This window comes from Mesoflavibacter zeaxanthinifaciens subsp. sabulilitoris (genome assembly GCF_014191595.1).
Taxonomy (GTDB): Bacteria; Bacteroidota; Bacteroidia; order Flavobacteriales; family Flavobacteriaceae; genus Mesoflavibacter; species Mesoflavibacter zeaxanthinifaciens.
On the sequence record NZ_JACHWV010000002.1, the window covers coordinates 230,686 to 288,356 of the forward strand.

General features: G+C 32.0%; 63 protein-coding genes (2 of these 63 only partly in view). 22 read left to right on the forward strand and 41 right to left on the reverse strand.

Features of this window, described 5'->3' with window-relative positions:
- A protein-coding gene (locus FHS04_RS03860; protein ID WP_106680551.1) for a recombinase family protein crosses the window boundary here: on the reverse strand, positions 1–445 show its start. It extends 1,109 nt beyond the left edge of the window; 445 of the gene's 1,554 nt are visible here — the first part of the coding sequence; its start codon is at positions 443–445; its stop codon lies off the left edge, out of view.
- Between the two features lie 228 nt (positions 446–673).
- Here FHS04_RS03860 and FHS04_RS03865 point away from each other — a divergent pair, with 228 nt between their 5' ends.
- The gene (locus tag FHS04_RS03865; protein WP_106680549.1) at positions 674–1,063 is read left to right on the forward strand and encodes a helix-turn-helix domain-containing protein; all 390 of its coding nucleotides are present in this window, start codon (positions 674–676) and stop codon (positions 1,061–1,063) included.
- Between the two features lie 44 nt (positions 1,064–1,107).
- Here FHS04_RS03865 and FHS04_RS03870 read toward each other — a convergent pair whose 3' ends face one another.
- Together FHS04_RS03870 and FHS04_RS03875 are read right to left on the reverse strand one after the other, a co-directional pair.
- Positions 1,108–1,308 (reverse strand): hypothetical protein, encoded by a 201-nt coding sequence (locus FHS04_RS03870; RefSeq protein ID WP_106680547.1) that lies wholly within the window; start codon positions 1,306–1,308, stop codon positions 1,108–1,110.
- Between the two features lie 931 nt (positions 1,309–2,239).
- Positions 2,240–4,261 carry an FG-GAP-like repeat-containing protein gene (locus FHS04_RS03875; RefSeq protein ID WP_106680543.1) on the reverse strand — a complete coding sequence of 674 codons (2,022 nt, stop codon included), beginning with the start codon at positions 4,259–4,261 and terminating at the stop codon, positions 2,240–2,242.
- Between the two features lie 443 nt (positions 4,262–4,704).
- On the opposite strand from FHS04_RS03875, the gene FHS04_RS03880 reads away from it, so the two are divergent.
- Positions 4,705–5,451: a class I SAM-dependent methyltransferase gene (locus FHS04_RS03880; protein WP_106680540.1), complete on the forward strand. Its 747-nt coding sequence runs from the start codon at positions 4,705–4,707 to the stop codon at positions 5,449–5,451.
- A 12-nt stretch (positions 5,452–5,463) separates the two neighbouring features.
- A complete protein-coding gene (locus FHS04_RS03885) occupies positions 5,464–5,886 on the forward strand; it encodes a hypothetical protein (protein WP_106680538.1) in 423 nt (140 codons plus the stop codon).
- A gap of 234 nt (positions 5,887–6,120) precedes the next feature.
- Here the strand turns inward: FHS04_RS03885 and FHS04_RS03890 are convergent, their stop codons facing one another.
- The gene (locus tag FHS04_RS03890) at positions 6,121–8,613 is read right to left on the reverse strand and encodes a hypothetical protein (RefSeq protein ID WP_106680536.1); all 2,493 of its coding nucleotides are present in this window, start codon (positions 8,611–8,613) and stop codon (positions 6,121–6,123) included.
- Positions 8,614–8,815: 202 nt separating this feature from the next.
- Between FHS04_RS03890 and FHS04_RS03895 the strand changes: the two genes are divergently transcribed.
- Positions 8,816–9,076: a hypothetical protein gene (locus FHS04_RS03895; RefSeq protein WP_146131321.1), complete on the forward strand. Its 261-nt coding sequence runs from the start codon at positions 8,816–8,818 to the stop codon at positions 9,074–9,076.
- A 184-nt stretch (positions 9,077–9,260) separates the two neighbouring features.
- On the opposite strand, the gene FHS04_RS03900 is transcribed toward FHS04_RS03895, so the two are convergent.
- Positions 9,261–9,509: a helix-turn-helix domain-containing protein gene (locus FHS04_RS03900; protein ID WP_106680532.1), complete on the reverse strand. Its 249-nt coding sequence runs from the start codon at positions 9,507–9,509 to the stop codon at positions 9,261–9,263.
- Positions 9,510–9,900: 391 nt separating this feature from the next.
- On the opposite strand from FHS04_RS03900, the gene FHS04_RS03905 reads away from it, so the two are divergent.
- The 3 genes from FHS04_RS03905 (at position 9,901) to FHS04_RS03915 (ending at position 14,681) form a co-directional block, all read left to right on the forward strand.
- On the forward strand, positions 9,901–10,971 hold the full coding sequence (locus tag FHS04_RS03905) for a toxin-antitoxin system YwqK family antitoxin (RefSeq protein ID WP_183408363.1): 1,071 nt from the start codon (positions 9,901–9,903) through the stop codon (positions 10,969–10,971).
- A 252-nt stretch (positions 10,972–11,223) separates the two neighbouring features.
- Complete coding sequence (locus tag FHS04_RS03910; protein WP_106680528.1) at positions 11,224–12,207, forward strand: AAA family ATPase; 984 nt, start codon at positions 11,224–11,226, stop codon at positions 12,205–12,207.
- Positions 12,208–12,215: 8 nt separating this feature from the next.
- Positions 12,216–14,681, forward strand: a complete 2,466-nt coding sequence (locus FHS04_RS03915; RefSeq protein ID WP_106680527.1) for a S8 family peptidase — start codon at positions 12,216–12,218, stop codon at positions 14,679–14,681.
- 163 nt (positions 14,682–14,844) lie between these two features.
- Here FHS04_RS03915 and FHS04_RS03920 read toward each other — a convergent pair whose 3' ends face one another.
- Positions 14,845–15,675 (reverse strand): hypothetical protein, encoded by an 831-nt coding sequence (locus FHS04_RS03920; protein ID WP_106680525.1) that lies wholly within the window; start codon positions 15,673–15,675, stop codon positions 14,845–14,847.
- 239 nt (positions 15,676–15,914) lie between these two features.
- Here FHS04_RS03920 and FHS04_RS03925 point away from each other — a divergent pair, with 239 nt between their 5' ends.
- The 4 genes from FHS04_RS03925 to FHS04_RS03940 are packed head-to-tail and all read left to right on the forward strand — an operon-like array spanning position 15,915 to position 18,618.
- Positions 15,915–16,562, forward strand: a complete 648-nt coding sequence (locus tag FHS04_RS03925; RefSeq protein WP_106680523.1) for a hypothetical protein — start codon at positions 15,915–15,917, stop codon at positions 16,560–16,562.
- A gap of 9 nt (positions 16,563–16,571) precedes the next feature.
- Complete coding sequence (locus tag FHS04_RS03930; RefSeq protein ID WP_106680520.1) at positions 16,572–17,216, forward strand: hypothetical protein; 645 nt, start codon at positions 16,572–16,574, stop codon at positions 17,214–17,216.
- Positions 17,198–17,974, forward strand: coding sequence for a sensor histidine kinase (locus FHS04_RS03935; RefSeq protein WP_106680517.1), 777 nt, complete (start codon positions 17,198–17,200; stop codon positions 17,972–17,974). Before FHS04_RS03930 ends, FHS04_RS03935 begins: the two co-directional genes overlap by 19 nt.
- Positions 17,974–18,618, forward strand: coding sequence for a response regulator (locus tag FHS04_RS03940; protein WP_106680514.1), 645 nt, complete (start codon positions 17,974–17,976; stop codon positions 18,616–18,618). The genes FHS04_RS03935 and FHS04_RS03940 overlap by 1 nt, the downstream gene beginning before the upstream one ends.
- 30 nt (positions 18,619–18,648) lie before the next feature.
- Here the strand turns inward: FHS04_RS03940 and FHS04_RS03945 are convergent, their stop codons facing one another.
- From FHS04_RS03945 to FHS04_RS04070, 26 genes are all read right to left on the reverse strand, one after another.
- A complete protein-coding gene (locus FHS04_RS03945; protein WP_106680511.1) occupies positions 18,649–19,368 on the reverse strand; it encodes a hypothetical protein in 720 nt (239 codons plus the stop codon).
- A 69-nt stretch (positions 19,369–19,437) separates the two neighbouring features.
- Positions 19,438–19,833 carry a hypothetical protein gene (locus FHS04_RS03950; RefSeq protein WP_106680509.1) on the reverse strand — a complete coding sequence of 132 codons (396 nt, stop codon included), beginning with the start codon at positions 19,831–19,833 and terminating at the stop codon, positions 19,438–19,440.
- A gap of 9 nt (positions 19,834–19,842) precedes the next feature.
- On the reverse strand, positions 19,843–20,082 hold the full coding sequence (locus FHS04_RS03955) for a hypothetical protein (protein ID WP_106680507.1): 240 nt from the start codon (positions 20,080–20,082) through the stop codon (positions 19,843–19,845).
- 435 nt (positions 20,083–20,517) lie between these two features.
- Positions 20,518–21,678: a WG repeat-containing protein gene (locus FHS04_RS03960; protein ID WP_106680504.1), complete on the reverse strand. Its 1,161-nt coding sequence runs from the start codon at positions 21,676–21,678 to the stop codon at positions 20,518–20,520.
- A 72-nt stretch (positions 21,679–21,750) separates the two neighbouring features.
- The gene (locus tag FHS04_RS03965) at positions 21,751–22,569 is read right to left on the reverse strand and encodes a restriction endonuclease (RefSeq protein ID WP_106680502.1); all 819 of its coding nucleotides are present in this window, start codon (positions 22,567–22,569) and stop codon (positions 21,751–21,753) included.
- A gap of 29 nt (positions 22,570–22,598) precedes the next feature.
- Positions 22,599–24,203, reverse strand: coding sequence for a hypothetical protein (locus FHS04_RS03970; RefSeq protein ID WP_146131320.1), 1,605 nt, complete (start codon positions 24,201–24,203; stop codon positions 22,599–22,601).
- 306 nt (positions 24,204–24,509) lie between these two features.
- Positions 24,510–24,983, reverse strand: a complete 474-nt coding sequence (locus FHS04_RS03975) for a hypothetical protein (protein WP_106680497.1) — start codon at positions 24,981–24,983, stop codon at positions 24,510–24,512.
- A 186-nt stretch (positions 24,984–25,169) separates the two neighbouring features.
- The gene (locus FHS04_RS03980; RefSeq protein ID WP_146131319.1) at positions 25,170–25,655 is read right to left on the reverse strand and encodes a hypothetical protein; all 486 of its coding nucleotides are present in this window, start codon (positions 25,653–25,655) and stop codon (positions 25,170–25,172) included.
- Positions 25,652–25,963 (reverse strand): hypothetical protein, encoded by a 312-nt coding sequence (locus FHS04_RS03985; protein ID WP_106680492.1) that lies wholly within the window; start codon positions 25,961–25,963, stop codon positions 25,652–25,654. Before FHS04_RS03985 ends, FHS04_RS03980 begins: the two co-directional genes overlap by 4 nt.
- 322 nt (positions 25,964–26,285) lie before the next feature.
- On the reverse strand, positions 26,286–27,434 hold the full coding sequence (locus FHS04_RS03990) for a Wadjet anti-phage system protein JetD domain-containing protein (protein ID WP_106680489.1): 1,149 nt from the start codon (positions 27,432–27,434) through the stop codon (positions 26,286–26,288).
- A complete protein-coding gene (locus FHS04_RS03995; protein WP_244906298.1) occupies positions 27,434–30,790 on the reverse strand; it encodes an ATP-binding protein in 3,357 nt (1,118 codons plus the stop codon). The genes FHS04_RS03990 and FHS04_RS03995 overlap by 1 nt, the downstream gene beginning before the upstream one ends.
- Positions 30,791–30,827: 37 nt before the next feature.
- Complete coding sequence (locus tag FHS04_RS04000) at positions 30,828–31,406, reverse strand: DUF4194 domain-containing protein (protein ID WP_106680485.1); 579 nt, start codon at positions 31,404–31,406, stop codon at positions 30,828–30,830.
- Positions 31,403–32,863 (reverse strand): DUF3375 domain-containing protein, encoded by a 1,461-nt coding sequence (locus tag FHS04_RS04005; protein ID WP_106680483.1) that lies wholly within the window; start codon positions 32,861–32,863, stop codon positions 31,403–31,405. Before FHS04_RS04005 ends, FHS04_RS04000 begins: the two co-directional genes overlap by 4 nt.
- A gap of 150 nt (positions 32,864–33,013) precedes the next feature.
- Positions 33,014–34,930 (reverse strand): ATP-dependent nuclease, encoded by a 1,917-nt coding sequence (locus tag FHS04_RS04010; protein WP_106680481.1) that lies wholly within the window; start codon positions 34,928–34,930, stop codon positions 33,014–33,016.
- Between the two features lie 198 nt (positions 34,931–35,128).
- A complete protein-coding gene (locus FHS04_RS04015) occupies positions 35,129–35,641 on the reverse strand; it encodes a DUF4240 domain-containing protein (protein ID WP_181256144.1) in 513 nt (170 codons plus the stop codon).
- 22 nt (positions 35,642–35,663) lie between these two features.
- Positions 35,664–36,122 (reverse strand): hypothetical protein, encoded by a 459-nt coding sequence (locus tag FHS04_RS04020; RefSeq protein WP_146131318.1) that lies wholly within the window; start codon positions 36,120–36,122, stop codon positions 35,664–35,666.
- An 18-nt stretch (positions 36,123–36,140) separates the two neighbouring features.
- Positions 36,141–36,449: a hypothetical protein gene (locus tag FHS04_RS04025; protein WP_106680477.1), complete on the reverse strand. Its 309-nt coding sequence runs from the start codon at positions 36,447–36,449 to the stop codon at positions 36,141–36,143.
- Complete coding sequence (locus FHS04_RS04030) at positions 36,446–37,042, reverse strand: relaxase/mobilization nuclease domain-containing protein (protein WP_106680475.1); 597 nt, start codon at positions 37,040–37,042, stop codon at positions 36,446–36,448. Before FHS04_RS04030 ends, FHS04_RS04025 begins: the two co-directional genes overlap by 4 nt.
- Before the next feature lie 2 nt (positions 37,043–37,044).
- Entirely contained in the window at positions 37,045–37,491 is a 447-nt protein-coding gene (locus FHS04_RS04035; RefSeq protein WP_106680473.1) for a hypothetical protein, read from the reverse strand.
- On the reverse strand, positions 37,488–37,880 hold the full coding sequence (locus FHS04_RS04040) for a DUF2958 domain-containing protein (RefSeq protein WP_106680471.1): 393 nt from the start codon (positions 37,878–37,880) through the stop codon (positions 37,488–37,490). The genes FHS04_RS04035 and FHS04_RS04040 overlap by 4 nt, the downstream gene beginning before the upstream one ends.
- Before the next feature lie 11 nt (positions 37,881–37,891).
- The gene (locus tag FHS04_RS04045) at positions 37,892–38,632 is read right to left on the reverse strand and encodes a hypothetical protein (RefSeq protein WP_146131317.1); all 741 of its coding nucleotides are present in this window, start codon (positions 38,630–38,632) and stop codon (positions 37,892–37,894) included.
- A 39-nt stretch (positions 38,633–38,671) separates the two neighbouring features.
- Complete coding sequence (locus FHS04_RS04050; protein ID WP_106680467.1) at positions 38,672–38,875, reverse strand: hypothetical protein; 204 nt, start codon at positions 38,873–38,875, stop codon at positions 38,672–38,674.
- Between the two features lie 11 nt (positions 38,876–38,886).
- A complete protein-coding gene (locus FHS04_RS04055) occupies positions 38,887–40,329 on the reverse strand; it encodes a type IV secretory system conjugative DNA transfer family protein (protein ID WP_106680465.1) in 1,443 nt (480 codons plus the stop codon).
- A 162-nt stretch (positions 40,330–40,491) separates the two neighbouring features.
- Complete coding sequence (locus tag FHS04_RS04060) at positions 40,492–41,388, reverse strand: ThiF family adenylyltransferase (RefSeq protein WP_106680463.1); 897 nt, start codon at positions 41,386–41,388, stop codon at positions 40,492–40,494.
- A gap of 3 nt (positions 41,389–41,391) precedes the next feature.
- Positions 41,392–42,000 (reverse strand): Mov34/MPN/PAD-1 family protein, encoded by a 609-nt coding sequence (locus tag FHS04_RS04065; protein WP_106680461.1) that lies wholly within the window; start codon positions 41,998–42,000, stop codon positions 41,392–41,394.
- Positions 42,001–42,658: 658 nt separating this feature from the next.
- Positions 42,659–43,138 (reverse strand): hypothetical protein, encoded by a 480-nt coding sequence (locus tag FHS04_RS04070; protein WP_146131316.1) that lies wholly within the window; start codon positions 43,136–43,138, stop codon positions 42,659–42,661.
- A gap of 289 nt (positions 43,139–43,427) precedes the next feature.
- On the opposite strand from FHS04_RS04070, the gene FHS04_RS04075 reads away from it, so the two are divergent.
- Positions 43,428–45,557, forward strand: a complete 2,130-nt coding sequence (locus FHS04_RS04075) for a P-loop NTPase family protein (RefSeq protein ID WP_106680455.1) — start codon at positions 43,428–43,430, stop codon at positions 45,555–45,557.
- Between the two features lie 135 nt (positions 45,558–45,692).
- Here FHS04_RS04075 and FHS04_RS14425 read toward each other — a convergent pair whose 3' ends face one another.
- The 9 genes from FHS04_RS14425 to FHS04_RS04120 all read right to left on the reverse strand — a co-directional run bounded on the left by FHS04_RS14425 (position 45,693) and on the right by FHS04_RS04120 (position 51,903).
- Positions 45,693–45,893 carry a T9SS type B sorting domain-containing protein gene (locus FHS04_RS14425; RefSeq protein WP_106680944.1) on the reverse strand — a complete coding sequence of 67 codons (201 nt, stop codon included), beginning with the start codon at positions 45,891–45,893 and terminating at the stop codon, positions 45,693–45,695.
- A gap of 3 nt (positions 45,894–45,896) precedes the next feature.
- The gene (locus FHS04_RS04085) at positions 45,897–46,097 is read right to left on the reverse strand and encodes a hypothetical protein (protein ID WP_146131315.1); all 201 of its coding nucleotides are present in this window, start codon (positions 46,095–46,097) and stop codon (positions 45,897–45,899) included.
- 62 nt (positions 46,098–46,159) lie between these two features.
- Positions 46,160–46,816: a hypothetical protein gene (locus FHS04_RS04090; RefSeq protein ID WP_106680453.1), complete on the reverse strand. Its 657-nt coding sequence runs from the start codon at positions 46,814–46,816 to the stop codon at positions 46,160–46,162.
- A gap of 30 nt (positions 46,817–46,846) precedes the next feature.
- The gene (locus FHS04_RS04095; protein WP_106680451.1) at positions 46,847–48,124 is read right to left on the reverse strand and encodes a hypothetical protein; all 1,278 of its coding nucleotides are present in this window, start codon (positions 48,122–48,124) and stop codon (positions 46,847–46,849) included.
- Between the two features lie 23 nt (positions 48,125–48,147).
- Positions 48,148–48,846, reverse strand: a complete 699-nt coding sequence (locus tag FHS04_RS04100) for a hypothetical protein (RefSeq protein WP_106680449.1) — start codon at positions 48,844–48,846, stop codon at positions 48,148–48,150.
- 34 nt (positions 48,847–48,880) lie between these two features.
- Entirely contained in the window at positions 48,881–49,642 is a 762-nt protein-coding gene (locus FHS04_RS04105) for a hypothetical protein (RefSeq protein ID WP_106680447.1), read from the reverse strand.
- Positions 49,643–49,995: 353 nt separating this feature from the next.
- Positions 49,996–50,508: a hypothetical protein gene (locus tag FHS04_RS04110; RefSeq protein WP_106680445.1), complete on the reverse strand. Its 513-nt coding sequence runs from the start codon at positions 50,506–50,508 to the stop codon at positions 49,996–49,998.
- Positions 50,495–50,785, reverse strand: a complete 291-nt coding sequence (locus tag FHS04_RS04115; RefSeq protein ID WP_106680443.1) for a hypothetical protein — start codon at positions 50,783–50,785, stop codon at positions 50,495–50,497. Before FHS04_RS04115 ends, FHS04_RS04110 begins: the two co-directional genes overlap by 14 nt.
- Positions 50,786–50,997: 212 nt before the next feature.
- A complete protein-coding gene (locus tag FHS04_RS04120; protein ID WP_181256142.1) occupies positions 50,998–51,903 on the reverse strand; it encodes a tyrosine-type recombinase/integrase in 906 nt (301 codons plus the stop codon).
- Positions 51,904–52,322: 419 nt separating this feature from the next.
- Between FHS04_RS04120 and FHS04_RS04125 the strand changes: the two genes are divergently transcribed.
- The 10 genes from FHS04_RS04125 to FHS04_RS04170 form a co-directional block, all read left to right on the forward strand.
- Complete coding sequence (locus FHS04_RS04125; protein WP_106680439.1) at positions 52,323–53,495, forward strand: type IV secretory system conjugative DNA transfer family protein; 1,173 nt, start codon at positions 52,323–52,325, stop codon at positions 53,493–53,495.
- A gap of 18 nt (positions 53,496–53,513) precedes the next feature.
- Positions 53,514–53,981 (forward strand): JAB domain-containing protein, encoded by a 468-nt coding sequence (locus tag FHS04_RS04130; RefSeq protein WP_106680437.1) that lies wholly within the window; start codon positions 53,514–53,516, stop codon positions 53,979–53,981.
- 40 nt (positions 53,982–54,021) lie between these two features.
- The gene (locus tag FHS04_RS04135) at positions 54,022–54,816 is read left to right on the forward strand and encodes a DNA adenine methylase (protein ID WP_106680435.1); all 795 of its coding nucleotides are present in this window, start codon (positions 54,022–54,024) and stop codon (positions 54,814–54,816) included.
- A 46-nt stretch (positions 54,817–54,862) separates the two neighbouring features.
- Positions 54,863–55,078 (forward strand): hypothetical protein, encoded by a 216-nt coding sequence (locus tag FHS04_RS04140; protein WP_106680433.1) that lies wholly within the window; start codon positions 54,863–54,865, stop codon positions 55,076–55,078.
- Positions 55,079–55,116: 38 nt separating this feature from the next.
- A complete protein-coding gene (locus FHS04_RS04145) occupies positions 55,117–55,674 on the forward strand; it encodes a hypothetical protein (protein WP_146131314.1) in 558 nt (185 codons plus the stop codon).
- Positions 55,675–55,704: 30 nt separating this feature from the next.
- Positions 55,705–56,193, forward strand: coding sequence for a hypothetical protein (locus FHS04_RS04150; protein WP_106680429.1), 489 nt, complete (start codon positions 55,705–55,707; stop codon positions 56,191–56,193).
- A 3-nt stretch (positions 56,194–56,196) separates the two neighbouring features.
- Positions 56,197–56,628, forward strand: coding sequence for a hypothetical protein (locus FHS04_RS04155; protein WP_106680427.1), 432 nt, complete (start codon positions 56,197–56,199; stop codon positions 56,626–56,628).
- A gap of 346 nt (positions 56,629–56,974) precedes the next feature.
- The gene (locus tag FHS04_RS04160; protein ID WP_146131313.1) at positions 56,975–57,187 is read left to right on the forward strand and encodes a hypothetical protein; all 213 of its coding nucleotides are present in this window, start codon (positions 56,975–56,977) and stop codon (positions 57,185–57,187) included.
- A 62-nt stretch (positions 57,188–57,249) separates the two neighbouring features.
- A complete protein-coding gene (locus FHS04_RS04165; protein ID WP_181256141.1) occupies positions 57,250–57,420 on the forward strand; it encodes a hypothetical protein in 171 nt (56 codons plus the stop codon).
- A 15-nt stretch (positions 57,421–57,435) separates the two neighbouring features.
- A protein-coding gene (locus FHS04_RS04170) for a hypothetical protein (RefSeq protein ID WP_106680423.1) crosses the window boundary here: on the forward strand, positions 57,436–57,671 show its 5' portion. The gene runs 391 nt beyond the window's last position; only the first 236 of its 627 coding nucleotides appear in the window; the start codon lies at positions 57,436–57,438; its stop codon lies beyond the right edge, outside the window.

Genomic DNA, 57,671 nt, shown 5'->3' on the forward strand with positions numbered 1-57,671 from the left:
TCATAGCACGACGTAAACCTTCTTTGGTACGAATACTATTTTTGTCATTTTCAACTTCAGGAATAACTAAATAGACTGCTAACATGACTTTGGAGTCAGGTTGAGAGAAGTCTAATGGCTGCTCTACAGCATTAACTTCAATTCCCTTTTCTCTAAATTCACGAATAATTCGATAGGCTTCTTCAACATTTCTAGAGAATCTATCCCATCTAGTAATATAGAAATAATCAATATTTTTTCTATTAGCTTCGATGTAAGTTAGAATTTCTTTAAAGACAGGACGGTCAAAGTTTTTAGCGGAGAAATCTTCTTTGAAGTGTTTGAGAATTGAAATATCTTTATGTTGGCAAAACATTTCAAGAACTTGTTTTTGATGAGGTAAACTAAAGCCTTTGTTAGCTTGTTCATCTGTAGAAACGCGAGTGTATATTATTGCGTTGGACATGATTTTGATTGTAAAAAGCGTTCGTATTCAATTATGGCATAAAACAAAAGCTTAGACTTAACCCTATTAAGGTTAATTTTAGAAAAGGAGTAAGTGTCTTGCTTTGTTTTTGACATAATATGCATAATATACGCTAATATATGCTTTAAAACACATTAAAACAAATTTTAAGTGTTTTATTTAGCATATATAATAAATTATACTTAAGTTTGATAAAACTAGAGATCTATGAATTCAGTACAAGAGACGCTTTCCAACAACCTTAAGCAGATAAGAAAGAAAAAGAAGATAAGTCAACAATATATAGCGGAGCGAAGCGACATGTTAGCTTCGACTTACAATAGAATAGAAAATATGAAGGTGACGCCTTCAATTGAAACCATAGAACGGATTGCGAATGCAATAGAGGTTCCTTTCGTAGAATTATTTAAATCAAGACATGTAAAGGACAAGTCATTACTTGATAAGTTAGAAATGATAAATAGTTTGTCTGACTACAATAAAAATGTGGTAGAGATATTACTTAATACCATAATTGAAAAGGATAAATTAGAAAACGCTAAAGAGTTTAAAGTCCAACAAAGGCTCGAAGAGTTAGATAAGCTTAAGAAACGTTAAGCAGCACTACTATGGATTATAGTAGTGCTGACAATAAATAACTATTATAGGAGTCTACGGTTTTGTTGTTCAATGAGTTGATAAAACTTATAATTCATCTTTTTAATAGCATCTGTATAGTTGTCAGATGTAGCAATAACAGCACCATTAAGGATTAATTCAAAAAAACACTTTTGTTTTTGAATAAGGGTCAAATCGCCAAAACAGCGAATAATCAACGGGAATTCAGTAGAATCTGTTTTCATAGTTATATTATTTAAAATTACAAAGGAAAAGCATACTATATGCTAGTATTATTTTAAATAAGGACTATGAACCTTCCAGCAAAGCCAAGCTTTTAAAGGCTTGACAGATATTAAATTTTAGATAAATTGTTGAATAAATTTGAAACAAATATATATATTTGATAAAATTAAACTGTACGTTTTTTGATTCGAACCTTAACGTACGAACAATTTATTTCATTCATGGGCTGGAAGATTTCAGCCCTTTTTTTATGTCTCTATGTTGTTTATTTATAATTCATTTTTCTTTGATTTAAGTCCATAAAAAAAGACCGTTTTCTATTTTGCGCGTAGAAAACGGTCTTCTTAAAAAAGTGAGTTGCCTATCGCCTAAAAAATAAGATTTTACTTGTATTAAATACAATGATTGTGCTCAACGTTTCAAGTTTTAATGGTTGTAATCTTATCGACTTAGTCGATTGACAGATTTTTCTAATATAAAATTAAAAAAAATATTGAAGTGACAAAAGTAAATTGAATAAATGTTATAGACTTTAAATTTAGCGAGTTTTAAATTGATCTAATTCTTAAAAAAAGAAGAACAAGTCATAAATTAATAAAGAATTTACTAATAGACTTAATCTGAGTTTTAAAAGTTTTGAGTAGTATCAATGTTTTTGTACTCTTCATAAAACCCTTGTAAATTCACAATATTTTTGATAAAATTAACTCGTACGTTTTTGGTTCAAAGTTTAACGTGCGAACAATTTATTTGTATTTGGGGCTGGAAGATTTCAGCCCTTTTTTATTTGCGACTAATAAAAAAACAAAGACCTTATATTTTTGAGGTCTTTGTTTCTAAGAATTTACTTTTTATGAAAAAGAGTTTTGTGTGCCTAGGCACCTTATAAGTATACTATATTGAAATTATAAGGAAATAGTCACCAACAAATTAACAGGATGTATTAATTAAAGCACGTGTAATTGGACCAACGTAACCATCTGCAAAAATGCCTAAAGTTATTTGCATACGCTTAATAGCACCATCAGTTATCGGTCCAAGGATTCCGTCTACAACTCCGCTATTGAAACCTAAACGATTCATGTGAGTTTGTAGTATTTTAACTTCACTAACTTGTTCTTTAGTATAAGAGTGATAATAACCATCGCGAGCACCAGCTTTTAAGTTTTGAGTGAGTAAATGAGGTGCATCACATAACTTCCCTTCACCGATTTTTGGTTTAATCTCACTGATAGTTAGAGACTCATCGATAGTGGTATCTTCAGATGTGCCAAAAATCTCTTTTAGAGTTGCTTTGGAAACTTTTATAGAACCACTACTTGATGATTTTTTCTTAACAATGACAGTTCGTGTTATTTGAAGTGCATCATTGCCTGAAATATCTTGAGCATCGTAGTAAATGATATACGAACCTTCTACAGTAGTATCTACATTTCCGGTAATAATTACAGTACAAGAGCTATCATTATCATCACTACAGACAGCGCCATCTTCGGTATAGGTGTCATTTAGATATAAGGTTTGTGTATGATTACCGTTAAGTGTAATCACAGGAGGGACTATATCGGTATTAACCACATGAACTGTTCGGCTTATTTGAGTTGCGATATTACCAACGGAGTCTATTGCATCATATGTTAGAGTATAAGTGCCAATAACTGAAGTATCTATTGTGCCACCAGAAGTCACAGAACAGGTGGGATCTATATTATCAGTACATGAAGCACCTGCATCTGTATACATAGTACCAACTTCAATAGTCTCAGGATCATTTCCACTCAAAGTAATTATTGGGGCTTGTGTATCTTGTAACCATAGCTTATTGTCATCAATACCGTAATCTCCATTAGCTATATAAATATCCAATTCATTATCATTATTAACATCTCCTACTACAAGACTAAAAGAATACCCCGTATCTCCAATAATATTATCTTGAGTAAAATTACCGTTACCATCATTAATCCAGATAATATTTTGACGGTTATAGTACATGGCAATTAGGATATCTAAATCACCATCATTATCAATGTCTACCAATTCTGAATCTTGAGCAGTATCACCATAATCATCTGTTATGGTTTGTGAACTAAAGTTTGCACTACCATCATTTATCCAAAACTTGTTTAGATTCATTGAGCTATAATCGTAATAAGCCGTTAAATATAAATCTATATCGCCATCGTTATCAATATCTCCAGTACTAACACTACCTCCAGGACAACCACCATTAGCATCTAAACATAAGTCATTGGTGATGTCGTTGTTAGTAAACGTTCCATCCCCATTTCCCATCCAAAGCTTGTTTTGTTTATTGTATTGACGTGTAGTTTGGTAGATATCTAGATTGCCATCAGCATCTAAGTCAGTCATAACCACATCGTAATAAACAGCAACACCATCTAAAGGAATAGTAGTTCCTAGTGTGAAGTTGGCATTACCGTCATTAAGCCATAGAGTATTTTGGGTTGAGGCTCCATAAGGAACATTGTAAATGTCAATGTCTCCATCATTATCAATGTCACCTACTGCAACACCACCATAAGCAGATGAACCTTCATCAGGTTCTGTAGAAATATTACCATTAGTAAATGTGCCGTCACCGTTACCAAGCCAAAGCTTGTTTTTCATGTACCATTCCAGTACATAGATATCTAGATTTCCATCAGAATTAAAATCAGCCATAACAACATCTGTAGTATTACCAGTATCATCTCCAGAAATATCAGAATTTGTAAACGTTCCATCTCCATTTCCTAACCAGAGTTTATTTTGTTCAATACGGTTGCCTACATAAATATCTATATTTCCATCATTATTAACATCACCCATAGCTACAGCTCGGGATTTTAAAAGATCGTTTGGAATGTCATTAGATACGAACCCAGCATAGGTCAACTGTGCCAGACTAATAAAAGCTAATAAAATTGTTGTTTTGTAGATTGTTTTCATAAATAATTTAAACCAAAGGTTAATAGTTTAAATCATAACAAAATCCATTTCTTTTTCAAGAAAAAGTCCTTGCCTAGGAAGGACAAGGACTCAAAATTTCAACAAGGGATTCACTTAGAGTTAGTGAATTTAATTATGTCTCATTTACGAGACATTAATAATTAATTAATCCATCGAACTAATATTTTGTGAAAACGCTATTAATCAACTTTAGGGATTAGTTCTAATAAGACGTTTAAATTTATGTAAGTACATATAATTATTTATACTCAATGTAATAAACGGCTCTAGGAGATAATAAATGAGCTATTTTTTTAAATTAACCTAAACCTTTAAGTTATGAATAAGTTTATCCTTTACAAACAGCTGTATATGTATTAGAATTTATAAAAATCTGGATTATCTAATCCAAAATCTACATTGATAAATTAATATATAAAAAAATGAAAGATACTAAAAACACTTCTGCTGAGACTGTATTAACAGCTGAAAACTATTATGATAATTATGGTAGTTTTTATGACCTTAATCTTACTAGAGGAAGAATGAAGAAACTCTCTTTTCCAGATAACCTTCTTGATTTCTTACGAAAACCAAAATCTATAAATTTTCTAGTATTAGGTTCTGCAACTACCAAAAATATTAATGCGGTAACACAAATTGGATTTGATCTTAGAACAAAAGCTAATATACAAAATGACATCGTTAATATTATTGATATTAATGACATTTCTGTTGCTTTGCATGAGGAATATGTGAATTATTTAGATAAAGAAAGTTCTTGGGGTGATTGTAAAACACCAAGAGAAGCATCTCTACCCACTTTTCCATATCCTCAATTTAATGTTGAAAAAATGGATATGTGTCGTTTAAAATATGAAAATAATTCTATAGAAGTTGTAATTTCTGATTACACATTAAACTTCTTAAGTTCATTTGATGATTTAAGGAAGGTATTTCAGGAAACATCACGTGTTTTAACTCCTAAGGGGATTTTTATTTGTGTTTTTAAATTCAGTGAAAATCCAAAAGATAATCCAGAAATAGAAACTAGAGAGGCTAATTTAAAAGTTTATAAATTTCATCTTAAGCAATACCTTTCAATTGCAAGTAAAATTAAAATGGGGTTGGTACCAATAACTCCTATTGAAAAAGGAGGTGATACAATTTGTGTTTTTCAAAAACTCTAAAGTGAATATTTTATGAAAAGTAAATTACTTATTGGAGTAGTGGGTTATTGCCCTCCAACAAAATTTGATATTCACTTGGCAAATAAGATGATAAATGAAGCCTACGATATTATTGAAAAAAAATTCCCAGAAACACCTAAAATGGTTGTTTCAGGTCTTACTAATGTTGGTGTATTAAAAATAGCATATGAACAAGCTATTTTACGTAAATGGAGCACTAAGGGAGTAGCTTGTAGTCTGGCTAACAATTACCCACTGTTTCCAGTTGATGAACAAATCATTATTGGTGATAATTGGGGAGATGAAAGCGAGGAGTTCCTACTTAATCTTGATTGTATGATTCGCATTGGTATGGGTGATCAATCAATAAGAGAGTGTAATATTATCCGAGAAAAAGGTTTACCTACTTTCGAATATAATCTTCCTGCTTTGTAAAAAATTAAATACAAGCCTATCGAAAAGTCTATTTCGATAGGCTTTTTGTTTTAGCTTTCGTAACAATTGTGCCCCATTGTTAATGTTGGTATTTATAGTCTTTTAGTTCACAGTGATATTAAAACAACTGCAATCTATCTAGCTTTAGAGAAAAAATATTTACGGAGTCAGTTTATGAAGTTTAGTATTTAATTTTAAAAAACAGGTAAAAACCTGTTTTCTAAATTAATAGTTTTAACAACTCATATTAATAGCTGCACGGGTAAATGGCCCAACGATACCATCGATGACAAGTGGTGTAATTTGACCTTCTAAGAGGGTATTCAGTCTTGTTTGCAAACGTTCTACCCCTCTATGGGTCAGTGAGCGGAAGTAGTCATCTACTGGACCAGCTGCTTGTGGACCATATTGTTCGATAAGCAATCGATTAATATGTGCTTGAAGAATTGATATTTCACTTACAATTCCTTTATTGTAACTACTATAGTGTCCATTAGTGTCTCCATACTTCATGAAATCGTGGATAATAAGGTGTGCTGGACATTGTTCGCCTCCAAAAGGATTATCTTGGGTTGGAATTACTGTTTCAGTATCATATTCACACAATGATTGTTTGTGGCGGCCAAATGCGTTGTAATTGGTAGCTGACTCATCCTTACAAGTATAGTGAACAGATGAACCTCCACCAGATGATGGGTGTGGATCATCTTCATCCAATGGGTCAGTACCATTTTGAAGTTCTTCATAATCAGTATCACCGTCACCATCGGTATCTTGAGTATCATCATTAACATTATTCTCATCAGTAGCAGGCACTCCTTCATTGGGGAACAGAATTGTTTCTATATAGTCAGGAACTCCTCCTGAATCGGTATCAATAAAATCAGTTTCATTAGTTTCATCAGTCCCATCAACTATTGTTTCTACATAGTCCGGTACTAAATCACCATCGGTATCTTGGTAATCTGTTCCATCATTTTCATCAGTAGCAGGATCACCGTTATTAGGTTGATAAGTTGTTTCTACATAATCAGGAACACCGTCGCCGTCTGTATCGGTAAAACTTAGACTATCACTAGGATCTGTTGCTGGAGAATCATTCTCTTCAACATAGTCAGGTACTAAATCTCCGTCAGTATCAGTGTAATCAATTGGATCATTTTCATTAGTCCCCTCTGCAATTTCAATATCATCTGGAACACCATCATTATCGGTATCTGTGAGACTATCTGATACAAGTATCTGATCAATTTCAACAGCCTCAACTCCTGTAGCTGAAGTTAGGTACCCACGCCAAACAAAGGTTCCAGAAGCGTCAAAGCTAGAAAGGTTACTATTGATTTCAGTTGCTGTTGATGTCTCTGTTCCGTCTGTTGCTATGGTAGCAGTCCAAGCAGAACCATTCCAGTACTGCCATGTGGTTCCGTTATCAGAAGAAATTTGGTAACCTGTGGTTCCATTATTATTTGTTCCAAGAGTTTCTGTAAAGATTTGTAGTGGTTGTGTATATGTAAATCCTGTATTGGACTCTAGATATGGTGAATCAGTATAGTAGGGTTGGGAAATATCAAGTATCTCAAATCCGTCTTCACTAAAAGCATTTACCAAGAGATAGTCTCCTAATGGAAAGATTCCTCTTGCTCCATTTAAAGCAGTAGTCCCGTCATCAGTTATTGAACCCACACCAATTGGATTTAATGGATCAGAGATATCAATTACTTGTATCCCATCATCAACCTGAGAACTCACATAAGCATAATTACCTTGAATTTTAACATATTCAGCCCCATCAAGTTCGAGCACAGCATCATCTGTTAAATTACCTAAACCAACTGGATTTAACGAATCTGAGATGTCGATTACCTGAAAACCATCATCTATAGACGACACTACATAAGCATAATTACCTGATATAGCTACACTTCCGTCAATAGTTACACCATCTAATTCTAGACTAGGATTATCAAACAAAACACCAAGACTAATTGGATTTAAAGGATCCGAGATATCTATTACTTGAAATGCATCATCAATAAGGCTTCCTACATAAGCATAATTTCCTTCTATATTAACTGAGGCAGCGTAACTTAAACCTAAAGATGCAGTATCAGAAATGTAACCTACACCAATCGGGTTTAATGGGTCAGAGATGTCAATGATCTGTAAACTATGTTCAAATGTACCTGTAACGTAGGCATAGTTTCCAGACACATCAAGTCCTGAAGCTCCATTAATGTATAAGCTAGGGTCATCAAATAAAGTGCTTATATGAACTGGGTTTAATGGGTCAGAGATGTCAATAATTGATAATGAATCTGTATTAATTGCGGTAACATAGGCATAGTTTCCTTGAATTTTTAAAGACACGACGTGGTCTACTCCAAAAGGAGTAAGATCAATAAAACTTACCTCAAGAGGATTATTAACATCAGAGATATCAATTACCTGAACTCGGTTAATGTTTCGGGCAGCTACGAATGCATAATTACCAGATACATCAATTCCATATGCACCATCGAGAGAACTTGAATTTATGATAGATGATACATGTTTAGGGTTATAGTCTTTTTTTAAGGCACCTAGGCTATTATTGATTTCAGCTTTTGTGTTATCTGATATTGAGTAATTTGCAGGTGTATCAAAGTTCCAAACTTGAGAAGCTGCAAATACGGGTATTGAAGTTAAAGCAAATACAGCAATTAGAGATGATAGAAATAGTTTTTTCATGTTTTAAAAATTAAAAATTTGATAATACAGATATCATATCAAAGTGTCTAAAGTTTTTCAATATGTTCTTATAATGAATGAATCATGATATACTAGAGGTGTTGACATTTTATTAGTTTTTAAGACTAGTAATAGGTATCGGATGATTTATGTTCAACGCTTAGATCTATTAATCGATGTCTATTTTGATTGTAATTATAGTATGAGTACCGAACAGTTATATTTAAAAGGAAATGAAGAGCATTGGATTTGTATTTGTGGGAATGACACCATGGATTTAGGATTTCAAACTTGTGATAAGAAAGGTAATTTTATAGAACCAACGACTCATTCCCTCTGGCAAGGACATTATGCGTGCCAAAATTGTGGTAGAATAATAGAAGACTCTGACACTAGAAAAATAGTAGAACAGAACCCATTTGCGTTAAGGTATGATGATTATTTAAAAAGTTTAAAAAAATAAAAGAGCAATTAAACTCTTTTTTAAGTTTTGATTATGACTGAGGAAGTATAATATCTTGTGAGGTTTTAACCAGATCACTTTACTCCAAACAGAGACAAGTACTCTAATTAAAAAAACAAGGTGTTGTATTCGTTATCTGAATTCTATTGATAAAAAAGACCATAAATCGTTATGGTCTTTTTTATTATTCAATATCCTCAAAAAACTCTTTTAGTGTCATCTCATGAGCATCCAATATTTTGAGTAGACTGTGAAAAGTAAAGTTAGTCCCCTTCTCCATGCGCCAGTACTGCATTCTTGAAATGCCATACTCTATGGCGAAGTTTTCATAAGAGGTAAAACCTTTTTCAATACGTATTCGTTCTAATTTTTCTGCAATTTTTAGAATACGAGAGTCAAGTATTTTTTTTGGGGTATTTTTTTGTTTTGCCACTGTTTATCATTTTAAGATAAACAAAGTTGGGTTTTTCATAACTCTTAAATTACCTAAAATAAAATACATCATATATAAACATTTTTATTATGTTTGTCTTGTTTAACGTTTAAAAATCAATACTATGCGAAAACTACTAATGCTCATTCTACTCATTCCAATGGTCTCATGTTCACAAAGACAAGTGGACATGGATAAGTTGGCTGAACGAAACGGTGTCATGTACGAGGTCAACCAACAGAAACCCTTTACAGGAAAAGCCATTCTCAAACTACCAAACGGACAAAAGCTCATCGAAGGTAACTATAGTAAAGGTCTAAAACATGGTAGCTGGAAGGAATATCATAAGAACGGCACCTTGTTAATTAACAATGAATTTGTAAACGGAAAGATGTATGGACTTTCAGAGGTTTACTATGAGAATGGCAACATCAAATCAAAGATTCATTATAAGAACGATATGCGTCATGGGAGTTATGAGAAGTTTTTTGAAGATGGAAGCCTTTATGTTAAGACATACTATGACAGTAACAAGAGACATGGTAACTATATCTCGCATCACAAAAACGGGAATCCTAAAGAACGATCAGAATACAGAAACGGTAAAAAGATAGGCTTTTTTGAAAGCTACTGGAAAAATGGTAACAATAGGTTGACTTACACTAAAACTGAAGACGGAAGCTTTACAGGAGACCATATTACCTACAATGAAGATGGTTCTATTCAACGTCATGTATTTCACACATCAACAGATAGTAAAATAAACAAAGGAACATGGAAACGCTACTGGTCATCAGATTGGAAGATTGTTGATACGCCATCGGCTTACCGAAGCAGTGTCAGTTTTGATGACAATGGTAAGCCAAGTACCAATGCGGTTTTTTACTATAAAAATGGCAATAAATTTTCTGAAGGGTATTTTTCCTCAATTGAACCTGATAGTAGAGAAGGTAATTTTAAATGGTACTGGGAAGATGGCAGTATCAAAAAGGAATTGACCTACAAGAACAATATTCTAGATGGCGAAGCTAAAAGCTATTATAAAGAAAAGAATGTTACCAAGACAAGTAGTTTACAACAAAGAATCTTCTATAAAAACGGTAAACTGAATGGTAAAGTTGAACTCTACAATGGTAATGGTATGTTTCCTTCTGAAAATCCAAAGATTGTAGATTATAAGGTCAACCAGATGCCTCGCAGTTGGTGGAAAATTGAGGGTCAATGTGTAAACGGAAAATATGATGGTAATTTTAAAGTATGGTGGCGTTATGCAACCAACAGAAGGCGTGAACCTTTTAATATGCCTATCTACATCTTACATCAATGGGACAATGGTCATCTAACATCTAATGGCTATGATTATAAAGCAGGCATTCATAACTATTATGATAAGAAGGGGCGTAAAACTTCTTTACAAGATAGACATAATATTCTTGATCAAGTTGTTAGAGATGGTAAATGATAAAAATAGATAATTAACACATTTTAATTTAAATCAATTATTACATTAGAATGGTCTAAATAGAATTAATGAGGTTTTTTGATGTGAGTTAACTACTTAAGTTCCTAAGAAAAAACTAGTTAAGTTAAACAGCTTTCTAAAAAATAGACTATGAGTTAAGATGTAATTTTTATCGTTCTTAACGATGTAATAAAAATATATTTGTATATTATTGCAACATATTTTTATAGACTTAATTCTTAACTATTTAAAATGGCAGCAGCTGAAAAAATTATAGCATTACTTAAAAGTTATGGAGATGAAGATGAAAGCAGATTCTACTCTACGGCAATGCAAATTGCAGCTTCAGAAGCTAAAAAAGGCCATGCCAAATTAGCACTGGAACTAAAGGTGTTAATTGATAAAATTAAAATTCAAAGAAGTACTCAATCAGTTTCTAAAACAAGAACTCTTCCTGTTAATGAAGCCCAAAAAGAATTAAAAGATTTACTTGAAATATATCGTCCTCATATCAAAGTTAAGGACATGGTGCTTTCTAGGGATGTTAAAGAATCTCTTAATAGGATACTAATTGAGCAAAAAAAATTTGATCAGTTATTACAACATAATTTAGAGCCTAGAAGAAAATTAATGTTAGTTGGTCCGCCTGGCTGTGGTAAAACCATGACAGCAAAAGCTATTGCAGGAGATTTAGAGGTCCCGTTATTTATAATAAGACTTGATGGGTTAATTTCCAGATATATGGGTGAGTCCATAGCAAAATTAAGGCTAATTTTTGATTCTATGTACCAACACAGAGCAGTTTATCTTTTTGATGAATTTGATTCAATTGGAGCTAACAGGAGTTATGGAAATGAAGTTGGAGAAATAAAGCGTGTGTTAAATAGTTTTTTGATGAATATTGAAAAAGATGAGTCAAATAGTTTATTGATAGCGGCAACAAATTTACCTGAGTCATTGGATAAAGCTTTATTCAGAAGATTCGATGATATTATTCAATATCCATTACCAAAAGAAAATGAAATTTTGGAACTAATCAATATACAATTTAAAGGATATATGTTAACTAATAGTAAAAACCTAAAAGCTGTTGTTAAAGAAGCAGAAGGGTTAAGTTTTGCTGATATATCGAGTGCTTGTAAAGATGCTATCAAAGAAATGATAGTTTTAAATAAAGATAAGGTTTCAATCCCTTCTCTTCTTAAATTTATAAACAAAAGAAAACAACAATTTTAATTAAGATAATGCCTAGAGATTTAGACCACATACTAGTTTCTGGGTATGTTTCTGCTGAAAGTTATACAAGCCCAAATACTGGAAGAGATCGTGTAGTACCAACTGAACGAAATCGTAACATTCACGGTTCTTCTATACAGAACCAATTTGGAGTGGCGGTAAACGAATTCAGACAAGAGATAGACACTGATTACGTATATCTAGAATTTATATCTGAAGTAGATTGCTTAATGGCTTTTGATAGTTTAGATGATGGTAGAGGAGGCGATCATCGTTTTGTGTCTTCAAAAAGAGAACAGGTAATTATAAATGGTCAGGAGCATGAGCGATATAGAGCTTGTGTTTTTTTAAACACAAATGGGATATCTAAATTTTTAAATAAGATAGAGGCTTATTTAGATGAAAATAAAAATACTCCAAATGGCAATCCAAAAAATCAGAAACTAATCAATAATATTGCTTCAATTCAAAGAGCTACCCTAGAAAGTTTTTGGCAGGAAAAAGAAATTCCATTCCCAGATTATAATCAACAAATATGGTGGGAAGTTTGGATTAGAAGAGATGACTTTCAAAATGATTTACATGAGGAAGCTTCTATGATACCTATTTTGTTAGAGCAAGGAATAGAGGTTGGAGAAAGAAGATTAGTGTTTCCTGAACATATAGTCAGAATTATAAGAGCAACAGCAGAAACACTTTCAACTACTCTTTTGTATTCTGATAAGCTTGCAGAGCTAAGAAAACCTAAAGAAGCTGCAAATTTCTTTACAGGTCTAGAACAACAAGATGCAAATAATTGGGTTCAAGATTTAAAAAGTAGAACAGTAAATAATGTTACAGATGATTGTGTTTTGATAACTATCTTAGATACTGGAATAAACAGAGGACATCCTTTAATCGAAGACTTCCTTCCTGATGAAAATATGGATTCTGTTAAACCAGAATGGGGTACGGCAGACACTATACGACAAGGGCATGGAACTCAAATGGCTGGTTTATGTTTGTATGGTGATTTGACAGATATTTTACAAGATAATTCTCAAATTAATATTTATTATAACCTTGAATCGGTAAAACTGATACATCCTAATAATCCTCATGATCCTGAATTATATGGTGCAGTAACTGAAGAGGCTGTAGCTCGAGCAACAACCATGAATCCTCAAAACAAGAGAGTTATGGTTATGGCTGTATCAGCAACGGATGGAAGAGATAAAGGAAAGCCTTCTTCTTGGTCTAGTGCAGTGGATAAAATTTGTTTTGGGGAGAATGGAATTTCAGAGGACAAAACTGTATTCTGTGTATCAGGTGGGAATGTCGAAACCTATAATGTTACTGACTATCCAGTTAAAAACTACGGAGAATCTGTTCACGATCCTGCGCAAGCATTTAATGCTTTGACCATTGGGTCATATACAGAAAAGACATTTATAGACCAGCAACAATTTAATGGTGGACAACCTTTAGCTGAAACAGGTGCCATGTCTCCAAGTAATAGCACATCCATATCTTGGGATAATATGTGGGCGATTAAACCTGAAATTGTTCTAGAAGGCGGAAATCTTGGTAATCAAAATAATGGTATTATTGATCCTGATTCTTTGAGATTATTGTCTACAGGTAAGAACTTTAGATCTGAACCATTATGCAGTTTCGGTGATACTAGTGCAGCTTCTGGATTAGCTTCTCGCTATGCTTCATTATTAAGTAACCAATACCCCACATTATGGGCAGAAACAATAAAAGGGTTACTTGTTCATTCGGCATATTGGACAAATAATATGTTAGGAAATAGGCAAATACATGAATTATCAAGAATTGAAAAGATTAGCTTGTTAAGACAAGTTGGTTACGGTGTTCCAAATTATCTCAAAGCTTTAAAGAGTGCAAATAATTCACTTACATTGATAGCTCAACAATCTTTTATGCCTTTTCAATTAGATGGAAGTGCTATTAAGACAAACGATATGCATCTTTATACGCTTCCATGGCCAGTTGATGCTTTATCTAACTTGTTTGATGGTGAAGTTTCTCTTACAGTAACTTTATCATATTATATAGAGCCAAATCCAGGAAATAAACAATACAGCAAATCTTATTATTATCAATCACACGGATTAAGGTTTAAAATGATTGATTCTAATGAAACAATTGACCGTTTCAAAGAAAGAGTAAATAGAGAAGCGAGATCAGAAGATAATAATGAATCTTATTCAGGCGAGAATTGGATTATAGGAAGCCAAATAAGAGATAAAGGTGCCATTCACAAAGATATATGGACAGGAACAGGAGCAGATCTTTCAACACGAAATAGTATTGCAATATTCCCTGTTAACGGTTGGTGGAAAACCAGAAAGAAACTTATTCGTTATGACAATGCAGTAAGGTATAGTTTAATTATTTCTATCGAATCATCTGATGAAAATGTAGATCTTTACACACCGATTTTAAATATGGTTGATATTCAAGTTTAGTTTTTATTATTAAAATGCTTTCTAAAGTGAGTGTCAATTTTTAATTCTCTGGGAATTTTTCTGTACTAAGATAGTACTACTTTAAAATTAAAATATTTTTAGATATTTAAAAATAACCTCCCAGATTTGAAAGGCTATTTTAAATAAAAATTAATTAAGTTTTCTAAAGTTTTCTTCCATTTATGATATCCTTGATTCTAATTATATTAATATCTGTACAACTATATTCCACATTGTCAATTACAATTGGGGCAACTTGCTGAGGCTCGTTAGGGTCTGGAGTTTCAATCGGCTCTTCATTTAACAGGTTGTTATATATTTCAAATTGATAATCATTTGTTTCTCCCATCACGATCCCAGTGTTCCCATTACCATCATCTGTAGGTGGAGCAGAAGAATTCCAGCTGTGTTCGGAAGTTGACCCAATTAGGTTACCGTCGGCATCATATTCGTTGATTCTTTTGTAATCATATTTGTCAAGAACATATGCTCCTACAGCTACTGCACCCCATATGATTGGCCAAATAGGCTGGGGAGAAACAATAGTGTCAATATCTGGTTCATTCCATTCTCCTTCAGGCCCAATTCCAAATAGCTTTTGACTATAGATAATATCATTGCCATTATGAAATTGCATTTTTTCCGAATTAAAGGTAACACCCCTGTCCAAATACTTCTCCCCTGTAACTTTATTGGATGTATTTACTTTAGTTGTTACTTTTCTGCTACCATAAATCAATAAGTTAGAGTAGTAAACATTAAACCAATATTGGTCGGTCAGAGGTCTTAATTTAAATGAAAAATCAGATTGATTTTCATTGATCTTGGTAACGACCAATTCTCCATTTTCCAAAGTAGCTTTGGCATTTTCTAAATCATACACTTCATAATTGTCTTTAGATATATTGGATGAAGATTCGGTTTGGTCATCACCAGAACAAGAAACAAACAATATGAAACTTAGAATTAATGTAAAATAAAATAAGCTTTTCATAATATAAAATTTTAATTTCGCCTACTCTACAATGCAGTTTTCGGCTTCCCTGCTTTTCTGTTTACAAAGGTTTAATAACATTGCAGTAAAATTGATGATGGTTTAACCTAACTTTTTTGTTGGTAAGACGAAACATAAAAAGGTTATTTAACCCTAGCAGTTTGGTTTCAATAACCTTAATAAGGATGATATTAATAGTATTACTTTGCTTATATTCAACAATAAAAAAACATGTAATTATGAAAGCAAAGTATTTAATAGTATCAATTTTTAGTCTAATTGTTTTATCAATCTTTATTAGCTGTTCTTTTTCAAGAGGGACTGGAAGCGTGTCTAATGACAATACGTTGTGTCTAAATTATGAACGTTCTGACAAGAGCAATTTAGAGATTGGTTTAGTTCATGAAATGACAACACTTTATCAAAACAGCACTAATTTAGACAATACAAAAGCTGTTAGGTTAGATTTAGAAACCCTTAAAACATTCATTTATCATTTAGAAATGGAATCAAAAAAAAATAATATTTCCAGTAAGGATTTAGGGATTAGATTTTATTACGCACGTTATCCAAAACAAGCGACATGGAATAGTGTATACGCTAGAGATTTATCAGGTTTTATAAGGGATTCTAAAACAGAACAATACGCATTAAGACATACTTTAGTGTTGATTCCAACAATAAAGCAGGATTCTATAAATTATGACTTTGATCCTTTAGTACCTCAAAGCTACACAACAGGACTTTCATCGAGCTATTTAACTAGTTCAGATAATTATAATGCTAATCAAACCATCTTTGCATTAACAGTTACAGAACCAACTGTAAGCGCTCAAAATCATGGAGGACTTTACCCTCCTTATTCTAATACAGGAACTGGATTTTAAGTATATTATATGTCAGAGGTATTTAACATTTTAAAAAATGCACTACTAATAAGTCAGCTAATTTCGGTTATAATAGGTTTGTTATATCTGTTTAAAAGAAAGACAAGTTACTGGAAGTGGTTTTCTGTTTATTTAGTCATTATATTTATACAAGAGTATTTTTGGATGCAGGGTACAAGCATTGATAAGCAATACCGTATTGCATATTACGTATTCATCGGTGTGCCATTAGAATATCTCTTTTTTTATTGGCTATATGCATTAAAATCACAAAAAAGTAAGAAGTTATTTATGCTAAGTACCTCTATATATGTAATAACGGTATTAATTTCTGTTATTTATAAGAATGTAGATGAAGTATTCTCTATAAGCGTAAATGTCGGGACTATGATTTTAATTGTCCTAATCATATTGGAGTTTATCAAACAAATAAAAACAGATGATATTTTACAGTTTAAACAGAACAGAATGTTTTATATTAACCTAGGCTTAATATTGTTCTATATAGGTAATTATCCATTCCATATTTTTGGCCCAGAGCTATACGCCAACCATTTAGATATATGGAATGCCTATTACTTTTATTTTCTAACAACTAATATCCTGATGTACATTTTATTTTCAATAGCATTTATATGGGGAAAGAGACGATAATATTATCATTAATCCTATTTAATCTTTTTTTTCTGGCATTCATAGGAGGCATAATTGTTTTTATTCGGGAGTATAGAAAAAAGAAAAAAAAGCACGAAGAAGAACTAGAAAATGTAAGCTTAATGCATAAAAAGGAGTTGTTAGAAACTCAGGTTGAGATACAGACACAAACCATGAGCTATATAGGTAGGGAAATACATGACAATGTAGGGCAAAAGCTTACGCTATCCAGTCTTTATCTACAACAGTTGGTTTTTGAGGAGAAGATCCCAACCAATAGAAAAGATGCTATCTTAAAAGTAAATGAAATAATAGATCAGTCCTTGTCTGACCTGAGACAACTTTCTAAGTCATTAACCGATGATACAATTAGGAGTTCTTCCCTTTCGGAGCTTATAGAAAGTGAATGTAAAAAAACAGAAAGCCTAAAAGCATTTGAAATCACTTTTGATAACAATTTTAATATTGATGTAGATTCATATCAAGTAAAAAGCATATTGTTAAGAGTAATTCAGGAATTTATCCAGAATAGCTTGAAGCACTCTAGCTGTAAAAGAATTAATATTTTAATGTCAAATCAATTAAGAGAATTAACCTTAATATTGAAAGACGATGGAGTAGGGTTTGAAGTTAGCAATCATAACATAAATGGTGTTGGTTTAAAGAGCATAAAAAAGAGAGTTGAAATGCTAAATGGGTTTTACCAAATTAAAAGCACTAAAGAAGGCACAGAATTAACAATTAAAATTAATGTGTAATGAAATACAAGATAGCTATAGTAGATGATCATGTTTTAATAGCCAATGCTCTTAAAAGTATTATTTCAAACTTTCCTCAATTTGAAGTGATTCATATTAGTGAAAACGGATTGGACTTGCAGCAAAAGTTAAATAAAGAATCAGAAATCCCTAATATAGTATTATTAGATGTGAGTATGCCCATAATGGATGGCTTTGAAACAGCACAATGGTTAAAGGAGAATTATCCAGAAGTATTAATTATGGCACTGAGTATGCAAGATGATGATAAAAGCCTTATAAAAATGATAAAAAATGGAGCTAAAGGATATATGCTTAAAAATGCACAACCTACTCAATTGATAGAAGGATTAAATAACCTTATGGAAAGAGGTCAATTTTTCCCCGATTGGGCTTCAAGCAAAATTATTACTTCAATAAGTGGTAATTCTACTTCTATTGAATCTTGTGTAGATTTTAGTGAAAGAGAAAAAGAGTTTTTAAAGTATGTAACTACTGAGATGACTTATAAGGAAATTTCAGAAATAATGTATTGTAGTCCGAGAACCGTTGAAAATTATAGAGATAGTTTATTTGAAAAATTAGAATTGAAATCTAGAGTTGGTTTGGCCGTTTACGCCATCAAAAATGGTTTTTCAGTTTAGATTTAAGATACATAAATGATAGGATGCTGTTTATATTATAGGTTTTATTACAAACCAAAAAGATAGACAACCTAATAGAATAAAAGTGAGTAAACGCCAGCCAATACCTTTTTTAAAATCATAACCTAACTTGTTTTTCTTTATAAGAGTAGGCACTACAAAAGACAAGGTTTGATTTATAAATAATATTACAAGTAGCTTACCAAAAAAGCCTGTTTTTATTAAGTAATCTGCTAGAAATGTTTTGTCGAGGTACAAAGCCTTGTAAAAAAAATGTAGAAGAACAACTATAGCAATGATAATTAAATATGTGTTTTGTATATACTTATAAGAGGTTTGTTTCTTTTCTTCTTTTTTCTTTTTATCTATTTTCTTTTTAATTGACGGTATATAAGTTAAATTTAAATTAACAATATTATCTGCATTTAGAACAAATACATCACCAGGTACTTTAATTCTATTTCTGGATTGAGTGGGCTTATTTGTAGAATCCTTACTTTTCTCTTCAGTAGTAGTTATATCAAGGTTTTTCTTTTTATATCTATGAGTGTCAATTAGGTAAACCTTGTCTAATTTAGAAATGTCATCGCTTTTTAAATCATAATCAACAACATAACCAGTATATAATTCCTTTCTATCATTTTGATCACTAACAGAAACGAGAATGTCAGCATAGGTCATTAAAGTATCTTGATCTTTTCCTTTATTTCTTTTAAAAGCATCTTTGTGAGCATCCTCAAACTTTTTCATATTAAGAACTTCCCCACTAAAAATATAGTACCATTGGTTTTTAAATCTAAAGAGTTTATACTTTTTATCCTATTTTCTAGCTCTTATAAAACGACTACAGGTCCAACCTACAAAAGCTGAAAAACTAAATACACATACTGAATAAATGAAAAAAACTAATATATCATTTTCAATAAAATTTTTAGTAGAATCTTGGGTTCCATTTGTTCCGTCGGATGTTATATCTCTAAAAATTGTAAAAACGTCTAAATAACTAGATTCGAAGCCAAATGATAATTTGTAGAAAGTTACACATATAATTTGCATAACTATACCTGGGATTATACTAAAGAAAATAGAGTGTAATACAGGGTCTTTTGTATTAAATTGTTTTGAAAACTCTCCGAAAAAAAAGAATCTTCTAAATAAGATTCCTGGTATAACAATAGCAATAAAAAAAGCTATGAAGCCTAAAGTAAGATTCATAGCTTAAAGTTATAAAATGGATTCTAATTTTGTCTTTTCCCAATCTCCTGTATCATGATATTGGTCTACAGCTTCTCTTAGTTTATCTGCTGTTTCAGGATCTTTAATAGCCTTTAAACCATCTTCAGAAATAACATGTGTTTCTGTTTCTGAAGATACAGATTTATAAGCACGAACAATAATAGCAACAATGGCTAAAAGTCCTGCTAAAGCCAAAATATTTTCTATTGCACTTTTATTGTTTTCCATTATTTCTATTGATTTGAATTGCGAAATTATCTATTTTAATAACGATAAAAAAGTAATTTAGTATATAATTTCCAAATATCATACCATAAATATTAAAATTAAAACATTCATTCTTCCTTATAGTTTGAGAAGAATACGCTTGTCCTTAACAAAAAAATGTCCCAAGTCGAAAGCCAAATTTCAAATGGCAATCTTTTGGGACATTTTTGTTCGCTATGACGAAAATCGCCATCGGCTTTTTCGACACATCGAGGCTTCAATTATATTGAAGGCAAGATTGCCTCTGAACCGTTCAAATGAACTTATCAAAGGCATTCTTGGCAAAGGGCTTCCCTTTTGCATTACCCTTAAAGAAAGAAGACAGGAACATGTGTATGTCCTGTCTTGTTTTATAAAAAAGGGGTTACAAAATAAATTTAAGTTTAGCGGATACTTTTAAAACTGATTTTTAGTTTCTGTACAAAAGACTAATTCCCCTTTTTCGTTAATATATCCCATTTTCTTTTTATCCTCTTTTTTAAAGACGACTAAAGCTAAATTTGAGTCAAATTCACCAATGCTATTATAAGGTGTTTCTTTAATTTCAAAATTATCTACATTAAATAAACTAATTTTAGAACCATGTTTTAACTTAATCAAGTTACCATTTTCAATAATATCATATTTTGATTCATCATATTTTTTATCAACTCTTAGCTCTTTAAAGTCGAATAAAATTTCCCCTTTTTCATTTATTAGTCTATACCCATAGTTTGTTATATTATTAACTTTTTTATGATTGTAAAGCCTAACAATTGCTTTACCATTGACAAATTTAGAAGCTTCTACAAATTGAGGTTCTAATATAATTTTATTATCATTGTCGATATATCCAAATAGATTATCAATATTTTTTACTATAGCTTTATTTTCATTAAAATCACTAGGTTCATAAGAATACATAAAATCAATTGCAACCTCACCTTTGCTGTTTAAAAACCCCCACTTATTTTTTCCTTCAGTTTCAGAGTACCTAAACGCCTTGATGAATCCATTCTTTAATTTTTTGAATTTTTTATAGTTATAATCCGATTTAAAATCGGAAACTAAACTTTTAATCGCATAGTATTTAGAATATTTATCATCTAAATTTTTAATACCAATCAGTTCATTTGAGATAGGTAATATTGGATCCTGAACTCCGTTTTTTGAAATGACAGAGAAAATTATTTGACCATTTTCATTCATTATTTTAAAGGTAGGTTTAGATAGGTTTTTAAAATCCTTAATGATAAAAAATGAATTAACAGTTTGAATGGAAAAACTTGGATTTAATATAAATTCGCCTGTAAATTTTCTGATAGCATCTTTATGAAACCCAAATTGACGTTGTAAGTATACAGTCTTACCCTGAAAGTCTGTGCCGTTATCTAAAGTTTGTATAACATCTAATTTACCAATTAGATTACCATCAACATCAATAAACCCTTTTAAGTTACCTGTTTGGACTAAGGCATAGCCATTTTTAAAATCATTTAGTTTATCAAAATATAAAGGTTTTTGAGCAAATAGAAAGTTTGATAAAAGTAAAATTGAAATAGTCGTGTAAAGTCTCATTATTTTTAGTTTAAGAAAAATTAACAAATTGTATGCCAAATTTGTCTTTTCAATACTGTGTTTTTTGATAATTTATTTCACCCTTCCCTCTTTATCAAAAAACAAAATTTCACCAGAATGCGCATTTTTTAAAATTGCTTTAGCAGATTGTGTTCCATCAATAATGATTGGGTTTTCTTTACCTTTGAGGACATCATAAACGTACTCAATACTGTTTATTTTAACTCGTCCAATTTGATCATTATGTAAAAACCCTTGGTCAAATTCTTTTATATAGGTTAAATCACTTTCATTTTTCCAGTTTTGAGGTAAGGAATTTTCAATATCATGGAGATTGATAATTTTCACTCCTTTGTCATCATAAATCCATATTTCATCAGCCATTCCTTTAAGTTCAAAAGAGAAATCTTTTGTTAAGTCAATATTATTATCTACCCATTCTGTATCAAGATTAAATTTTCTTTTTTTCACATTGGTTTTTATTATACTTAAATTAAGTTCGATTGTTTTTACCCTTCCCTTCCAGTCATTATCATTAGGTTTTCGTAATTCCATAAGGTTAATACCGTAATATTCGGCAAATTCTTTAGCTCCTTTTTGAAAACCAACTTTAGATACCATTATTCCATTTACAGTTCCGAGATCTACTAATACGGCATAAAAATCTCTAACTTTTGCTATAGAAACATTTGAATTATAATTTTTACACTCTATAGCTACTTTATGAGTTATGCCAGCGACCTTATATTCCCAATACACATCTATTTGGTGAGTAAACGCCTTACCCTTAACAAGAGCATTGTGTTGTACATTAACTGTTACACCCTCTTCATTCAATAAAGTTTCATAAATCTCTTTAGTTAATAGCTCGTATTCTAAGTTTACATTCATGATTTAAATTTGCTTTAACTATATAGTTTTTACTCTTCTTTATTTTTTAAGGCTCTTAAATACTCAAAAATAGGAATGTCAAAACCTATATTTATCATAGCATTATCGTATGAAAGCGATTTATCAATAATTGGAACGGAGTAGGAGATATTTAATTCTAATTTATTAAAGAAAGTAACACCTGCACCAACTCCAACCATAGCAAAATCAAAATTATCTTGAGATTTCAAGTCAACTACATTGTATAAAATACCTGAACCATAAATTGACAAATAAATGTCATCTATTAATGGGTCTTTTGTAGGTTCAAGCCATCTTCTGTACTTTCCTCTATATTTATACCATTGCATTGGTTTTTGTGAGTGTGTATAGTCAAAATCGAATAAGACAAATTTAAGCCCCATTTTTTCGCTTACATAGGCTAAATCTGAAATAGTGCCATTATCTTCATTATTTATGATAGAGGTATTAGAGCTAGCAAAAGATCCATAATTAAGCCCAATAATAAAGAATGGCTTAATTCCTATTAAATTTTTCTTTAGGCTAGTTATTTCTTTTTCATAAAATTCAGATTCGAAGGACAGAATAATAGCTTCTACATCAATTTTAAAGCTTTTAAATACCATTTCTTCATCCCCATCATAGGAAATATATATAACATATTTGTTTATTAACTCGCCAATTCTAGATAAGAAGCTGTTTCCACCAATTTCCTCTTTAAACCCTTGTAAAGAAAATGAAAAGAAATTGAACAGTTGTTGAATATCATCTTTCTTAATTTGACTTAAATCAGAAATGTCAAAGCTGGATTGATTTATAAGGTCAAACATTTCATTATAGATAGTATTAACAGCCTTAGTTGTAGAGCTTAGTTCATTAATAAAATTATCTAATTCTTTATCAATTGTATCTTTTAATTTAATGTCTATATTGTTATAATTATCATTAAGACCGCTTGAAAATCTAGTGTCCAAGTTTTTTTTAAGAAAGAGACCATTAGATTTAAAAATTGCGATATCTTTATTACATAATCGAATAAAAAGTTCATCTATAATGTAGTTAGATACTATGGTTAAGCTATTACTATTATTAAATTCTTGGCGAACTTGATTCTGATGAATTAAATCATTTGTTGAACTATAATAATTTACTTCTCCTATGAAGTCAGCATTACCATACATACTATAGGAAGCAAAATCTTTTTCTTTATAAATTATTGAAGATAGATTGTCTTTGTAAAGAGGGATTAATGCGCTACCACCTGCTTCAGAATTAAGGTAACCATCCTTATAAAAATCCATTATTGATTCTTTAGAATATTCATTAATAAAAAAATTAGCTAATACATAATTAATAGAATAATTACTAATCTCAGACACTAAGTCTTGAGTCATTACGGTTTTATTTTTTTCAGTAGTTAAAATATTAATCAAATTATACATTGTGTTATAAGTCGTATAATTAGTAGTCTTAATATTTTTAACGACAAGATTTTTTAAAACACGTTGTTTAATTTCTATTTGTTTTTGTCGTACCAATTCAGAGACAAGATCAACATCAGGAGTCATCTTTTGAGAAATACAAATAAATGGAAGAAGTAAAGCTGCAAGAAGAAAAAGAGATTTAGTTTTCATAATTGGTTGGTTTAATGTTAGCTTTTTATGTTTTGAATGAGAATTTTAACATAATTATGATGTAATTTAATAAATTTAAAACAAATATTCAATCAAGATGATTTGAACGTAATTTTTAGACATTATGAAATATAAAAACTGATAGTTAATATGCTATCAGTGTTTAATTTGTTTATAGAATGTTAATTATTGTATTGCTGAGATAAAATGTAAGTAATTAATAGTATAATGACTTTTAAATTTTAAAAAAATATCAGCAATCTAACCTTCTGTTGATATGTAAAGTTAGTTTTGGTTATTAAATAATTAAAGACCTAACCATCTTTTCAACCAATTTTTACTTTTATAGGTTTTATTTATAGGGATACGTTCAGAAGTATCAAATTCATCTTCATTTTGAGTGATTTCATGAACAGGTGGATGTTTATAATCTTGTTTTAAATGTAATTGCTTAGTGTTATTGAAATTAGAATATTCAGATTGAGAAGGATATTGATAGTTCATAGGGGGAATGTCTATAGGTAATAACTCCTGTGGATCGTGATAGTTGTTTTCATGATCTTCAATTTCATCGACAGGATAAAGTTTATACCAGTCTCTTTCAACAATCTCTTCATTTCTAAAATCTTGAAGCGGGTCATCATCAATTCTAGTATTAGATAAGGCATCTTTATGATAAGTTTTATTGTTAATTGAATTCGCTTCTTCTAACAGCTTATCAATATCTTCTGGTTTATGTTGTTTTGGTTTTAAATATCTTGAATCAAAGTGACCTTCCATAAAGAAAGCCTATCATATACAGCTTCTAAGTTCAAATGTCATACCTAAACATTTATAAATATTGTGACTGTCAGCTGCGATTTAATATGTGCTAATATTTTATTAAGAACATACGGTTAGCAATAATTTCAAATGGATTCAAAAATATTTAAATGCGTCATGATTACATTTAAATACATTAGTAAATTATAGTACTTTTTTGTCAGTTGCTTTTACTTCAGAACTTGGACTCATTAATTCTAAAAACATTTCTTTTATTTCTAAAAAAGATGTTATAAAAAAATAAAAGGAGGCTATTAATATAAAGACTTTTTCAGGTGTTTCAAATTTCGTAAAGTATGAATCATTAAAAAAATAATCAAGAAATAAGCCTTTAAGTATTGCAATAGCACAAATAAAGGTGGAAGGGTCAGTTATTGATGAAATAAATTCAGCAAGAGTTGATTTAAATTCCTTAGAGTTAGATATGTTTTCTAAATTCAATTCATTGTATCGAATTTTATGCAAAATCGTGATGAAAAATATACTTATTGTAATTATATAGAATAATGTATTTGAATTTAAAATAGTTTTTAAAAAGCCTAACAATTCATCTTTGAATTCTCTTACAAAAAATGAGATAACTAAAAGAATAATGAAGATTGAAAAATACTTTATGTTAATTTTTTTCATAGACGACTTCTATTAAAATAATTAACTTCTTTTTCCTCTTTGCTTTCGGAAGAGTTTCCAATTAGTCCACCAACTAATGCTCCAGTTAAAAATCCAATTGGACCACCAAATAAACCAATTGCACCGCCAATAACACCTCCTGCAACAGTATTAGAGCTTTCTTTTTCTGCAAAAACTTGATTGACATTATAATTAAATCCATTAATTGTAAAATAATATCCACCAATTTTTCTTGCAAGTTCGCTTCTGTTTTGTGCTGAATGACGCAAATAGATTTTTTGTTTTCCTTTTTTTACATATAGTTTCATTCAAGTAAGATGCTTCTCTTGTATTGTTGATGCGATTTTGTGTATAAATCTTTGAGTAAAATATATTATGATTTTTCTCAGTGATCGAAAGATAACAAATTGCGATGAATTCTGACTGTTAATTCAGGAACAATAATATGTAACAGTTATGTCAGTAGTTATTTTATTATAAAATATTTAAATCTTTATCGTTTACATAGTTTTTTTAAGATCTTACTACTTCCTTTTTGACCGAGTATTGAGTCAGATACGCTTTTTGGTAAGTTTTACCTATTGCGATTGGTTCAGTAGTTTGCAATGTGTATTGATGTAAGATGTTGGTTTATTCATTGTCAAAATAGTCATTCACATATTCAAACGGGATTTTTTCTTGTTCGAGTCGCCAGTTGTTCTCTTTCAATATGTCGTATAGTTTTTGCTCATTGCTTGTCAGGTTAAGTTTTACTGAAATATTTGTTGGTGTACCGTTATCGTTTTCAAAATACTTATCAAAGGTTTGCTTGTCCATCAAAACACTTTTAGAATGAGGAAAATATCCCCTGAATTGAGATAAGATTTCAAAGCCTTGAACATCTATATCACCCCAATAGTATAAATCAACTACGTTGAACCATTCTACATTTTTTAAGTTGATAACACTGTATCCACTTCCAAAAATTGCAATTGTATTGTTCATTTTCGGAAGAGTTAGTGTTGTGTAAAGGGTTGTTTTGTTTTCTACAACCAATACTTTTCTTATTGGTAGATTCATTACTTCAAATTGACTAACAGGAATAGCTATATCATCAAATCCTGAGAAAAATTTTTGACTTATCTCTTTGTCAAGTACCTTAAACCGAATTTGTGGTTCGGCATATTTCAAGTTAAATCTTTTCTCAAATGACTTTTCCTCTGTTCTAATGTGTTCTGAAATAAGAATATCAAGTAATTCCCTAATTACAGCTTGATTTCTTTCCAAAAACTTTGTGTGAACCTTTATAGGCAGCTCTCTTATGTACAAATTTGGTTTGGGATTTTGTTTGAAGTATTGACATATTTTCAAAATACTTTCCCAATCGGCTTGATTAGCGATTACCTTCTTTGGATTTTTAATTAACCAATCTTTTAAATCTGGGAATGTTTCAAGGATAAACTTTGTGCTTTTACAGAATAACTCAACTTCATTTTTTCTACCTAAAAACTTCAAAAAGTCATTTTCGGTTTCAAAGAATATTGAGGTAGGTAATGTTTGATATCCTAATGATTTAGTTTTTACATTTTGAAATTCCAATGAGTATCCAAAGCCTGTTTTTTCCTTTGATTGGCTGGTAATTAGCTGTATTTCATTTTCAAATTCAGGGAATGAAGTTTTAGTGTACGACTTATCACCACGAATAACCAATTTTTCAAAGGGCTTGTTCTCAACAAGCGATTGAAGATAAGAAACATATTTTCTTTCGGCTTTTTTCTTTATTTCCTGTGGTGAAATCATTACAATACGTAGTTCGCTTTTTGTTCTTGAAATTGTTCAATAGGCATATCGTATAACCAAGAATGTCTTTCTTCCTTACGTTCTACAAAGTGTACGAATGAAATATCATTTTCCACGATATGTATGTTATCGCTTGGTGTAACCACTAATAATTGCAAATGAAGTTGCTTACATAAGGTTACTAAATATCTTGCTTTGTCTTCATCTTGTGCTTTAAAGGCTTCATCAATAGCAATAAATCGGAATGAATTACTTTGTAACCCTTCTTTGGTCAAACCAAATTGATAAGCAATTGCAGACCCTAGAATTGTATAAGTAAGTTGGGCTTTCTCTCCACCCGAAAGCTGCCCCATAGCCTCATAAGTTTTGAATTTCTGATTGGTTTCTTTGTAAAATTCTTCGGCCTTGTAGTTGAACCACGAACGAACATCCATTACTTTTTTTCTCCAATCTTCTTTATCTAACTTTTCTATGAAGGGGTGAATGTGATTGTTAAAGTGATATTCTCTTCCTTCAATTGTTTTCTCCATTTGATAGACATTAGGAACGGCTTCTTCCAATAGTCTTCTAAATTCTTTTACTTCATCATTGACTTTACTCGGTGCTACAAGTTGGATATAAGTCTTCGGACTGTTTTTAAAATCAATAGCTTTTAGGGAATCGTTCAGATGCCTAATGTTTTCTTTGATGGTATCCGACCAATTTTCAAAGAACATCCTAAAATCACCAACTTTATTGGTGATGGTTTCCTGCAAATAATCATTAAATTTCTTTTCAAATTTTGGAAGATTATCCTTTTCTAATCTTTCCAAAAATTTTTGATACTCGCTGATAAACTCTAAGTGAGTTGATTCGGGCAAAGCATTTACATCCGAACGCCAGTCTTTAAATTTGCTAGTAATAATTTCAGTCGGCTGTTTAAAGGCATTTATTTTTACGCTGACTTCCCGCTCATTTTGTTGCTTTTGTTTATTTAGCTCTGTTATTTCTCTTGAGTTTTCATCCTGTAAATTTTTGCGTCTCGCTTCAAAATCCACATACTCAATATTCAATAAATTGGAATTTTGACTTTCAAACGCTGATGTATCAATATTTCCTAAAGACTCAAAAATGACTTTGTTGTCGGTTATAGTTTTTCTAATATTTTTTTGTTTTTCTTCTGTTTGAAAAATTTCTCTGTCTTTACTTTTAATATCAACTTCCGAAAGTTTTTTCAACTTATCTTGCACATCTTTCAACTGCTCTTGCAGTTTCTTAACTCGGTCATTTGTTTTTTCCAACGCTTCTTTCTGTTCCGCCTTTTCTTGTATGTCACGGGCATATGATTGCCAATCTATATCATCATACTTGTCAAACTTTGAAAACAGATTGTGGCACTCATCTTTGAATGTTCCTAAATTTTTAATTTCAGAGTTTTTACTTGCAATAGCCTTTTTGTTTTCAGTTTGTTGATTTTGAAGATTTCTCAATTCTTTCTTTAAAACCGCAATTTTCTCTTTATTATCCCAACCCAAAACATAGTTTTCTTTTCTCGAAATATATGGTCGGTCGTCTTTTTCGTGTTTTCCTTTTCTGAACTTTATTAAGCCGTTCTGGGTAATTGCCATTTCTGAATGGCGTTCAAATTCTGAAAGATTATCCACACAAGTAAAATTGAATTGAGCTTCCAAATAATTCTCAATCCATTCATCATATATTATTTTGGGTTTTATCTCAATTTTATTGACTAAAGAGTTTTCATTAATGTCCTTATGTCGCATACTTTTAAGATAATCCTGTTGTTCGTATTTGTCGTAACGAATTCTACCTCTCAAATCATTGTTGTTCACATACTGATTTACCTTGGAGTAGTACTTTGGCGGAACAATCAAACGCAAAGCAAAATTGTGAAGTACTTTTTCAATAGAAGATTCCCAAGGCAATTCATCTTCCTTTACTTTAATCAATTCACCAATAAAAGGAATTTCTTCTTTGGTGGCTCCAATACTTGAAATAAGTTCTTCTCTAATATCTGCTACTCGTCCCGCAATGTTATTTTTATTTTTTTGAAGCGTTTGAATGGTTTTTACTAATTCGTTAGTCGATTCAGTTAACTCATCTTCTTTATTTTTTAATCCTCGAAGATTTTCACTTTCATTTTCAATCTTTTGTTGTGTGCTTTGCTTTAACTGTTTTGCATCTTCACGATTTTCAGTAAAGGTTTCTTCACTTGGATTAGTAGGTAATTTAATTTTTTGAGCGATATTGTTGTAATCGTCAAGCTTAGCACTTCTTAAAGTTTTACTTTTTTCTAATCTTGAAATTTCTGTTTTCAATTTTTCAATTTGACTACCAACTTCGTCAGATTTTATTTGAACTGTCAAATCTGTCTCTTGATTTTTGAAATCAGTTTCTTTTTCCCTTAATTTGATTAATTCATCATTCAAGTTTTGCAGTTCTGCTTTACATATATCTAATTCTTTTTCACCCAACTCAATACCTTTATGGGCAAACCAATAAACAGCCATTTCTTTTGATTGCTCTAAGTGTTTCAAGTTTTCTTGAATTTCCCTCAGTTTATTAGCAATTTCATCAATTGGTTTAAGCTGTTTGATTTGCTCTTTGGCTTTTTCAATGTTGGTTTTCGCATCCATTAAAGTCAGAAAACTCTCTTTTAATTCAATAAACGCTTCTTCTGAATTTTTGCCATTCTCTGTGTATTCCTCCAACATATTGGTTCTGACAAACTCATCTAAATCTTCCAAAACTTTTACCCCAACAACTTGGTTGAATAAACTTAAAGCTTTTGTAGAACGCATTCCGAAAAGATGTGACATTCGTTCTGCATAAGCAGTTGGGCCATCCATAAATTCAATTTTCCGTTTGGACGTATTCGCATTGTAGATTTTATCCAATCGCTTTTTCCAATTTCCTTTACCGTCAAACTGACTGAAATCTTTTTCTATTTCAAGTGGAATGTGAGAAATACCGAACTGTCTCCTTAATTCGTTGTTCGAAAACCAACGGACTTGAAATAATGTGATTTTCTTTTCATCCGTATTTTTAAAATAAGCAAGAATTACAGAATAAGTACCTGTGTCACGCAACTTTTGTGTGGAAGTAGAAGTTTTTCCTTCTTCCTGGATATTTCCGTAATGCCCTAAAACATAAGTTTCTTCTGTGCGATCGCCTTTTTTCTCAACACCTGAAGATTGATTATAAAAACGGTCTCTTTTAGCTGGGACTATCAAGGTTAACAAAGCATCTATATATGTGCTTTTTCCAGAAGCGTTTGCACCGGTTAAAAGCGAATTATTCCCTTGGGGATTTATTCTGAAAACTTTTTCATCAAAGGTTCCCCAATTAAAAACTTCCATATATTGAAGTCTGAAACCTGCTTTATCCGAACTTGTACTAAACAGACTCAACATACTCTTGTAATTTTGTTTTAAATTCTTGCAATAAATCAGGTGTTATTTTTTCCTTGATTATGCGATGTATCTGATATTTTGTTTCGTTGTCTTTTTTGCCAACTTCTTTCAAGTAACCTAGTTCAGCTACTCTTTTTATGTAGTTATCCAAATCTTTTTGAAATTTCAACTTATTGTAGCCTTCTGGCAAAAAGAGTTCTAATTCATCTTTTATTTCGGCATCAGTAATAAATTTCTCCGCAGTAAGCTGTGTCGGATTGCTATCAAATTCTTCTAAACTTTGCCTTAAAACAACAAGTACAATCGATGTTTCAAATCCAATTTGTCGCCTTTGAACTAAGCCAAGTGTTTTTCCTTCGTTGTCTTCAAATTGTTTTACAAACGCAAAACCATCGTCTTTTTTTACAATGAGTTCTAATCCAATTTTACTGATGTATTCTTGAATTTCAATTTGATAATTGATTATATCGTCCCAAACGTTTGAAGAACGTTCAACAACTCCCTTCAGCAACTTTACAATTGCTTTACTGTATGGTGTTGTATTTTGCTCTAAAGTGCTCATTTGGTGAAAATAATTTCAGGGATTTGTATTTGTTTGTTCTTTTTAGAATCAAAGATGATACTTTGGGTATTATCAGGGCTGATATAGTGTTTAAAATCTTTTGCAATGCCTATGTATCCAAACAATTCGGGCAGCCCTTTTTCAAGTCCTCCGTAAATTTCAACGATATCTAATAGCGTGGCTTGCGATTTTTCATTTAAAACATCTTTAACCCTTTTTCGCAACAAAGCTTTGTCAATGTTTGATTGTAAAAATAACTTACCTAAACGCTCTGACGAAGAAATATCTTCATCCGCAATTTTTGGTTTACTAGTGTATGTAATTTCTTCACTTTGTTCTGTTGTTAATTTTCGTTCAAACGGAATATTGATTTCAATTCCCGTTTCCAATTCGAACGAAGTTTCAGGTTTCTTTTTTGTTTTGCTTATTGCTACAAGCTGTTTCTTTATTTCTTGGATGATGGTTTTGGTGGCTTCCGATTTTGAACTTTCACTTTCACGAATAATACGGCTTAATTTTTCAGCCATTTTATCGTTGGCTTTATATACCTTTTGACCTGAATTGTGAAGATGTCTTTTCATTCCTTTTAAGAACGGGTCATTTACAGTAATTGATTTTTCTTCTAAAGTTTTATACAATTCCTTAGTTAGAATTTCCCATTGATTTTGTAAGTCGGGGTTTAAAATGAATGACCAAAATGCATAAAAACTTTTTCCTTGCTGACTACTTTTCAGTTCATCCAAAGCATCAAAGGTAAATTCCAAGATATCGCTTTTGGTTAAACTACCATCAGCGTGCTTTTGATAAATCCCCTTTGTGATTTCTTTGAAATTATCTTCAACTTCTTTAAAATCAGATAATAATTCTTTGGCCGATTGATTGAGTTGATTAAAACGAGGAACAATTTCAAACTCTTCGAACACTTTTACATCTTCTCCAATTTGTATTCTCTGGATTTGCTGTTCAATTTCTAACTTCTTTTCTTCCAACAACTGAATACGTTTTTCAGCATCTTCATTGGTAAATTCAACCAATTCTTTCAATTGATTTAAAATGTTGTTGAACTTTGATTCAGTCCCGACAAATTCCTCCTTTTTTAAACTTGCCAACCAGTCAATGGTTTTGCTCGAATGAGCTGAAAGTTCATAAAAAACCTCTCCTTGTTCATCAGGGTAATTAGCTAAGAAGCCTTTGTTTGTCCAATAATGAATATATTTTTTTGCCTTTTCCTCGTAAGTGTCAAAAACATTGATTTCGCTGTCCTCATCATTTTCAACTTGTTTGTACTCTAAGTAATCAGCTAATTGTATTAGAATGTTATCTGACGAAATTGTGCTTTGTCCACTCGAAAAGGTATTTGTAAGAAATTCAAGTATCATTTCTCGATTTCGCAAACGCAAAAGTTCAACACTCGGTGAGTTGTTTAGTGACTCTAATATTTTTGAGCTTTCATTCATTTTGCTTCTGTTCAGCTATGGTACTCTTGTGTGCTTCAATAATCCAGCTATGAATTATAGAGTGGTTTAGCACTTAATTAGCACATATTTACTAAATGAAACTTTGTTTGGGTTTTTAGCTTGAGTAAGTAGTAACATTACTTATGGTCTTTAGTTTTTGATAAATTCAACTATTCTATCAGTTAAATCGATCAGTTGTTTTGATTTTTTTCCATCTATCCATGCATATTCTAACATTTTAGCAATTGCCAATGGATTCTTTTTTAAACCGCCTGCATTACCGTAAAATGCAATTGCTTTATCTGCGTATTTTTTCAAATCTTCTCCAAATTCAGTCGAGATTTCATTTGTTAAATTAGTTTTCCAAGAAGTTAAATTTTCCTTTAATATTGAATTATTGGGCCAATTGCTTTCAGAGCTCAAATTCATCAATTCTAATATAGCTTTATTTTCTTTTTTGTGTTGGGTAATTTCATGTATTCTTGTTTTATCTGTATCACTATCATAAATCACCATGGTTGGAATATCGAGAATTTTAGCCATAGCTAATGGTTTGATAAGTTTATTTTTTCCCTCAACAGGAACTATGTGACAGCCATGACGTCTAAATTCAATCATCTTATTTGTTAGTAATAAATATGAATTTATATAAGCAAGATCTTCATGTCCTTCAACTAAAATTAATTTTTTACAGAAAAACATTTCGTTTATAACAGGATTTAATGATGGATATAGTTTTGCAACTATTCCATTCTCAGTAACCAGTTTTTCTCCAACTTTATGTAATTGTTCAGCTAAATCTTGATAGGATAAACTTTTTACTTTTGTTTCACTAGGTTTTCCAATTTCACATACCAATCTTATTTTATCAAAACTATCTCCTGGTATAAATAGTGGATTATGCGTACAAATTATTATTTGAGAATTTGATTGAGATAAGTCAAAAAGAGTTTCTGCTAAATATCTTGCTTGAGGTGGATGTTGAAATAATTCAGGCTCTTCAATTCCCATTATTAAAGTAGGAACATTTTCAGATTCAAAACTCGTTAGCTCTTGCAATAAGGCTAACATATATGAACGTTGTAAACCATGTCCAAATCTTGATAACTCTCCCTCAAAACCTCTTTCTCCAACTCTCAATCCTGCAAGAGGCTCTTCAATTTTGATTGATTTATCTGGATGCTGTTTCCATTGAATTGAAGCCGAAATATTTGGATGAGCCCAATTGGCTAAACGGTCTTGAAGCGAATTAGAAATATCATCTAAAGTTTCCTGCTCTGCATCAAGTAGTTTTTGATATTCCTCTCGAACATTATTTCTTAATTCTCTAACTTTTTCATCAAAAGAAACTTTTGACCTAACTGTTCTAGCTAAAAGTTGACCAAGCGCAGATTTTGTAGATTCCTCACTTTCTTCAGTTGCATCCTTAATAGCTGGAACAAAAATCCATTGAATATGAGATTCGAGTTTGTTAATACCTCTTGAGACACCATAAAATTGATCTTCGCTAGGTATCAAAATACATTTTTTAGGATTATTAGATTCATATTCATGTAGAGCCGAAATCATATCGGCTTTTGAATTTGCAGAATTAATTTCAGTATATTTTTCTCTAAATAATTTAAAAATTTCTTTTAATTCTGCTGCTTTTGCTCCGTTCTTATCTGCTTCAAAGAATTTTCTGAATTCATCCATTCCAAGACGGTTTCCATATTGCTTTACATCTGCTTTTTCAAGAATTGTATCATACTTCGCAATTGCTGTTACTACTAATTTATCTTGCCTTACGTAATCGGCTAGTTCATCTTTAGCTTCTTTTGACAAAGAAGAAAAAGTAACCGTAATTTTAATATCTTTTGAAGTGTCTGAATGGTGAAAGTCATTTGCAGATAGTTTTAGTAAATCGGTTTGACTGTCTTTATTTTCCCGAAAGAATAGGTTTAAAGCATGGAAAACAGTCGACTTCCCAACACCATTTGGACCAACAAATGAGGTATAATCATCAAATTTAATTAGTTCTTCTTTATAAGCTCTAAAATTTTCTATTTTGATAGATTCTATTTTCATCTATGTTTGGCTTTAAATGACTTGCAACATATAAATACATATACAATAATACCAAAAATAAAATAAATATTCAATCTGTATAGTGAGATATATTAAAACCTCAATATTTTCAATAGGCATGAAAATATAATTCCATTGTGTAATTCTTAATTTGTAATAAACAAACTACTTACAATTAGCAAATTAAAACACCGAAATCTAGAAAGGTAAAAAGTTATCAATATCTCTATTTTTGTCACGTTCAACTTTCATTTGTTTGATTTCCATTTCTCTTTTAGCTTTCAGGAGCGCTCTGTCCCAACTTTCTTTATAGTCAGTAAGCTCATGGAATGCAGCAGGTGCTACCAGACTAAAACCTTCATAGTAGCAGTTTCTTAAAGCTTCTACGTTGTTTTTAAGAAGTGAATTCAAAAATTCAGTATCATCTTTCGCATTATAATAAAACGCCTTTCCTGAAGCGATGATTCCGTTTTTAAAACGATTAAGAACATCAGGGTGTGTTGTGTAATCCAATTGCTCTGCTACTAAGTGAATATGTTTTGAAAAAAGTTCTGAGCGTAGTTCCAATAAACGCAATTGAAAACCAACAAGTTCATCAATGGATTTTGTTTCCAATATCCGAATAAGTGCCTCGTCCTGTTCAATACTTCCAACAGTTACATTTTTTTCCAACGAAGTTTCCACTATATGCCAAAAATCTTGTTCGCTCATCATATTTATAAGTATATCATAGTTAACGTTCCAGTTCCTGTGACGGACTTGGAGTCTTGTTATAAAGTTCCTGCAAACGCTTCTGGCTTTTATCATTCTTCTGCACCTTGATATCCAAATCCTGGTCTCTGGAATATTTCTTCTCTTTGGCGAGTTCCAGTATACGCTTACGACTTTGCTCCAACATTTCCATGCGTGTTTTGTGGAGCATGGAGAGGTCTTTGAAGAGTTCCTCTGAAGTTACCACATGCTCAAAGCCCTCAATGTTGAGGCTTTCATATTTACTTGTATAAGGATTATAGGTCAGGAGTTTTCCTGACTTTAGCTGATAGCCCGTAAATTCCTGAACGATGTGACTGACTATCTTAGTTCTTAACTTGACGTTATACTTGGTCAGTTTAAAGCACTGGTTGATGGATTCAAAAGCATACTGTTGCTTTAAAAAATACTGGACGTTCTTTTTCGATATTCTTGCTCTCATAATGATTGTTTTTAATGGTTATGGTTCTAATTCGTTGTTCTGTTCCCTATCCGTTAGTTTCTTTGAGAGGATACGGTTGAGCTCTTGTGTACGTTTGTTTCTGTCCAATGACAGTAACTGTATCCGCTCCAAAGAATATCCCAAAGTCTGGAGACGGAATTTTCTGTTACCTTCCATAATACCCGCCTGTTGTCCCCTGAAGTACAGTTTTAACCCCTCTTTCTTAAGCAAGTCGAAGAAATGCTCTTCCGATTTAGCATTCCCGTACGCCTTTGCCAAATACAGCTTGAGCTGTTGTTTTTTACTTTGTTGTCCTTTGAGGTTCATTTGGTATTCCGCTTCTTTAAGTAGCGACTGGACTTTTTTTTACTGTGATCCACACGGCTATGGACAAGTCCCAATTCCTTGCCCTGCCAATGTTCCATTTCCTGTTTGATGGCTTTAAATTGGGATTTGGTCAGATAACGTGTGGTATGAATCCCATACTCTACGTTTGACCCGATAAGGTGCAGGTGTTGATGCTTGGTGTCGCTATGGTTGGTAGCAACCACGATGGAGTTTGGAAAACGCTCCTTAACATACTTCTTGGCTACTTTTAGGAGTTGCTCTTGCGAGAGGCTATCAGACCTGTGGAAACTTAATATGGCATGGTAGAACTTGGTCTCACCTTTACGCTTATGCAAACGCTGTTTGTCATTCACAAGGAACTGACGTTTCATTTCCTGAAGACGATCTTCCATAATAATAGAAGTGGCTTCGGTATCATCCTGAACCAACTGCAACTGTTTTTCAAAGTTTCGGTCACCCTTGATATAGCGTTTGAACACAAAGTGCTGTTGATGGTTATGCTTTGAAAACACATAGCGAAGCACGTTCTCCAATGCGATATATGATTTGATGGATTTTTCCTTGATAATCATAACTACCGTGATTTAAAGGTTTGTGAAAAAAGCGTTTCCAGATTTTCAATCTGCTCAAGCACCTGTTCATTGAATTCGGTGTTTTCTGATTCCAATAGGTCTTCCAAGAGATTGATTAACTGCATAAGTTGTCTGTCTATGTTTCCAAGCAAGGTTTTGTCCTGAACTGTTGGATGCTTACCATCTATTGTCTGTTCCACGATTTGATAGAGAAATTGGGAAACGGACAGGTTGCCCTTTTTCTGTTGTAACTGTTTTAGACTGTCAGTATCAAAACCCAAGGTATATTCCTTGCGGACGATTCGTTTTTGGCGTCTGTAATGGGTGTAATACTGTTTCCAGTAGTCACGTTTAGCTTGCTTGATTTCTTGATGGCTTGGGTTATCGATATGAGATAGTGCTGTATCCAAATAATCGTGCAGTGAGGTATATGGGAATGGTTTGTTCATCGTTCTAAATCTTGGTTTTGATTATTTTTTGAATTAATCTCTTGGAGTTCGGCTTCACGTTTCTCTTTGATTTTTACTTTCATTTTGGTTTCTTGTGATGTCAAAAGATCAAGCGACATCACATCAAAGAATTCATCCCGCTCAATCCTAACACCATAAGGTAATTTCAAAGCTTCCAGTTCATCTATCGAAAAATAGCCGAGCTCGTCATAAGCCATTCCTGTAACGTAACCATAACAGGTATTAGATTTAGGATCATAGGTACTGGCATACCAAGTCTGTGAGCCGACAGGGTTGAAAAACTTGGCTACAAAAATGGGGTTCTCAGGTGTCTGTTCCTCTTCAAATTCCTTGAAGCGTGCTTCTATTTCAGGTGTTATAAGTTTCATAACAGTGGTATTTATAGTTCTTGTTCTTCCTCTAGGTTGTTCTTCTTTTCCTTGAGCTTGTCCTTGCTCAATCGTTTGATTTGTTCAATACGCTCTGTGGTCGTTTCCCGAATCATCTGTTGGGTGTTCCTTTTTACATTTCGCATATCCCTGATATGGGAATAGAGGTTTGTGTTCGTGAAATCAGGTAAGTCGCTGTAGCGAAGTTTTAAATCAGGTTCCTGTGGCATGGAAAATATGATACTGCTGGGAGTCTTTTCATGTGGCATGAAGCCAGTAAAATTTCGGTAGAGGTCATATATGGCTTCCTTCTGTTTTTTGTCCTTAAGTTCAAAGAGTTCCTTCTCGGAATGGAGTCCATAGCTCTGTTGCAGAAAACTCATAATATTGTCTCTGGAAATGTCCTGTACCTGCTCGGGCTCTGTATAGAATCGCTTTGGTAAGGCGATGGTTTTCTCCATGCCCTGCAAGCGTTTTTCATAAGCTTGGTTTAAGTAATCAATAGCATGGTAGAGCTCTGGTATGGTCGTGATTTCATGGAGTTCTATAGTCTCGGTAGCGAACATGACGCCTTTGATGTCCGTAGTAAAGAACTTGTGGTTAGGGTCATAATCATAATTGGCAAATGCCTTGATGGCTGACAAGACAGCTCGCTGTTCTTTCTCTCCGTGCTGGAGATTATTGATATCAATATTGGAGTGATTAGTTGCCAAATAGGCCATTAGTTTCAAAAGGCGTGTATAAGAGTCCATATTATATTGTTTTAGGTGTTAATCTTATTGTTCTTGAATTCAGTGTTCTGAAGGCTCTAAAGGCAGTTTCTTTTTGGTGTTGAACAACGCCTCATAAATATCCTGTGCCACTATCTGTGCATAGGATACCTGCTGAAAATAGGTGCCACATTTTTGAGGGGATGGTAGAGCTACTTTTTTATAGAATGTATCGCCTCTAAGAATGGCGGCTTTAATATGCTGTATAGTGTCTTGTTTGCTCATTTTTTCAGGTTTTAATTGGTAGTTTGTTCACGGTAGTCATCCAGTGGCAGGTACTGTACGTTATACTCCAGTTGAAAATCCCGTTGGTAATGATCCGGTAATTCCATAGCCATATACTTTCTGTATGCCCTGTTCTTATAAAAAGGAGTAATCTTGCAGTATAGAGGTAAAAGACCGCCATTAGGAATGATAATAACCTGATCCTTTGGCATAGTGCGGACTTCATGTGCGGTCATAAGTTTTCTATTACGAAGGACTTTTTTGTCCTTGTCTTGATAGTATTGGTATTCCCCAAGCGCATTGGAAATACGTTCACATTCGGCATCCAGTCCACTCATATAGACACGGCATGCATTGTTCATAATGGCTTTAGCAGCATGTTCTCCATAGTTTTCATAGAGTTGGCTTTCACTTTGCAGAATACCGAGAATACTGAAGTACTTTCTAGCATTGGCTATAACTACAGGTAATGAAGGCATAGGAATAGAACTTAACTCATCAATCATCAGATATAGAGGATTATCAGTAGGTTGAGGAATTGTGTTAAAGAGTTCGGAGAAAAGCTGCTCAAAAAATAGTCCTAATATGGGGCTATAAAATTCCATATCCATGGTTTTAACATTAAGGAAGAGACAGATTTTTTCCGATTTTAATCTTGAAAAATCAAAAGAATCCACACTAGTGATATCAGATAGTTCAGGAGAGTTCCCAACAAAAGACAAGCTGCTAATTGCAGAAGAAATGATACTTGCCTTGGTATTATCACTATTGGCAATAATGGCTTTATAAGCTTTCCATTGTTTTTCTGAAGCTTTGTCGGCAAAAAGTCCGCTAACAGTGTCTTCTTCTCCCGCAAGATTTTGTAATAAGTAAAAAATATTAGCAATATTTTGATACATTTTGGGAGCATGATTCAAAAGAAATTCTATGAGTAGACTGATAAGTTCAATAGACTTTAATTGCCAAAAGTCTTTCTGTTTTTTTTTCCCTTTCATCACCAACATGGTAGCCACTTTCATGATATCAGTTTGTGTCTTGATCCTAGCCAGAGGGTTATAATAAATAGAGTGTTTTTTATCGTTTGGATTGAACGCATAGGTTTTATAACCTTGTGAGACCAGATAAGGTTCCAATCTTTGGTTTTCACCAGAGGGATTGTTGATGATCATGGAGGCATCGGTTTTAGCTCCCCCAATGTTAAGAGCAGAGCAAATCAAGGAAACGGTCGTTTTTCCAGAGCCCGTAGGGCCGAAATACAATACATGTTCCTTTGATTTTTGAATGCTCAAAAATTTATCCCCAGTAAGTGATAACCCTTTATTTCTTTTAGACAACAACTCACTGGGCTTCCCGAATTTAGCGGTCAAGAGTTTGGGTTGTGTTTCAAAGAGGCTTTCTAAGCCATTAAAGAGTTCTAATAAGAGATTGGTCAAAAAGTCTACTATCGTTTTCATAAGGGTTGTCTTTTAAAATGTTATTGAAGAAATTTCTCGCTGATTTTTATTAATATTTTGGATAAGGCTTCTGTGATTTTGGAAAATAGATAGAGTAGAAACATGGCGCATTTCCACAGTCCAATTAAGATTTCCTTTATTGTTTTAATAAATGTCCTGAACTTATTCATTGGAATTGCTGTTAATGAGTTTTAACAAAACTCCCTTACAGTCTGGACAATCATAATCGTATTTGGGTATAAGCTCAGGCTCGATACGCTGCCAGCAGGAGGTGAAATTATGTGCGGATTTTCCCATAGAATCAAATAGTTTATCAAAAAGTGGATTGCCTCCATCCGGATGTACTTTGAGTTGAAAGAAATTCCAATCCAAATGGCCATTATCATTGAGTAATCCTTTAAAAAAAGCAGCACTTTCCTTGGTCTGGTCAGAAGCACCTTTGTGTAGTATTCCCAATATCAGAAAGCCGATATAACTATCTAAAAGTGCTGAATGGAATATGGTGTTGCACTCAGAACTAACAGATATGGTTTCTTTTTCCTGTATATGATAGCGACTACTAACCGCACAGCGAAAGCAAGCTGGTGTGAATTGAGGTATTTGGAAAAACACTTCAGCAGTTCTGCTCTTGGCGTACCATCCAGCCCATAAGGCAGGCTTTAGATACTTAAGAGCTAAAATATTCCCATAGCTTTGTGCTTTAAAAGCATCCGTCAAGAACAGGAACATATCTGCATCTTTAAAAACTGCATCCAGTTCTTTGACGGTCATTGAAAGAAAGTCTTTGGTAATCCCTGTATATGCTGTGTTTGGGTTAATACGTTTGATCTTATCTCTAAGTGCTTCTACTTTGTATTTACCAATATCCGCTTGATCATAGCCTTGGCGTACGATATTGGTAGCATCGACTTTGTCGATATCCAGTACAGTCAAGGCACCGATACCAGTTCTTGCCAGATTCAAAATAAGTTGTTTGGAGCCACCAGCTCCGACTACCACAATATGGGTGTGCTGTAATAATGAAATGTCAACGCTGTCTGTAATTCTACTGTAATTCATGATTTAAGGATTTAAAAGATTAGAGAAATGGACAAAAAGTTGGTATAGCATCGCAATACTGAATACCACAAAGCCAGTTAAGAATACACTCCATAAAAGTTGATAATAGGCCATAAAAGGAATAGCTTTCGTCTTTACTTTTTCTAGGTTTTCAGTTGCTTCCGTAATTGAGTATCTATGATAATCATCAGGTAGAAGCTCTAGTTGGGTCTGTTCTACAGTCCCGTCTTTATGGAACACATAGGGGATAAAATCATAAGTACCATCAGTTGCAGGAAACATAAGCGGTACTAAGAACCTATCTACGGGAATATTGCCGAATTGCTTTTTGAAGTAGTTGATATCAGGTTGTGATAATTGTTTATAGCCATGGGGATGAGAATGGAAAAAGCCCAAAAGCTGGAGCCCATCTTCAGAAAGTTTGTCAATCATGGGATTGAGGTAGCCAACATCAAAGCTATAACTACTCTGTGTGGTTTTGGCATTTTTGTCATATAAAAATCGGGTAACGACCCAGTCTTTTCTAGAGCCAAAAAGTAGGCCTCCAGATTCAGCAGGGCGAGACCCTACGGTTTGAAGCATTTCTGTATATGCGGATGTTGTAATTTTCATGATTTTAAAATTTGATTTGATTAAGATGGATTTAAAGTTGCTTATTGCCGATTTTCGGCCTGTATTGAAATTTGGGTATCGATGGAGACTCCTGTTTTAATGTATTCCCAAGTATATTCAGCAAAAGCCACTGAGAATTTCTGAGCAGCCTCTAAGGTTTTGGGGAGTTTAAGATTACTGATACATATCTTATACGGTGCATCCCTTTCACAGGAAAGACGATGGGAAATATGATGGTCAGTAGCTCTACCTTCATAGCTAGGTTGCTGATGGATATCAATCTCATAACCGTTGTTTTTCCAATGGTAACTGAACTTGAAATACGCTATACCGTCTATGGTTCTGTAGGTATATATCTGATAAGACTCTTTTCGTATCATCCTTAAAAGAAATTTTATAAGGTTCATGGGATTGTTTTTTTAATGTTCTTTAAAAGAGACTGCCCTTTATGGGACAGCCTCTGATCCTGTGAAGCAGGTTACTCTTGTTCACCTAAGCTTCCTGTAGCTATCAAAAAATTATTTTCTGATATGCAAAGTGCCAGCATCTATGTACTCGCCACCTTTTTTCGATATCTTTTCCATATCTAAGGGTTTTTAAGGGTTAATAAATAGTTGAAATAAAAAGGCGTTTCCATCTCAGGAAGTACCTTTAGTTTTCAGGCTACAAGTTGTTTTTGTAGCCAAACAAATTTTAAATTGTGTGGGTTGTAGTTTATGGCATTATCAGTAATACGTCTTACCTTTGATAGCATCCAAGGCGTCTCAAATTCATCAAAGTAAAGAGTATTTAATACGAACCTTACATAAGCTCTTGTGAAATGATACTCATCATTACAAATTTTTACACCTTGCTCATAGGCAGTTGTATCCATGTCATCCAATAAATCACATGCCAACTCTAAATGCTCAATGGCATCTTCTTGTTTATAGCAATTAAAGTGATGTCTGACATTTAGATACTTGAAGTAAATCAAACAATATGGCGTTAAGTAATTGGTATTGATTCTCGATAACTTTTCCTCGACCAATTCTGGTTGAAAAGTACGCCCGTTAATTATTCTGTGGATGGTTTCTAAACGACTGATTTGAGAATTAGGATTGTGAGTCGTTCTTTTGTTTGAATGTAGATTTCTCATTTTTCGTAGTATTAAAATTGAATTTCATTTTAATCCTACTTTGAGCTTGACTTTTGTATCATGTTTGATACATTGTTATGGATTCGATTGAGAGGTTGGATTCTCAATTGAATAAGTCAAGATATCAAAGTCGGTTTGATGTCTTTGGCGGCCACCTTGCTTTCGCTAGGTGGTTTTTTTTGCCTTTCAATACCACAAGATTCGTGATAATACTATCCGTTTAACAGGAGGTAATTACGGATGTGACGGATGTGGCTATGGAAGTAGTTTTTTTTACTATTTTTAAGCTATGGGAAATGAACGTAATACAAAATTTAGAGTAGAGAGCAGGACAACATTTCTTAAAACAGTTAATCCATCTTTTCCAACTTTGGAAGGAAAGATTGGATTAGCCTGTGCAGATTCTGCTGACCAGTTGTTGAAGAAAATAAGAGAAAAAAGACTTAATAAAACCTATAGGAGCAGTTTTAGCATTAGTGCGGATAACATAAATAGACATATTGAACGAGTAGAACATGAAACGGTAGAATTTACTATTACAGTATTAAATACCTTTTTGTGTTTTTTCTTTTTAAAAAAATCTCCTAAGTATCAATATGCTGAAACACATACTGAACAAAATTTAAGAGATTTTTTTAATCATATTACCATTAGAAATGGCAAAGACTCTGATTTGAAAAAGTTCAATAAATTTCTCAAAGACCTAGAACTTGTTAAAGAGGGATTAACGCCATTATTTAATGATTTTAGTTTTGAGATTAATTCCGAATGGGAATTTTCAATGGTTAAGAATATTACAACAGGAATTGATAGTGATAATAACGAAATTCCATTTATTAAAGGAACTACGCTTATTTATAATTTATTTTTTCAAAGAATTAAAAAAATGAATTTCACTATAACCGACTTTTTTACATCGAATATGGATGTCAACTGTCAATGGTATGGGATTGTTAATAGCTTTGATGTTCCTAGACGAGAATTACAGGATTTAATAAAAATTTCAAAAACAACATTTAAAACTCCTAGAGTATTGAAAATCTCAGCAATAATTTATGGAGATAGTGGTGTAGGAAAATCAACTTTATTAAGAAGACTATCTTTTGAATTAAAAAACGAAACATTTAAGACTTTATGGTTAAACAAAAATGAGTTATCAATTTTTTTAAAAGAAGGACTAAATGTTATTGAAGCTGATTTTAAAAATAATTACTTAATAATTATTGAAGCTATTGATGTTGATTTAGAAATCATGTGTGTATTACTTAAAAGAATAGAAAGTTTCACTAATGTTAGGATAATAATTAGCACCAATAAAATAGAAGGCACACCATATTATAAATATTTGATTAACCGTGAACATAAATATTTTATAAATAATGATAAAAACTCAGAAATATTATCTCAAATTTTAATAAAACATCCTCAATGGAAAAATATCAGCAATGAAATAATAGGCAAAGAAAATAGTAATAATATGGCATTGTATTTATCCCTCTATATTATTGCTAGATTAAATAATGAAAACGAAACAACTAAAATTGATTTATCTGATGCTAGTACTGTTTTTGAAAAAATTATTGCAGATGACTTTAGAGAGCTATATAAAGCTTTCCCAGGCTTAGCTAAAATTTTATTTTATCTCTCATCGACTTATAATGAGCACAAACTAATTCCTTTATATGATCATTTTTTATTGATGGGAGATGTTTTAAATAAAAACACAGAGATAAGTGAGATTTTTCATGATTTAAATAAAGGGGAAAGTCATATTCATAAAATCCTTAGAAGTTATATTCATACATATAAAAGTCCTATAGATGATAGATTATACTTGTTTTTTAATCATGATTATTTGGTTGAATCAGGTATTTCGAAAATGCTATATTTTTTACCAGAATTAGGAGTTTTCGATGATATAGTAAAAAAGAAATTATTAAAAGATACATTTAAAAATTTAGAGAAAGATATCTATTTTTCTTTTTCATTATTAGAATTCATGATAAAAAGGAATATTCATGTTTTCAGAGATGACGAAGAAATATTTTCTCATATAAATAAAATTCTAGAAAGCAAAGAAGGAAAATATTATTACAGCTATTTTTTTGAACTTAAGGAATTAAGTGATTACCTAGTTAGAAAATGTTTAAATAAATTACTGTTTTCAAAAATTAGATTTTCAAGATATAATTGGGCAGATATTTTTATTGAAAACCCTAAAATAGTTAATATGATTTTAAATCATTGGAGTATCATACAATTACCACCAACTGCTATTGTGGCAGCTCTTCGATTTTCTAAATCTGAATCAGATAAAATTAGAGCTGTTACGAGATTAATACAAGCTCCTAATTTAGATAAAGGAGTTTTAGCCTCCTGCAAAAAAGTATTAAAAGAGAATAAGAAAAAAACACCATAATAAAAACATCGTTTTTTTGTTTATAATTATGTGGTTCAAAACTAATAAACTTTTTTATGAGTTATTATAAATGAAGATAAATAATGATAGTTCGCTGAGTGTGTGTACAAAAAATATCCTCTCGATTTTTTAAAGTTAATAGTTTATGTAAATCCAACCAGAGTATTTTTTGTTTTCATTTGGTAGGTTCAGAAAATAAAAATATGTACCTATAGGTAGTTTTCCATTTTTGTTTAAAATAATTTTTTTATTTGTTGATGTACCATTCCAATCATTTTGATAGTTAGAGGTTTCGAAAACAATTTGCCCCCCATCTGTTGTAAATTTTAATTGAATTTTCTAAGAGTCAATACCTTTAATAACAAATGTGTCATTTAAGCCATCGTTATTAGGACTTATGCCATTGTTAATAATTAAGTTATCTGCTCCAATCAAAGAGCCAAAAGTAATAATCTCATAATCATTAGGCGTAAAATCAAAGAGGTTATTGAACCTTGGGTTGTTGTTCCTGTAATATTTGAATTGCCTAAGTCTTCCCATTGGTTATTTAAATTATTCCAACCGACTACCCTTAAATTCATTAAATCATTATTGGTGAGGTTTTAGATATCACTTAAGGAGTTCCAAGTAAGTTTGACAGAAGTTGTAATTTCTCCATTAAAATCCCAAAACTCTTCTATACTTACTTTATTTAAATAACTATCCATTTGGGTAGTATCAAAACTTGTATTGAATGTTGAAGGAAAGTTAGGGTCTTCAAAAAAGTATGCAGCATTAAAATTAGTTGATATTGGTTGAAAAGGTATTGAAAGCGGTCTTATTTTACCATAGTCTCCTATAGGAAATGTAAACATGTTTTGACCTATTTTATTCACATAACCATTTGTATGTCTTGAATCAGATTCAAATAAGTAATTTGAGTTTTCTGAGAAATCTAGTGAAATCTTAGGGAAATCCCTAGGTGTTATTAAATAACCATTTAGATAACTGAGTGTATTAGTAACTATTGTATTTATATCTAAATTAAGACTATTAGCTATATCAATTTCCATATTATGAAACTGTAAAATTTGAGTTCCAGAAATAGATAAACTACCTTCTGAAGAATAAAAACCAGCTAAGCCTTCATTCATATTAAACGTTCCGTCATTTATAAGGTTAATATGAAAACCTAATTTGCCATCATTATGAATTTGGATATTGCCAAAATTTTGAAGAGCACTTTGGGAGATTACAAAAACAATATTTAGATGAAACATGATATAGAAAACCCTTTTGAACATAGCTCTCTATTTATAGGCTGTATATAATATTAGTAGGCTTTCGCTTAGTACCTCTCTTCGTGTTGGAGTATTCCCTACTGTACCTAAAGTATAACTAACACTTAATGTAAAACCATTTGTATTAAATGAACTTAAATAAGCTGTAATTTTTCCTAAATCATCACCATTTTGATTTCCGTATCGTACGCCTATACAATTCGAGTTTGAGGCATACCTAGATATATCATTTATTGAGTTACCATGTCCCCCAATATAAATAACTTGTTGTGTATTAGAACTACCATCATTCCTAACAAAACCATTCATGGTTCCAAAAGAATTATTAATTCCTGTGTTATTATTCCCAACGCCACTATCATTGTCAATATTACTAGATTCTATATTAGCATGGGCAACAAAAGTTATTTGTGATGGTAGAAAAGGCAACCCATTAATAGTTTGGTTAAATGTTGTAGAGAAATTACCTCCAGGTGCACTGATTATAAAAGATCCATTATACACTGTAGGACCTAAATATATACCACCATTAGCGCCTAGATCTAATTGGTTATCTGTTTCTGTGGCTATTAAAAGTTTTTTTTCTACTACTCCTGTTGAAGTTGTTGTTAAGATTTCTTGATCTGCTGAATTGGTCTGGATATCTCTTACTCTTAATTTTCCGTTTACATCTAAACGCTCACTTGGATTGTCTGTATTTATACCAACATCACCACCATTTTCTAAATATAATCGGAAGTCTGCTATGTTACTTTCTACAAAGTTAAGACCATCACTTAGCAAGTTCCAATGCCATTTAGGCGTTCCTGTATTATCTTGAAATGCTAAAACATCTACTCCATTAGCTTTTATTACTAGAGGATGATTATTAAAGGTTGGTGCTTGGTTAATAAGTACTTGACTTTTGGTAGCGTGTATTCGTAATTTTTCGATGTTATTAGATTTTAGGATAAGAGCTTGCCCATCGGTAGTGCCTAAAAAGTTTGTACTATCATCTGTGCCAGAATTTCCTGATAAAGCCCAAAAATTACCATTATTAGAAATAGTTAACCATTGTGTGCCATCCCAGATTTTGGCAATATTAGGTGAGGTGTTTGTATCAAACCAAACATCATCTACTAAAGGGTTTGCAGGTGCAACTGAGGCTGTAGTAACTTGGTTGTTATTTACTGTTCTGAATGTTCCTTTATTGTCAATAACACTGATCTTTTGTGCATAAGAAAAGGAAACACTTATCAAAACACAAGAGATTAAAAATGATTTTACTAAATAAGAAGGATTAATCATTTTAGATTATTCTTAAAGACCAATTATTTTATATACTGAATTTTTATCACATCGCCAGAATACATAGGTAAGTCAGTTGCACTATAAGTAATTGTTACGGTATCTGCTGTTACTGAAAAATCAGTTCCAAATCTCAATTTAGCCCCATTTCTATAGACAAATAATTTAGCAGTAGTACCTGATGTTAGTGTTGGTAACCCTGTAACTGTTATATCCACATCAGCTGATGCGTTTGTGCCTTGTGTATATTCTACTCTAATACCACTTACAATGTCTTCTGCTAATAATTTTCTAACTTCACCTGTAGCTTCATCTCTAACCAATAAGGTCCATCCTGAGGTCCCAATTGTTGTTCCATCAGCAGAAACTCCTGTTTCTTGGATAACTCCATCTAGTACAAATTCATCACCAGAATCTAAGGTGAGTTTAAATTCATTATCTCCTGTTTCAATATTTGTATTTGAGTTTAAGGTACCACCAAGTTGCCAGGTAGTAATAATACCTCCGTCAGGAGCTGTATCAGTAAATGTTGTTAAACCATTTGCTGTTTGAAGATATTTGATTGTACCTTTATTGTCTATTACTTTAACAGAACCATTTGTACCTCCAAGAGTAACAGCAGATTTTTTTCCAATATCAGTAGTAGTTTCTTGCGCATGTAACATACAATTTGAAAGTATAAATGTTAATGCCATTCCAAATTTTAAAATTCTTGTTTTCATTTTAATTCTTTAAATTATTATTGGTCTTATTTATTTAGTGTAATTGAACAATTCTTATTTCATCACCCTCAAAGCAGATGGCTTCAGGATCTAATTCAATAGTTGTGTTATTTATAATGTTGAAGTCAATTTTAACGCCGTTTCTATAAACATCTATTTTATTAGCATCTGTAATATTTAATGAAGTTGTAAATTGAATTTGATTAGTATCAGCAATAATGATTACTTGTTCTTGATTTATAACGCTATCTGTTGATTTTAATATACCTGTAGTACTATCTAATATGACAATATTATCTGTGTTAGCATCATAGGTAACATTTTCTAGCCCTACTATTGAAAGTGTATTAACACTAGTTGTAGTTATTACTGTAGGTTGAATCATATTTCCTCCTAATTGAATAACATTATTGTTAAGTGTTAACCCATTATTGGCTATAATATTAGGATTAACTTGCGACCAATCAGAGCCATTAAATGTGTATAAATTACCAGTAATTTCATCGACATAAATATCACCAGCTAATGGATCAATAATACTATCATCAGGTGCTCCTGTTCCTCGTCTAGGATTAATATTTATAGGTAGCCAATCTGTTTCGTTCCAGATGCTTATAATATTAGTATCAGTATTAAACCAGATATCACCTATAGTATTTTCTGAGGGTGCGGTTGAAGCAGAAGTTACGTTAGCCTCATCACAAAGACTTTTCCATGAACTTCCATCAAAGGTATATACACAATCAAAATCAATATTATATACTATTGCTCCTGGTAAAGGAGATAAAGAGTTCATTTGAGTATTAGAGATTCTGGTTATTACAAAAACTTTATCTTGACTTTCTAATTCTAAAATTGATGTTATATCTATTAAGAAGGATTATCACCAATTTTTACTTGAGTGTAAACAATTGTTGTGGAAAATAGAGTAATAACAAATATCAAAGATTTTAAACTCTTAAAACTCATAAAGCATCATCAAATAATTAATTTGTATGAAGTTGGTTAATTATTAAAGTAATTTTTGGTTGAATTTATGGTAAAAAGAAAAAACGTTCTAAATGGTGTTATAAGTGGCTTTATAAGGAGATAATTGTTAAAATTCTTTAATTTTAACTAACGTTTTTGATTCTATTTAAAAAGAGATAACTATACCCAGTTATCTCTTTTTATTTGTTTAAGTTCTTGTTCTTGTTTAATTTGTTCAATTCTGATGTGATCAGGTATGCGTTCATTTGCATTGTACTTTGGTAAAGAAATTTCTTTTGTAGAACGCAGGTTTTGCGTTGGGATTTCTTTTGTTTTTTCGTTGTTTAACGCATTTTTTTCTGAGTTATTTAGATGAATAGAATAGTAAACTCTTTTAGTTTTTTTTCGTAGAAAAGGTTCTTTTAGGTCATTTCCTAAATAATCTGTAACCTTTATGAGTTGTTTGTCTATAAGTTCTTGAATACCGTTGGTAACACTTCTATTTGATAGTCCAGTTTTTTCAAATTGTGAATGCGATATCCAATCACGTTTTTTGACTTGACCATTAACATCTCTCCACCCTAATACGTTTCTTATAATTTTTAAATACACTCGCAAAGCAGAACCACTTAATAATTTGATTTGATGATCAAAAACGATATTTGGAACAGGTGTAGTATTATTCAGCTTCATGACTACCAAAATCAATGACTGGTAAATTATCCTTATGGTTAGGAAATATCATAAAGTCTGTATTTGGCTGTTGGTAGAGCTGTAAAAACCAACCACCATTTTCAGTGATTTTAATCACACCTACTTTATGATAGATATGTTTATTATTAACGGGTTTGTTTAATGTTTTACGTGTGACAACATTATAAAATTTAGGCATACTAAAATTTAATTTTATGTACTTTAACCTTAGGGTAATACCCAATAAACTTATGATAATTTTTAATTTGTGTCGCATAAAGGGTATTTTACGACATTAAGGTTTCTTTTTTAAAAGGGCATAGCCCTTTAAGAAATTATGTCATATCCTTTACTACAACAAGGTAGTAACTTAAATACAAAGTATGAACTTTATAAATCATTAAAAACATCTAAAGTTTATTTATAGTTGAAAGTACTAAATATCATTATATATCTAAAGCTAACAAAAAACAACCCATAAGGATTGTTTTAAGTAAACTGTAAATTTGATGGTGCAAATTTCGTAAGATAACGTCTTGCTACATCTTCATACCTTTTTTTAGATAGTTGCATATATTGAAAACTAGATTCTGGTTTAACGTGTCGCAGTAGTGCACTTACATCTCTAACACTACCACCTTGATCTAATATAAAATTTGCTTTACCGTGTCTAAAACTATGTGGAGTGAGATGCTTATCTAACATAGCTAAATCTGATAGTTGGTTAATCCATCTTTGGATGCTTCTAGGAGTAAATACTTTTTGAGTTTTTGGATTTATAAGCAAGTAATTAGAATCTGTATCCATGCATAGTCTAATACCTAAATATCTGTTTAACAAATCGTTAGTTTCGGTTCCCCAGATTACGAGGTTATACCTCATACTTTTTCGGGTTCTTACTTTTGCAGTTCTTAATCCATCTTTACCCTGTTCATTGATATCAGAAATTTTAATATCTAAAAGTTCGCTTAATCGCATACCTGTATCCCATAACAAATGAATAACTAATTTCTTTTGTAAATCTTGTAAGTTGTAAACTTTTAATAAATCACTCATGTCACGTATATCTTCTGCTGTAACAATGTCCTTGTCAGCACTTATGTAACGAATAGGAATAATTTCTTTTGGATTAAAAGAACTTTCACCTCTACCATGCCAAAACCAAAAGAAATTTTTTAGCACTCTTGCAGAATATGCGATTGTGTTAAGACTGTAGTTTTCCTCTAAACTTCTATGAAAGGCGATGATATCATCACCATTTATTTCAGATAAGTTTTCTTTGTTTTTAATAAAGTTTTCAAATTGATTAAGTCTAATCTTATAAGTTGTATAAGCTGAACTTGTATGTGTTTGTTTCCATTCTAGATAAATCTTTATAGCGTTTTTTATAGTCATAATCATAAAAGACCCGCCAAAAGGAAATCTAGCGGGTCTTTTATATACCCCAACCAAGTAAATACGTTTGAGGTAAATAAATAAACACGCGTTGTTTCCTTTAATCTTTTTTATATACTAAAAAAATATCAGCATACAAAAAGACGAGGCTTTCGCCCAACGAGGTTTCTTTGTATTTAAGTTACTGGTAATAGTATAATTCATAAATTAAAAATTAGCAAGGGGTAAAACCCAATGCTTTTCTCAACGGTTTCTTTTTCCTGAAATATGTTATAATGGTAGTAAGTTGAGTGTAAAAAAGACCTTATTAAGATTTCTAAACTGTACCATAACTTTAAAATAAAGCAAGAGTTCTTTCCGCAGTAGATACTACTGTTACAATTCAATAGTTTATTCCTTCTAATTGTTCTTCCTTTCTTATGTATTGGCATCATTCTCTATTGTATGACGTCAGTTACTTTGCACGTACTAATTTCCGAACAGACAAAAAGCTCTTTGGTATTAAACAAGCCGATAGATTATTTCATTTTTATTGCTTTGGAAAATCAGGTACAGGCAAAACGTCACTATTAAAAACCCTTATGCTGCAAGATGCCGAAGCTCATCGTGGATTCGCCTTTGTAGATGTTCATGGTGACGCTTCTCGCGAGATTTATGAAAAGCTCAAAGATCGCTTTGTACAGAGAGACATTATCTATTTTGATGTGACGAATCCCGAATTGCATTTTGGATACAATCCATTAAAACGAGTCTCGTCTTCAAAAAGGTCACTAGTAGCTTCTAATATTTTAGAAATCTTTCAACGCAATTGGAAAAGTGCTTGGGGAATGAAAATGGAACACATCTTACGAATGATTTTGCTAACCTTATTGGATCAGCCGAAAGCCAAACTCTCGGACATCCTAAAACTTTTACATGAGAAATCATATCGAGATGCCTGTTTAAACCATATTCAAAACCAAGATATCAAAACCTTTTGGTTGAAGGAATTTCCGAAGTATAAACCGAATGATTTGTTACCTATTATGAACAAGCTTGGAGGCTTCTTAAGTCACAAAATTGTTCGGAAGGTACTTATTGAGAACCAAGAGCAATTGTCCTTGAGATCAATTATTAATAAAAAACAGATATTGATTATTAATGTTTCTAAAGGACATGTAGGAGCAGACGTTGCCAATATTCTTGGAGGTTTACTGCTTACTTCCCTTGCCTCGGCATCTTTTTCACGAATTGATATTCGAGAGGAAGACCGAACTCCTTTTTTTCTATACATAGATGAGTTTCAAACCCTAACAGGAACAGAACTCATTGCCGAACTTTTGGCGCAAGTACGAAAGTTCAAAATTGGATTGGTTTTAGCGAATCAATTTCTCTATCAGCTTGATCCCCAAGTTCGCGCTAGTGTTCTTGGAAACGTAGGCACCATAGTCGCCTTTAGACTTGGAATTACGGATGCTAAATTGATGGCAAAAGAATTCTATCCAATTTTTAAAACTGAAGACTTTATATCGCTAGCCAACTATTCTATTTACTTGCGCTTAATGATTGATGGAAAACCATCAACTCCTTTTAGCGCAGATACCATTCTCTAATTTTAAACCTTTATTCAAATGAAAACAAAACAGCTTGCAACTCAATTATTGAGTTGTGCAGAAATAGAATTGCATTACAAAAGACCTTTGTTTGATTCCATGGTTTCTATTACCCAACCAGAAGATGCTGTTAAAACCTTAAGACAATTTATAAATCCAAATACTTTGGATTTAAAGGAAGCATTCTGGTTGCTAACATTAACAAATTCAAACAGATTGATTGGTGTTTCTGAAATTACTACAGGAACAACCAAAGGTGTACAAATAAGTCCAAAACTTATTTTTCAAATTGCTTTAAAAACAAATGCTGTAGCTATTATTGTTGCTCATAATCACCCATCAGGAAAATTAAAAATTTCTGAAAGTGATAAAAAAGAAACACAAAAGCTAAAGCTATTAGCCGATAAGATGGAGATAACCTTGTTAGATCATCTCATCATTACTTCAGAATCCTTTTTGTCCTTTGCTTATGAGCGTGAGCTCTAGCTAACCTACTTTATCAAACTTTATTTATCACTTCCCCATTATGCCTAAAACACCCATAACCTACTATGGAGGTAAGTTGAATATGCTTCAACATATCCTTCCTAATATCCCTGAACATAAAATTTATACGGAGACTTTTTTTGGAGGTGGTGCAGTCTTTTTTGCTAAAGAAAAAGCAGAATCAGAAATCATAAATGATACCAATGCAATGGTTATCAATTTTTATGAAGTCTGTAAAACTGACTTTGAGAATCTTAAAGCGAAGATTGAAGCCACCACCTTTTCAAGAGCTACGTATTCAGTCGCTTGGACTATATATAGAATGCCACACTTGTTTAACAAATTACAACAAGCTTGGGCGTTTTATGTAGCTACCAATATGGGATTTGGGTGCAGGATTGGGTCTTGGGGATTTGATAAATATAGTAAACGAGTAAAAGCATTTCAGAACAAGAAATTGCAGTTTGATGGAACCATCTTCAGACGCTTGTCCAATGTTCAAATTGAGCATACTAACGCATGCAAAGTTTTAGAACTTTATAATACTGATGATGCTTTCCATTATATTGACCCACCTTATATCAACTCCAATCAAGGACACTATGGTGGTTACACCGAAGCAGATTTTGAAAAGCTGTTAGATACGCTTTCCAATATTAAAGGAAAGTTTCTGTTGAGTAGCTATCCTTCAAAAATTTTGGATGCTTATATCCAAAAAAATGGTTGGTACACCAAACAGTTTTCAAAACCTCTTACTGCAAAAAAAGCTATTGCTGGAAAATCCAGAGACAGTAAAAAAACAGAAGTTCTTACTGCAAACTACCCTTTAAAATAAACCGAATTATTAATCCGCATCCAATAGATGCACAATACAATTACATATGAAACGAGTAATCGATAAAACCGTTAACCTCGATTTGGTTGGCGTAAACGGAAATGCCTTTATGATTATGGGTGTATTCCAAAGACAAGCAAAAAAAGAAGGCTGGAGTACTTCTGAAATTGAAATGGTTTTAGCGGAGGCAAAGAGTGGCGATTATAACCATCTTTTAGCCACCATAGAAAACCATTGTGAACCTAAAGATAAGGAATCATGACATTAAGAGAAAAACGTCGCATACTTATCTTTTTAGAGTTGCTCGCAGAACGATTCCAACAAGACAAAAAGCAAAGTATCACACAAAATTTATTTAAGTATTTCACTCGTGAAGAGCTTAATGATTTAGTGATGTGGCTCTTCCCAGATTCTTGGTCACTAGAAGTCCTATCCTATAAAACCGATGAAGAGTTATTGGATATTATAGGAAACGACTTAAACGTACTGCTTTACCAAGTTGATAAGCTAGAGCAGTCCATTATTGCTTACCCAAAATTAGAGCAGGAAGAAGTGGATGGTTTTTTCCAAAGAACTCAAAATGAAATTCACTATTTAGCCAGTAAACCAGTCGAGGAGTGGGATAGTTATGATGTTTCAAACTATCGTTCCCTTTTACTGAAAACAGGAACTACTAAAAAAGTGTTTGGCATTTTCACTAGTGATGTACTAGCAGAAGATGTATACGCTGTTACAACAAAACCTTCCTACTTTTTTGATACCAAAGAAGAAGCTGAAGCTGAAATTGAAAACATAGTATCTGAAGGGCAATTTTCAAAAGAAGAATTGGTCGTTCATAAACTATGGTTACTACAATAATTATTTTTTTAACCTTTAAAATTCAATACAATGAAAGATGCAAGTATCGTGGATGTTTTGATAGAAAATATCAAAACAGACCAAGAGCTTCTAGAACAAACTGAAGTGCAAATTGAAAAAGCAAAAGACGAGAAACGTGAAGTCGTTGCACGCTTAAAAGATTATCGTAAAGATGTATCTGTTTTACTTAAGTATGCCGATGATGAACGTAGAAAACAAATTGAGGAATTAGGATTTGATTTTTCTGAAACTGAAAACGGATTAAACCCTGTAGCCAGTTTGGTTTTAGACACTATTGTGAAAGCAAAAGACAATCAGTTAACCAACGCTGAATTGTACGATGCTTATTCTAAAACCGTAAAAAACGAAAATGAGCGTCTAAGTTATACAGAGTTCAACATAAAATGTCGTTCCCTGTTTAATACGCAACGTTTACTTCGTAAAAAAGGCAAAGATCCAAAGTCTTCAAAAGATGATGTGATTTCTCTAAATGGGAGAGTAGAACCTTCTTCTAAATAAGTTATGAAAAAGGATAATTTTTTAGACGTGTTTGATGACCAACAAAAGGCAATAGACCATGCCATGTGGTTAAACTTTAAATATCGTATTGCAGGTATTGCCTTTGGTGTCATTCACGGACCGGAAGATAACTGGGCGGTATGCGAACAAGCTACTGCCAGCGAGATGGAAATGACGTTTTTGGATATCTTGCCAATAAATTATTCAGAGCTTAGTTATAAGCAATTGGATGTTATAAGGCAAGATCAAGAGCCACTTCCCTTTTGGGATGCAATAGTGGGTTTGGTTTCTACTGCTGATGGAGAAATTTTACGATTTATTTTAGAAAATAAAATACCATTAGATAAAATAATACGTCATGAGCTTGCACTACGAGGGTTTGATAAAAACCATCGTTGGTGTGGTTTTGATAAAGCCAGAGAAATTTGGCTTTAAAATTCTTAATTTAATAAGCAGTTTAACCAAAACTTTGTTATGGTTAATTAAAATTGAATTATAAAAGCACATTATATAATGTGCTTTTTTTAAATGCTTTTAAGCAATTTTAAGTTTAATTATGTTGAGTTATTTGTTATGCGATATTTACTTTCTACAAGTCAAATACTCAAATACCTTAAAAGAGTGCTTTTCAACTTCAAATTACGGATCCAAAAGGTATATCTATTTATTACATAATAACGCTACTTATTACATCGCATTAGTATAATTAGCTCATGTTAGTTTTATTCAAGCAGCCAAAATAGTTTTGGCGTTATTTTTTAATTTAAAAACAAATTTTATTATGAAAAACTTAGAATTTAGTCAAATGGAAAACATTAATGGTGGTAATGCTTCAAGTACAGGTTGCCAAATAGCCGCAGTAGCTCTTGGAATTACCGTTATAGGAGCTATGTTATTTCCTCCCGCTGGTTTAGCCATTGCATTTTTTGGTGCAAGTGCTGGATTAAATATTGCTGGGCAAATTGCTAATGGCTGTGGAGAAATTCCGCAATAATAATTATTAATTACTCTGAGTTACTATAAATAGTAGCTCAGAGTTCACTTAAAAATTAAAAAATGAACTTGAAAAAATTCACTAAGATAGGATTAACAATTGGAGCAGCTTTACTAATTGTTTTATTGATGCTCAATTATAGTAAAAACGAAATAGAGACATTGCCAACAATTTTATTAATTTCAGGATTAATTCTATTTATTGTAATGCTTTACTACAATACAAGATCTTGATTAATATTCTAAATAATGTTAGAAAAATATTACTTCCTTATTTTAACGCTTATTTCAATCTTGTTTAGCACTATTTCAAATGAACTTTTAAACTCAGATGCATTGTTAATTAATTCTTTAGCAGAACAATTTTCTTATAAACAAATTGAAGAAGCTTTGCTTTTTCAAAAAAGATGGGAGTGGGTCAGTTTCGTAATTTTACCATTAATTCTTCTAATAAAAATCTCAATCATCTCTGCCATTTTAGATGC

What these genes read in the sequence shown, in the direction of transcription:
- FHS04_RS03865 (WP_106680549.1), top strand. Translation starts at nt 674, where the DNA reads ATGAATTCAGTACAAGAGACGCTTTCCAACAACCTTAAGCAGATAAGA.
- FHS04_RS03870 (WP_106680547.1), bottom strand. Translation starts at nt 1,308, where the DNA reads ATGAAAACAGATTCTACTGAATTCCCGTTGATTATTCGCTGTTTTGGC.
- FHS04_RS03875 (WP_106680543.1), bottom strand. Translation starts at nt 4,261, where the DNA reads ATGAAAACAATCTACAAAACAACAATTTTATTAGCTTTTATTAGTCTG.
- FHS04_RS03880 (WP_106680540.1), top strand. Translation starts at nt 4,705, where the DNA reads ATGAAAGATACTAAAAACACTTCTGCTGAGACTGTATTAACAGCTGAA.
- FHS04_RS03885 (WP_106680538.1), top strand. Translation starts at nt 5,464, where the DNA reads ATGAAAAGTAAATTACTTATTGGAGTAGTGGGTTATTGCCCTCCAACA.
- FHS04_RS03890 (WP_106680536.1), bottom strand. Translation starts at nt 8,613, where the DNA reads ATGAAAAAACTATTTCTATCATCTCTAATTGCTGTATTTGCTTTAACT.
- FHS04_RS03895 (WP_146131321.1), top strand. Translation starts at nt 8,816, where the DNA reads ATGAGTACCGAACAGTTATATTTAAAAGGAAATGAAGAGCATTGGATT.
- FHS04_RS03905 (WP_183408363.1), top strand. Translation starts at nt 9,901, where the DNA reads ATGTATGGACTTTCAGAGGTTTACTATGAGAATGGCAACATCAAATCA.
- FHS04_RS03910 (WP_106680528.1), top strand. Translation starts at nt 11,224, where the DNA reads ATGGCAGCAGCTGAAAAAATTATAGCATTACTTAAAAGTTATGGAGAT.
- FHS04_RS03915 (WP_106680527.1), top strand. Translation starts at nt 12,216, where the DNA reads ATGCCTAGAGATTTAGACCACATACTAGTTTCTGGGTATGTTTCTGCT.
- FHS04_RS03920 (WP_106680525.1), bottom strand. Translation starts at nt 15,675, where the DNA reads ATGAAAAGCTTATTTTATTTTACATTAATTCTAAGTTTCATATTGTTT.
- FHS04_RS03925 (WP_106680523.1), top strand. Translation starts at nt 15,915, where the DNA reads ATGAAAGCAAAGTATTTAATAGTATCAATTTTTAGTCTAATTGTTTTA.
- FHS04_RS03930 (WP_106680520.1), top strand. Translation starts at nt 16,572, where the DNA reads ATGTCAGAGGTATTTAACATTTTAAAAAATGCACTACTAATAAGTCAG.
- FHS04_RS03935 (WP_106680517.1), top strand. Translation starts at nt 17,198, where the DNA reads ATGGGGAAAGAGACGATAATATTATCATTAATCCTATTTAATCTTTTT.
- FHS04_RS03940 (WP_106680514.1), top strand. Translation starts at nt 17,974, where the DNA reads ATGAAATACAAGATAGCTATAGTAGATGATCATGTTTTAATAGCCAAT.
- FHS04_RS03945 (WP_106680511.1), bottom strand. Translation starts at nt 19,368, where the DNA reads ATGAAAAAGTTTGAGGATGCTCACAAAGATGCTTTTAAAAGAAATAAA.
- FHS04_RS03950 (WP_106680509.1), bottom strand. Translation starts at nt 19,833, where the DNA reads ATGAATCTTACTTTAGGCTTCATAGCTTTTTTTATTGCTATTGTTATA.
- FHS04_RS03955 (WP_106680507.1), bottom strand. Translation starts at nt 20,082, where the DNA reads ATGGAAAACAATAAAAGTGCAATAGAAAATATTTTGGCTTTAGCAGGA.
- FHS04_RS03960 (WP_106680504.1), bottom strand. Translation starts at nt 21,678, where the DNA reads ATGAGACTTTACACGACTATTTCAATTTTACTTTTATCAAACTTTCTA.
- FHS04_RS03965 (WP_106680502.1), bottom strand. Translation starts at nt 22,569, where the DNA reads ATGAATGTAAACTTAGAATACGAGCTATTAACTAAAGAGATTTATGAA.
- FHS04_RS03970 (WP_146131320.1), bottom strand. Translation starts at nt 24,203, where the DNA reads ATGAAAACTAAATCTCTTTTTCTTCTTGCAGCTTTACTTCTTCCATTT.
- FHS04_RS03975 (WP_106680497.1), bottom strand. Translation starts at nt 24,983, where the DNA reads ATGGAAGGTCACTTTGATTCAAGATATTTAAAACCAAAACAACATAAA.
- FHS04_RS03980 (WP_146131319.1), bottom strand. Translation starts at nt 25,655, where the DNA reads ATGAAAAAAATTAACATAAAGTATTTTTCAATCTTCATTATTCTTTTA.
- FHS04_RS03985 (WP_106680492.1), bottom strand. Translation starts at nt 25,963, where the DNA reads ATGAAACTATATGTAAAAAAAGGAAAACAAAAAATCTATTTGCGTCAT.
- FHS04_RS03990 (WP_106680489.1), bottom strand. Translation starts at nt 27,434, where the DNA reads ATGATTTCACCACAGGAAATAAAGAAAAAAGCCGAAAGAAAATATGTT.
- FHS04_RS03995 (WP_244906298.1), bottom strand. Translation starts at nt 30,790, where the DNA reads ATGGAAGTTTTTAATTGGGGAACCTTTGATGAAAAAGTTTTCAGAATA.
- FHS04_RS04000 (WP_106680485.1), bottom strand. Translation starts at nt 31,406, where the DNA reads ATGAGCACTTTAGAGCAAAATACAACACCATACAGTAAAGCAATTGTA.
- FHS04_RS04005 (WP_106680483.1), bottom strand. Translation starts at nt 32,863, where the DNA reads ATGAATGAAAGCTCAAAAATATTAGAGTCACTAAACAACTCACCGAGT.
- FHS04_RS04010 (WP_106680481.1), bottom strand. Translation starts at nt 34,930, where the DNA reads ATGAAAATAGAATCTATCAAAATAGAAAATTTTAGAGCTTATAAAGAA.
- FHS04_RS04015 (WP_181256144.1), bottom strand. Translation starts at nt 35,641, where the DNA reads ATGAGCGAACAAGATTTTTGGCATATAGTGGAAACTTCGTTGGAAAAA.
- FHS04_RS04020 (WP_146131318.1), bottom strand. Translation starts at nt 36,122, where the DNA reads ATGAGAGCAAGAATATCGAAAAAGAACGTCCAGTATTTTTTAAAGCAA.
- FHS04_RS04025 (WP_106680477.1), bottom strand. Translation starts at nt 36,449, where the DNA reads ATGAACCTCAAAGGACAACAAAGTAAAAAACAACAGCTCAAGCTGTAT.
- FHS04_RS04030 (WP_106680475.1), bottom strand. Translation starts at nt 37,042, where the DNA reads ATGATTATCAAGGAAAAATCCATCAAATCATATATCGCATTGGAGAAC.
- FHS04_RS04035 (WP_106680473.1), bottom strand. Translation starts at nt 37,491, where the DNA reads ATGAACAAACCATTCCCATATACCTCACTGCACGATTATTTGGATACA.
- FHS04_RS04040 (WP_106680471.1), bottom strand. Translation starts at nt 37,880, where the DNA reads ATGAAACTTATAACACCTGAAATAGAAGCACGCTTCAAGGAATTTGAA.
- FHS04_RS04045 (WP_146131317.1), bottom strand. Translation starts at nt 38,632, where the DNA reads ATGGACTCTTATACACGCCTTTTGAAACTAATGGCCTATTTGGCAACT.
- FHS04_RS04050 (WP_106680467.1), bottom strand. Translation starts at nt 38,875, where the DNA reads ATGAGCAAACAAGACACTATACAGCATATTAAAGCCGCCATTCTTAGA.
- FHS04_RS04055 (WP_106680465.1), bottom strand. Translation starts at nt 40,329, where the DNA reads ATGAAAACGATAGTAGACTTTTTGACCAATCTCTTATTAGAACTCTTT.
- FHS04_RS04060 (WP_106680463.1), bottom strand. Translation starts at nt 41,388, where the DNA reads ATGAATTACAGTAGAATTACAGACAGCGTTGACATTTCATTATTACAG.
- FHS04_RS04065 (WP_106680461.1), bottom strand. Translation starts at nt 42,000, where the DNA reads ATGAAAATTACAACATCCGCATATACAGAAATGCTTCAAACCGTAGGG.
- FHS04_RS04070 (WP_146131316.1), bottom strand. Translation starts at nt 43,138, where the DNA reads ATGAGAAATCTACATTCAAACAAAAGAACGACTCACAATCCTAATTCT.
- FHS04_RS04075 (WP_106680455.1), top strand. Translation starts at nt 43,428, where the DNA reads ATGGGAAATGAACGTAATACAAAATTTAGAGTAGAGAGCAGGACAACA.
- FHS04_RS04085 (WP_146131315.1), bottom strand. Translation starts at nt 46,097, where the DNA reads ATGGGAAGACTTAGGCAATTCAAATATTACAGGAACAACAACCCAAGG.
- FHS04_RS04090 (WP_106680453.1), bottom strand. Translation starts at nt 46,816, where the DNA reads ATGTTTCATCTAAATATTGTTTTTGTAATCTCCCAAAGTGCTCTTCAA.
- FHS04_RS04095 (WP_106680451.1), bottom strand. Translation starts at nt 48,124, where the DNA reads ATGATTAATCCTTCTTATTTAGTAAAATCATTTTTAATCTCTTGTGTT.
- FHS04_RS04100 (WP_106680449.1), bottom strand. Translation starts at nt 48,846, where the DNA reads ATGAAAACAAGAATTTTAAAATTTGGAATGGCATTAACATTTATACTT.
- FHS04_RS04105 (WP_106680447.1), bottom strand. Translation starts at nt 49,642, where the DNA reads ATGAACTCTTTATCTCCTTTACCAGGAGCAATAGTATATAATATTGAT.
- FHS04_RS04110 (WP_106680445.1), bottom strand. Translation starts at nt 50,508, where the DNA reads ATGAAGCTGAATAATACTACACCTGTTCCAAATATCGTTTTTGATCAT.
- FHS04_RS04115 (WP_106680443.1), bottom strand. Translation starts at nt 50,785, where the DNA reads ATGCGACACAAATTAAAAATTATCATAAGTTTATTGGGTATTACCCTA.
- FHS04_RS04120 (WP_181256142.1), bottom strand. Translation starts at nt 51,903, where the DNA reads ATGACTATAAAAAACGCTATAAAGATTTATCTAGAATGGAAACAAACA.
- FHS04_RS04125 (WP_106680439.1), top strand. Translation starts at nt 52,323, where the DNA reads ATGTATTGGCATCATTCTCTATTGTATGACGTCAGTTACTTTGCACGT.
- FHS04_RS04130 (WP_106680437.1), top strand. Translation starts at nt 53,514, where the DNA reads ATGAAAACAAAACAGCTTGCAACTCAATTATTGAGTTGTGCAGAAATA.
- FHS04_RS04135 (WP_106680435.1), top strand. Translation starts at nt 54,022, where the DNA reads ATGCCTAAAACACCCATAACCTACTATGGAGGTAAGTTGAATATGCTT.
- FHS04_RS04140 (WP_106680433.1), top strand. Translation starts at nt 54,863, where the DNA reads ATGAAACGAGTAATCGATAAAACCGTTAACCTCGATTTGGTTGGCGTA.
- FHS04_RS04150 (WP_106680429.1), top strand. Translation starts at nt 55,705, where the DNA reads ATGAAAGATGCAAGTATCGTGGATGTTTTGATAGAAAATATCAAAACA.
- FHS04_RS04155 (WP_106680427.1), top strand. Translation starts at nt 56,197, where the DNA reads ATGAAAAAGGATAATTTTTTAGACGTGTTTGATGACCAACAAAAGGCA.
- FHS04_RS04160 (WP_146131313.1), top strand. Translation starts at nt 56,975, where the DNA reads ATGAAAAACTTAGAATTTAGTCAAATGGAAAACATTAATGGTGGTAAT.
- FHS04_RS04165 (WP_181256141.1), top strand. Translation starts at nt 57,250, where the DNA reads ATGAACTTGAAAAAATTCACTAAGATAGGATTAACAATTGGAGCAGCT.